The following is a 49,657-nucleotide window of genomic DNA, read 5'->3' on the forward strand; positions in this document are numbered from 1 at the left end:
GCATTGTATGTTCCGCCCGTTCTTTAGGATCTAGCAATAATTTTTTTTCTAAGAGCAGATCTTCTCGTTGATCTTTGCCCCTCGGAACAGTGCCAGCAATAGGTTTAGTCGTTATTACGCCTTGCGTAACATTAACCAACATTTCTGGTGAAGCCCCGACAATTGCATATTCAGGATTTTTAAAATAATACAAATATGGTGAGGGATTACTCATCCGTAACTGACGATATACGGCAAATGGATCGGGCGGATTTTCGATTGTAAAGCGTTTGGATAACACTACTTGAAAAATATCGCCTGCAACTATATATTCTTTAGCTTTATCTACCAGTTGGTAATATTCTTGGTTATCATAATTAGCTTTTACTACTAAAGGTTCTTGTTTGTAAGGTTTAGGCACTGCAACTACAATTTTTTCTAATTTTGCCAGTAATTCTGCAACTTTTGCTTTAATTGTCTCATATTGACCACCGATATCACCTTGGTCTTTGTAAATATTCATTATAAAAACCATCTTATTGGTAAAATGATCAAAAGCCACTAATTCATCATACAAAAACAATTGACAATCTGGCAGTTGCAACTCATCTTCCGGAATATTAAGTAGTCTCTCTTCAATATAACGTACACTATCATAAGCAAAATAACCTACAAACCCCCCAGTTAACTTGGGTTTTTCTGGAAAAACCGGGGCCCGATATTTTTGTAATTGTTGTTTTAAAAATGTCTTAATATTATTTACTGCAACTAGCTCTTGTTGGCCGTTACTCTTAATTTCCGCCTCTCCCTGAGCTATTTTAATCTCTAGTTTAGGATTAATACCGATAAAAGAATAACGTCCCCATTGATTTTTTTGATCTACACTTTCTAAAATAAAACAATGTTCCTGCTCCGCTTGCAATTTATGAAAAATTTGAATAGGTGTATACATATCCCCTAAAACTTCAAAAAATACAGGTACCAAATCGTATTCTTGGAGCAATTGTTCTACAGCTTGAATTTTTGGATAAAACATCTTTCTACGCCTCCATAATTTAAATTTAGACAAAATAAAAAAGCCTACCCTCCCTAATGGGACGATAGACTAAATAGCCTTCGTGTTGCCACCCAAATTCAAAGACATCTTTTGACATGTCTTCCTCTAATACAGGTACGCAACTTTCTTTATGCACAGGTACGCAGCACAAGTAAAGCATCAATACCCTGTTCTTTAACGCAGATCATACGGCTTGCAACTACTCTAGTAAAACTATTTCATCTTGCTCCTCACAAACCCATTCATTTGTAACGCATGTGTCAGTCTCACACCAATAACCGACTCTCTGTAACACCGTCTTACAAACTACTTACTTTTGCTCAAAGGATTTATTTTTATTGTAACTTATAATAGCTGTTATTTAATGTTTTGTCAATAGGGCAAAAAAATAAAACCAACTCTATCAATAGCACCTTAACGCCATTATCGCTAGACTTGGTTTTGTATATTTACTTTTATTATTTGTCTTTTTTATTTTTTTTTAATTTGCGCCCATCAATAACATCTAGATAATCTGTTATTGCTGCCCGAACAATTGAGTTCGCTGAATAATTAGCACCTGGATTGTCTTCATTTAATCTTTCTGTAGCCTCATAAAGACGAGTCTTTAAGTCTTTAGGTAGCCTAAGCAACACACTAGTGGAATCTTCCGCATACTTTCCTGACATAATACACTCCCCATTTCAACAAATATAGTCTATAGTTAGTAACTATCTAACAAATATCTCTCAGTTGCGTATTTATATTACATAAATATATTATCACTTTTCTGGTTAAAACTCAAGCATTGCAAAATTGCTCTAAACTGAGAGATTTCACTTATTATTATCTTTATTAGCGATTATATTTCTAATGATAATTAAAACTAAAGTTATAATTATCAATCCATCTAAATAAGTCTTTCCACCAGTCTGTTCTCTAAACAATGTAAAATACAGAAAACACAAAATCAAGCCAACTCGTCCACGTAATTGCATTTATTTATCCTCACAATTTTCATTTGCTTACAATTATAGCAGGATAAACTTATAGAGTCTACTTTTAAAGGCCTAAAATATTAGGAGGGTTTCTTTTTCACAAGAAACCCTCCTAATATTTTTATAAAACTAACAAATTTTTACCTGCTTATTAAATTACAACTATACCCATTACTACTGCACAGGCTAAGGAAATTATTCCTACTAACCATAACAAAGGGGTACAGAACCTTAATAATTCTTTAATGTCAATTCCAGCCAAACCAATTGCTAGATAAGTGGTCGCAGCATGTGGTGTAACTAATACACCGAAATTTTTACCAATCAACATTGCTTTAGCCATATTTGTAGGTTCAATACCATATTGACTGCCAACTCCAATTGCTAATGGTACTAGACCGAAGAAGAAAGAGTCTGTGCCTAAGAGCATCCCGATTGGCACCGAGAAAATTCCTAACACAATGTGCAGGTAAGGTCCTACAAAAGCTGGAATTACATTAATAATCGCTGTTGCCATCGCGGTAAGCATTTTAGTACCACTAAGTACGCCTAAGAATATCCCTGAAGCTAAAAGTATTGCTGGTACTGATAAAGCTTCTGCCGCATGAGCTTTAATTCGCGCTGCTTGATCTGAAGCTTTAGGATAGTTAACTAATAAGGCCAAGGCTAAACCAATCATAAAAGCTCCGTATAAAGGCACTTTTGTTAAACAAAGCAAAGCAATTACACCGACTGTCAACAGAATATTAAACCATACTAGTTTAGGACGTTTCAACGCTAAAACTTTTGGATCAAGTTCTTCTGCTACCACACCTTCAGACCCATCTTCTAAGGTAGCACCAGCTTTAAGCCCAGCACCACGACGTTTTTCCATAATACCCATTGCCGCCGCAAAACCAACTACTATAATCAAACCTACGATTTGTAGCGGAATCAATGACTGCCACAGAAGGTTTACATCCATTTTAGTAATTGCCACCGTTCTCGCCACTGGACCACCCCAAGGAAGTAAGTTCATAATACTCATTGCCGCACCGATAATAACCAACAACACTACCGGACGAATATTAAGTTTTTTGTAAATTGGTAACATTGCCGGCACTGTAATTAACAAAGTAGTTGCTAATGCGCCATCTAAGTGAGAAATTGTTGCAATCAATGCTGTAGCCACAGTAACCATAATTACGTTAGCACCAGCTTTTTCTGTTAAGTAGTTAACTAATGGGTCAAACATTCCGGCATCGGACATAACCCCAAAGTAAACAATTGAGAAGATAAATAAGACCGCAATACTCCAAGTAGTCGTAACCCCACTTTTAATGAACCCCGAAATTTGATCAAAAGAAAAACCAGCTAAAAAAGCAGCAATAATTGGCACCAAAATAAATACTACCGACGGTGTTGCTTTAGATTGCATTAAGCAATAAATAATCACCACAACCATTAAAATACCGATAAATGCTAACATAAATTTGTAACTCCTTTCAACTTTTTAATTATTTGGGTTTTCTTACTACATCTAATAAACTACCATCGCGGTATTCAATTACCGCTACAATCTGGTCAGTTAATTCTATCTCTTCTGGTTTGCCGACTAAACTATAGGCAAGCGCTTGTAACTCCTGCATAGTTTTCAGTGGCAACTTAGAATTTTTGAAGCGTTCTAACAAATCTGTTCTTAATGGATTAATCGCAATGCCATAGTCTGTTATTACAATATCAATATCTGCACCTGGCGTAATTACATTTTGGACTTGATCTTTAATCATCGGCAATCGTCCTCTAATTAATGGAACTACGATTATCGATAGCTTCGCTCCTGCTGCTGTATCTGAATGCCCACCTGATGCACCCATTAATACGCCATTAGAATTAGTCATTACATTAACATTAAAATCCAAGTCTACTTCCGTAGCACTTAAAATGACAATATCTAAATTGTTAACTATCGGACTGGCATTCCAAGGATTAGCATAAAACGAAGCTGAAATTTCTTGATGACGGGGGTTATCACGCAAGGATAAAATTGCTGGAATATCGAAAGTTTGGGTATCATAAAAAGTTTCAAACAATCCTTCGGCCAACATATCCGTAAATACTCCAGTTGAACCACCAATACCAAAACTACCTTTTATTTCCTGTTTAAGCATTTTTTCACGAATAAAACGCGCTGCTGCCAAAGATGCTCCCCCACTACCCATTTGCAAAGAATAGCCATTAACAAAATAGCCTGATTGTTCAATAACCTCAGCCGCATATTCTGCTAAAAGCAACTGCACTGGATCGCGAGTTATTCTTAAAGCACCGGAAGAAATTTTATTAGAATCCCCAATTTCTGGCACCGGCACAATATAATCAACTAAAGTTTGTTCGATGCTATAAGGATACACAAATCCCTCTAATAAATTATCTGTCAATAACACTACTTGCTCTGCATATTGAGCATCTACCATCGCATAGCCTAAAGCGCCGCAAATTGATTTACCTTGAGTACCAGTAGCATTCCCGAATTTATCGCAAGTTGGCACTCCCAAAAAAGCCACATCAATTTTTACTTCGCCACTACAGATAGCACGCGCTCGCCCACCGTGAGAACGAATTATTACTGGTTTTTTTAAAACGCCTGGATTAGCAGTAACAAATTTACCTAATTTACCACGCAAACCACTAGTTTCTATCGCGCTAATTGTACCGTCTTGAATGTAATCTACTAAAAAATCGTGGCAATCACTTAAAGAACTTCCGGCTAAAGTTAAATCTTTAATCCCCAAACCTTTTATTGCCTCTAAGACCATTTTTATAATATAGTCACCATCGCGAAAATGATGATGAAAGGATATTGTCTGCCCAGCAACCAACCCAGTTTTTCTAACTGCAGTTTCAATGCTATCCAATACTTTATCTTGCCCAGGTTTGGCAGTCCGCAATTTTTTCCCTGCTACTCTGCCTGTTGGTACTACAGTATCTGCGCCATTATAAAGCACATATTGCTTTAATCCAGGAATATTCTCTGGAATCTCTCGCTTTGCACCATTAATCATAAGTTTGTAACCTCCTTAGGAATCATAATTCCAGCTGCTCTAGCTTCATCAACGATTCTTCTAGCTCTATCTACTATTGGCCCATCAATCATCCGCCCATCAACAGCAATAACTCCGAGCTTTCTCTCTAACGCATCTTTGTAAGCTAATAAAATCTTAATGGAGCGAGCTATTTGTTCTTCAGTTGGCGTGAAAACTTCTTTCACAATTTTAATTTGACTAGGATGAATAATTGATTTGCCGTCGAAACCTAAGTCTTTAATTAAAGCTACTTCACGTCTAAAGCCTTCTTCATCTTTAATATTTGAAAAAACTGTATCAATAACTTGAATACCAGCCCTACGAGCTGCTAGAACCAATTGAGACCGAGCTACAAACAACTCCATCCCGTGCGTAGTTCTTTGGGTTTTTAGATTAGCAATAAAATCCTCGCCACCAATGGCAATTGCGACCATTCTGGAACTAGCTGTGGCAATTTCATATGCATTATGCAATCCTAGCGGAGTTTCTACAGCACCCATCATTTTAATTGAACCTGGTTCAAAGCCACAATCAAATTCAACTTTACTAATAAAACTATCTATTTCACGAATTTCATCCGCTGTTTCCGCTTTTGGCAATCTAATTAAATCTGGTTTTGCTTGTAAAATAACTCTTAAATCTTCCCAACCATATGGTGTGCTAATATGATTGATTCTTACAGCACGTTCTGCCGTAAATTTTATACTCTTTAATGCTTCCGCTACTAAGTGACGAGCCGTATCTTTTTCCGTAACTGCTATCGAATCTTCTAAGTCAAAAATCAGAGTATCTACTTTATGAATATTAGCATTATTAATCATTTTAGGATTATTGCCTGGAATAAATAGCATTGTTTGTCTTAGTTTATTGGCAACTTGCATCAATTTCACTCCTTTCTAAAGCTGTTCTCAAGCGTGCTCTTAATGTATAATCCCACGCACCTTTATCCTCTATTTTAACTTTAATATCTTCAAAGCCTTGTTCTAGAATAAACTCTTTCGTCAAGCACTCAATGTGTTTACCGTATTGCTTCTTTACTGAGCTAATCAGCTCTATTGTTATTCCCGCACCCGGTTCCACAGGCTCTACGCTTACCAATGCATCACAACTTTCGAGCATCCCCGCTGTAGCAAATACAAGAACTTGCCGTTTTTTACTAGCTACCATTTTTCTACCTCCTAGAATTTTAAGAATTGACATCAATTTTCAAGAATTTATTAAAATAAACTGTTTATTTGCATTGTTAGTTTAACATCTGCTAAAATTAATAGCCAATAGCAAAAAGCATATATCAGTTATAAGAAAAACTTATATAGTCCGATTAAAAGCTTTACATTGGCTGAATTACAGTTATAATTGTTTTTAGAGGTGATAAATACATGGATTTAAGACATTTACGCTATGTACAAAAAATAGCAGAAGAACGCAGTTTTTCCAAAGCTGCCGACAAGCTGTTTTTAGCCCAACCCGCTTTAAGTCAATATATCCTTAACTTGGAGCGAGAACTAGGTACTAAACTATTCGATCGTAGTAAAAATCCAATAAGTTTAACTTATGCTGGCGAAATTTTTTTACATAAAGCTCAACTAATTTTAGAAATAGAGCAAGATCTCAGCACCGAAATTAAAAATCTCGCTCAATCCGATCGAGGTTGTTTGAAAATCGCTATTTCGCCCAACCGTGGTTCATACTTATTACCTAAAATTTTACCTACTTTTTCTCGAGTCTACCCAAATATTGAAATCAAACTTTTTGAAGGTCTAACTTCAGAATTTGAAGATTGGTTATTAAAAAATGAAGTTGATTTGGCAATTTTACCTGGTGAGATAAAGTCTCCCCAAATTGATTATACTATTTTACAACATGATCAAGTTTTGCTGGCTTTACCACCTAATCACAGCCTAATCAATCAAGCCCTGCCTGTACCAAATAATTATCCCGTACTTTCCCTAAAACTTTTTCAAGATGAGCAGTTTATCTTGTCTAAACCTGGACAAGGATTGCGAATTATGGCGGATAAGCTCTTTATCGAAGCTGGTTTCAAACCTAAAATTTACACTGAAACCGCAAGTTTTGAAACTGCACATCGCCTTGCCTTAGCAGGGTTAGGAGCGGTTATTTCCTCTTCTACTCTAGGACCAATGAACATGTCTGATCCTTTAAGGTACTTTTCTTTAGCAGAACAAACCCCTTCTAGAATTATTAATATTGCTTATAAAAAGAAAAAAAATATTTCCTGGCCAATCAAAGAATTTATTCGCATTACCAAAGAATTATTTTTTTTGACAGAAAACAAAAAAAACTAAAGGAATTTTTTCCTTTAGTTTTTTTAATTGCGAATTTTAATTTTTTGTTGCCAATATATATATGGTAGTACAAAAGCTACCAAACAAGTTATTATCGCTAAACTCTTGCTAGTGTTGGGAGATAAAAAACTGTCCGTTAGAAAATTGTATGCTATTGCCCCTGGCAACATTCCAATAAGCGTTGCTAAAGCATAAGTCTTATAGGGAATATTAGAAAGCCCAGCTAAAAAACTTATGGGATCATAGGGGAAAATTGGTACTATGCGCAAACACAACATTTTTTTAAAGTCACTTTTAGGACTATATCGGTCAACAAAACCCCACCATTTTTTTGCAACACGATTTACAAACTCAAAATTTGTGTGCTTTGCTAAATAATAGCATAAACTTGCACTACCCAGTCCACCCATTAATATATATATAATCCCCCAAATTGGTCCAAACAAAACCGCAGCTACTAAGTTTAATAGCAACGCAGGAATTAATAATACTGGTCGCAAAGTGTAGAGTAAAATATAAGCTAATGGCGCTAATGAACCAAAGTTAGCTAACCACAAGCGCAATTCCAACATACTATTAAAATACATATTTTGTTTATAAAAATAACCTAAACTTAATAGTAGCAAAATTACCCATATATACTTTAAAAGTGAAGCCTGTATTTTTTTTAAATAACCCACAGTACACCTTCTATTACAAAATAATATAATAATTATGAGCACTCATTAAGCCGAGTTCTGTTCACCTTACGGCGCGACAATCATCTATCTGGACTATTAGTTGCCTAATAGTTCTAGCGACACAACCCGAGAGGATCAGCGAGCAACATCATCCCTCTCCTATTTGGTCTTGCTCCGAATGGGGTTTACCTAGCCAGTTGGTCACCCAACTGCTGGTGCGCTCTTACCGCACCGTTCCACCCTTACCGATTTAATATCGGCGGTACACATTTCTGTGGCACTTTCCCTAAGATTACTCTCGCTGGGCGTTACCCAGCATTCTGCTCTGTGGAGCTCGGACTTTCCTCGACTGGCCTTATACCAACCGCGATTGTCTTTTGTACTCACAATTATTACATTTGAACATTGTAACATATTACAATTACTTTAGCAACCTTTTACATATAGATAGCGATTAATCATCTTGTTGAAAACCCATTCGTTTTTATCTTCCAGATTCTCAAACTGATTTAACACCGCATTTAATTCATCCGCATAATGAACAATAAAGCTCTCTTTTGTTGCACAAGCAATTGGCGAGCCTTTTTCCTGTTCCCCATGATGCGATAAAACAATGTGCAACAATTCTTCTAATTCCTGCTCCACAAGTTCAGCACTGTTTATTTTTTCTGCATAAGAATTTATTAACATCGCTGTCATAGAAATGTGACCCAACAATCTGCCTTTAGTAGTATATGGGAAGCCATAATCAGCAGATATTTCCATTATTTTTCCTAAATCATGTAAAAGCGCACCGCAAATAACTAAATCTAAATTAACATTCTTATTTACTTTCGCCATAGCCACTGCTAAATCAGTAACATCAATACAATGCTCAAGCAACCCACCAATATAAGCATGATGTAATTTACTCCCAGCAGGGTTTTTAATATACTGTTGATAAACATCGGCAAAAATCATTGCCAATAATTTTTTTAAAAAATTACTGTTTAAATTATCTAGATAAGTTTTTAATTTTTCTTGGTAAGCTACCATGTCAACTGGAGCCAGCGGTAATAAATGATTGACATTATCCTCAGGCAGCACTTCTTCTAGTTTATTAATTACCAATTGCAATGAACTATCTTGAGCAAATTTATTGATATCAATTTGACCGATAACCTGCATAGCTACAAAGCCTTCTAATTTGCGCATACGTTCTACCATGCCAGCATCAAAACAAATAAAATTTATGCTAGCGCTATTATCCTGAACCACCCCGCGGGCAAAAACACCCCCAGTTGATGTACTGCCAACTTTTTGAACTTTTATTAGTACTATATGCCGAATTTTATCTCCAGCCTGAAAATCTTTTAACATTAAATTTCCCCCTTATGTTACAGATGTTCTATTATCCGTGTTTCTTTGGCCACAGCTACTGTTATTGCCGTCTCTAACAAGACTTGTTGCAATCTACTCGCCAACGCCTTTAAAACAGGTTGTTCACTTTCTTGATGCCCCAAAGCTATAACTGCTAAATCCATATTTTGTGCCTCTTGAGCTTCATGATATTTTAAGTCCCCAGTTACTAAAACATCAGCCCCAGCTTTAATAGCCGTTTTTATATAATCAGCACCACTACCTCCACAAATAGCCACACAACTAACTTGTTTTTCTAGGTTACTCGCTCTTACACCAGTCAACTGCAATTTATTTTTAAGCATATTTGCCAATTGTTCTACACTTAAAACTTTATTTAAAGTACCCGTACGTAAAATGCCTAATTGCCGCTCTTTCGTAAGCATTTCATAACTGTCATAAGCAATTTCTTCGTAAGGATGAATTGCCTTTATCGCCATTAGCAACTCAGCTATTTTTTGCTTCGGCACTAAAAATTCCACCTTATCCTCAATAACTTCTTGCATAATATTTAGAACTCCTAAATATGGGTTAGCTGTCTGTAAAGGTTTAAAGCGGCCTAACCCACTACTAGTAAAGGAACAAGCTGCATATTTTCCCGAAAAACTTATGGCCTGTTCTTCCAATAGTGCCAACAATTTTTCTGTATGTGTTCGCGGAATATAAACAGCGAGCTTTACCAAAGAGCCGCGCTCTTCTTCTGTTATCGTATGTACGTTTTCTAGGCCAATCACTTCTGCCAAAACATCATTAACTCCATTACTAGCTCTATCTAAATTCGTATGCATCGCAATATAAGATATTTCTTGTTTAATCAAGCTGTTGATTAATTTTCCAGCAAAATCTTGTTGAACAATTTTTTTTAAGGGTTTGAAAATCAATGGATGATGTGTAATTATCAAGTTACTCTTAGTTGCTATAGCCTGAGCGACTACTGCTTCCGTTAAATCTAAGGCCAATAAAATCCCTTGCACAGTCTGCTTTTCATCACCTACTAGTAACCCTACATTATCATAATCATAGGCGGTATCAAACGGAGCTATTTTATCTAAAACTTGATATATATCCTTAACTTTCATCATACGCCTCCCGCAGAATTTGTAAGATCCTTGCTGTTTTTTTCCTCTTTTGAACGATTTGTTCCGTACACTTAGCTTTATCCAGTGCCGCTAATATTTTTTCTTGTTTTTTTATCAACTGTTCAAGATAGCGTGGGAAAAGTTCTTGTTTTTCCAATTTACCCAAATAACATTCTGCTAAACTAAGTTCAACTGCCTTTGAAGCAGGTTTACCAACTAAAATTTCATAAATAATTCCATTTTCTTCTATTAAATATTCTTGTTCAATTTGCCAAGAATGGCTTGCTAACCACTTTCTAAGTAATTCTATCCCAACCATCGGTTGCAACACCAGGATATTACATTCTTCTATTACGTCTTGTCCCGCTTCTAGAATATCAATAATAACACCGGCCCCCATACCAGCTATAATAACACAATCCACTTCATCCTTTTGCACACCCTGTAAACCATTAGCTTGTACTAGCTTTATCTTATCTTGCAAAGCTCTATTTTGAATATTCTTTCGAGCCGCAGCTATTGGCCCAGCAACAATGTCACTGGCCACAACTGTGCAGGCAATCCCTCTATCAATTAACTCTATTGCCAAATAGGCATGATCACATCCCACATCCACCACACGAGAGTTTTTCGGCACACAAGCTGCAATACATGCTAATCTTTTATTCAGCATTTTTACCACCTCGTTGTCAAATTTATTGGATAAAAAAAAGCGAAGTCACTCTGACTCCGCTTGATAGTTAAGTTGGTGGGCCCACCTGGATTTGAACCAGGGACCAACCGGTTATGAGCCGGTTGCTCTACCGCTGAGCTATAGGCCCGCGCCGACAATAACGTCAACAATAAATATTTTAATTCATTTATTTGTATTTGTCAAGCAAATTAGTCCAAGAAATCTTTTAGTTTCTTACTTCTGCTAGGATTACGAAGCTTTTTAATAGCTTTTGCTTCTATTTGTCGAATTCTTTCTCTAGTAACACCGAAGAATTGACCAACTTCTTCCAATGTTCTTGCTCGATTATCCTCTAAACCATAACGTAACTGCAAAACTTTCTTTTCTCTAGGCGTCAGCGCTTCTAAAACACTTTCTATTTGCTCTCTAAGCAAAATAGATGTAGCTGCATCCGCTGGAGCTGGTGCATCATGATCTTCTATAAAGTCCCCCAAATGCGAATCTTCCTCTTCACCAATTGGTGTTTCTAAAGATACAGGCTCTTGAGCAATTTTCATTATCTCACGCACCCGCTCAACCGAGATATCCATTTCCTTACCAATTTCTTCTGGTAAAGGTTCTCTGCCTAATTCTTGCAATAACATTCTTGAAACTCTTATTAGTTTATTAATCGTTTCGACCATATGTACGGGAATTCTAATAGTACGAGCTTGATCTGCTATTGCTCTAGTTATTGCTTGTCTAATCCACCAAGTCGCATAAGTACTAAACTTATATCCCCTGCTATAGTCAAACTTCTCTACTGCTTTAATTAGACCCAAGTTACCTTCTTGAATTAAATCTAAAAACAACATGCCTCGCCCAACATATTTTTTAGCAATACTTACTACTAAGCGCAAGTTTGCCTCTGATAAATATTTTTTAGCTTTTTCACCTTGTTTAATTAATAAATTCAAGATTCTTTTATATTCATTTTTGCATTGTTCAAATTGAATAAATTCATAACTACCATTTACATCTCCAAAATAGCCATCAAGTGCTATTAATAAAGTGCGAATCTCTGGCAAATGGCACTCTGGATTGGCAGCTTCGTCAATTGTCGCCTGCATTAAAGGTTTATCTTCTACAATTAAAACATTGTTAGCTCGCAGCTGTCTAAGTACTTGTTGCAATTCATCTTTGGTTAGCTCCAAGCAAAATCCTTGAATTTCCGAATGCGACACTTGGCCATTTTCAGTATAATTCATCATCAATTTTTTAGCTAAAAGATCCACTTCTCGTGATTCAGCTATACCTACTTCGTATTCAATCAGCGACAATAGTTTTTCTAAAGTTTCTTGCAGGTCTATAGCTGGTTCTAAGTTTGTTTCTTCAGCAGTGTTTTTCAAATCTTTTTTTAACGCCAGACTAGCTTTTGTACCTCTTTCCATTCTGCGAGCCAGTCTAATTTCGTCTTCACCAGTAAGCAACGGTACTCGACCAATTTCTTTCAAATACATGCGTACAGGGTCATCTATATTTACCCCTTCTGGAATAGACATATCGAGGTCTATATCGTCTAAAGCATCTTGTACGACATTTTCAGCTTTATTTCTTGAGTCATCGTTATCTTCAATAAGTTCAATTCCCTTAGTATTAAACAAGTCGTACATTTCTTCCATTTCTTCCACACCAAGGTCTTCAGCCTGCATACTATCCATTACTTCTTTATATGTTAATACCCCACCGTTTTTTTTGGCTTTATTTATCAATTCATTAACATGATTCGATTGTTCTGCTGACGCCTTTTTGTCCGACATATAAACACCTCCCTTGAAATATTATATTTTCCAAGTTCTATTCCTTTCAAAAGAACTTTTGGAGCTTTTTTCTAATTTCTTGTACCTGTTGCAATTCATTAATAAACCTCTCATCCCCTGTTTTTTCATATTCAACTGCCAATTGTGAGTGCCGATTATATTCTTGCTCTAATTTGCTATATTTAATCTGCTTAATGCAGTCGTCAACTAATTTAATGGCATCAGCAAATTGAATATCTTCTGCTAATATCGCCAATAACTGTGTTTGGGCTTCACTTGATAATTTATTTAATAAACTATCAATAGCCAGTTTATTGTCCATACTTAAAATCTGAGCCGTCATAAAAATTTCACCTAAAACTTTTTGTTCAAAGTCGGCTGGCAATAATTGTGCCGTCACATAATCTAAAATACTGACATCTTCTAAGATTATTTTTATAATATGCCGCTGCGCTAAATCAATTGCAGTTAAAGTCTTAGGTAGCGGTTGTTTATTTTTAAATTTGGGTTCACTAAAGCTTTCTTTCTTACCAACTAATTTATTATATTCTGATTTCACAATAGCTATATCAATTAATAAACCACTAGCAATAGTTTGCAAATAGCTATCTATCTCTAGTGAGTTTTCACATTTTTTGACAAACTCTAAAACCTTAGCTAAAATTTCTACTTTCTCTTGTAAGCTATTATTGTTCTGATTTAATTTAATAGTTTGCTCTATTTGATAAACAACTGCATCCACACTATTTTCAATGCGTTTTTCTAGTTCTTGTTTACCATACTTTTGTAAAAATTCATCTGGATCTTTTGCCGGGGCAAGCAACACTACTTTTGCTTGTAAAAAATTTTCACGCGCAATGTCGATCGCCCGAATCGTCGCTTGAATTCCAGCTACATCATTATCATAGGCAAATAAAACCTTGCGTGCATAGCGCCCTAACAAACGTGCTTGTTCTATACTAAAAGCAGTACCAAGGCTAGCTACTGTATTATTAAATCCATAAGTATGCATGCTTATCGCATCCATGTAACCTTCAACTAGCAAGCCGAACCCTTGCTTTTTTATTTCGCTTTGAGCAACATTCAAAGCATATAGAGTCTTTCTTTTATTAAAGACTTTAGTTTCTTGTGAATTTAAATACTTAGGGCTATCAGTGTCTACAAGAACTCGTCCGCCAAACGCAATAACCTCGCCCTTATTGTTAAAGATAGGAATCATTATTCTTTGACGAAATTTATCATAATAGCGTCCACTCTGTGCTTGACCAATTAGTCCAACTTGTTTGAGTAAATCATCTGAACATTTATTGTGCTTTAAAAAATTGTACAAATCTTGCCAATTATCACTACTAAGACCCAAGGAAAACTTTTCTATAATTTCTAGATTTATGCCTCTTTTTTGCAAATAGGCTCTGGCCTTAGCACTTTGCGGGTTTGTTTCCAATAAACACCTTTTGTAAAAAACTAAGGCTTGTTTATTGGCCTGCAGCATTGCCAGTTCTAACGTATCGGGTTTTTCCTGTTGAACACCTGATATCTCTTGAGGTAAGGGAATATTAAATTGCTCGGCCAAATCTTTAATAACTTCAGCAAAAGTTAACTGTCGAATACGCATTAAAAAACTAATTGCATCGCCACCAGCATGACAACCAAAACAATAAAAAAAACCTTTCTCCTCCGATACAGTAAAAGAAGCTGTTTTTTCATTGTGAAAAGGACAGCAACCCCAAAATTTATTACCTTTCTTTTTTAAAGCTATGTAACCGCCAATAACATTTACGATGCTAATTTGCCTTTTTACTGCTAAAACTACTTCATTAAATTTATTCTCCTGCATAGTAAGCACCTTGTGTTAACATAAATTTTAACTTCAAACCTATATTATATTATATTCTACATATAATCACAATATCCTTTTTTTCATTTAGTTTTTTTTATAAATAACTTGCTTTATTTGCAAACACATAGTATAAAGGATATATTATCAATTAAGAAAGAAGGTAACCTCATGTTAAGAAAACTCCTATTTGTACTAACGTTTTTCGCCCTGCTCCTTAGTTTTCAAGCAAATCCCACTGTTGGGGCAGAATCAAACTCTGATAAGCCCAAACCAGTAATCATAGCCCAAGAGAAAAATTTCAACATTTTAACAGCAACCTATACTCTTAAAGGCGATGTTGAAATAACTCACAAAGATCGCCATATTCGTGCCGACTATGCTCAATACTCTTTAGTAAAACAGGAGGTTGTTGCGCAAGGCAATATTGAATTTTCCGATGCTAGTTTAATGTTAAAGGGTGATTCTTTACTTGCCAAAATAAATGACAAAGAAATTTTTTTAACTGGCAATGTAGCCTTTTCCGAGGCAAACTTGGCAATAAATTCCAGTAAAGGCTATTTTAACTGGAATACCAAAATAGCCATCTTTGAGGAAAATGTGCGAATTCAAGAACATGGTCAAGAAAAGCAAGTGGAAAAGGCAACCTTGAATATTAATTCTGGTGAACTCACTCTTTAGAATTTTTACGTACATGATCAATAATGATATTCGCAGTCTCCTCAATAGCTCGATTAGACACATCAATTACCATGCAATGAATTTTACGCATTATCCCTTTAGCATACTCTAATTCCTCATTAATTCGCACCACATCTGCGTAACTAGAATCATCTGCCAAACCCATAGTTTTTAACCTTTCCGCTCTAATTTCATTTAGTTTATAAGGATTGATAATTAAGCCGACAATTTTGTTGGCTGGGATTTTAAATAATTCTTCTGGCGGCATAATTTCAGGTACTAAAGGCACATTAGCAACCTTAATTCGCTTATGCGCTAAATACATACTCAAAGGTGTTTTTGAGGTTCTAGAAACGCCTACAACTACTACATCGGCTTTCAATAATCCCCAAGGATTTTTGCCATCATCATATTTCACGGCAAACTCGACAGCTTCCACCCGCCGAAAATAGTCTTGGTCTAACGCATGCACTAGCCCGGGCTTATTTTTGGGTTCTTGTCCAGATATTTTTTGCACATTATTCAGCATTGGCCCCAAAATATCTACAGCAATTACTCCATGTTCGGCAACTTTGGCCGCTACAAACTCACGTAAAAGCGGAGAAACCATCGTATAACACAATACACTTTTTTGCGTTTTAGCCTCGATAATTAGTTTTTCTAATTGTTCGGTGCTCTCCATATAAGGTACACGTACAATATCAAAAGTACCTGGCTTAAATTGACTCGCAGTAGCTTTGGCCACCGATTCTGCGGTTTCGCCGATTGAATCAGATACTGCATATATTATTGGTAATTTATCTATGATAAAAACCTCCCTCTTCCTTCTGCTAAATCTAATAATAATCTACTCAAATTTGTCTTAGTTAGCCGACCGACAATTTCATACTTTTTTTCTTTACCGACCTGTTTCACCACTGGCAAACCATCAATTTCGTTATCTATAATTTTTCTTATCGCTACCGCGATCGGTTCATCTGTTGTAGTTACAATTAATTTTGATAATGGGGTCATTACCATTACTATCGGAGTTTTACTCAAGTCCTCTTTGTTATTTAAGGAGGCTTTTAATAAATCTTTGCGTGATACTACACCACATAAAAAAGAATGTTCGTCCAATATAAATACACTGCCAACATCTTCTAAAAACATCATTACAATCGCATCATAAGCATTCTTGTTATTTTGCAAAACTACTGGAACGGATTGAATATCCCGCACACATAAATTAGCTAATTCATCCGTAAGCATGCTCAGGTTGTTCTTACCAGTGTAAAAATAACCTACTTTCGGTCTAGCATCAAGCACGCCACTCATTACTAAGATTGCTAAATCAGAACGTAAGGCAGCCCTAGTCACATTTAAGTTTTGCGCAATACTTTCTCCAGTTATTGGTCCTCGCTCTCTAACCATTTCTGCAATTTTCTTTTGTCTTTCTGTTAATGAAATTGTTCTCACTTCCTTGCTTAATCAGCTTTACATATCTAAATATAATAATACGCTACTTTTTGGAAAAATCCTCTTTATTATTCAATAAAAATAAGAAAAACATCTTAAAGTTATTAATTTAGTCTTTAAGATGTTTTTCTTTTTGTTTATTTACCAGTTCTACCACGCTTCGTAAATTCTTGTCCTTGAGCACACATCGGACAAGTTGTCGCTGGATAAGTTTCAATATTTAAGGTTAATAGGGCTTTGGTTTTAACAGCAAAATCAACTTTCCCACCACTGCGGTCAACAAGTAAACCGACCCCAACTACCTCACCACCATGTTCTTTGATAACATCTAGTACTTCAAAAACTGAACCACCCGTAGTAACAATATCTTCTACAACTAAAACTTTTGTGCCTGCAGGAATTTCAAAGCCACGTTTCAAAGTCATTTTTCCATTTTCTCGTTCCGTAAATATTGCTCTAGTTCCTAGAGCTTTCCCAACTTCATGGGCTAGCAAAATCCCCCCCGTAACTGGTCCCACAACCAGTTGAACTTGATCTTGAGCGAAATTAGCTGCTAAAGCTTGACAAAGTTTTTCTGTATATTTCGGATGTTGTAGCACATTAAATTTTTCAACATACATGGGACTATGAAGTCCTGACGTTAGCAAAAAATGTCCATGCATAACTGCTTGTGTTTCCTCTAATAAGGCCAATACTTCTGTTTCTTGCATTATTTCTTCGCCTCCTGCATTTCCTTAACTATATCTTGTACCGCTTGCTTTAAATCCGTTGCCTTAGTTATTGGTCTACCGATAACTAAATGAGTTGCGCCATTTTCTATGGCAGCTTTCGGTGTAGCAATACGACTTTGGTCATTTAATTCACTACCTGCTGGACGAATCCCTGGCGTTACAATAAGAAACTCTTCACCACAAGCTGCTCTAATTGCCGCAGCTTCTTGTGGCGAGGCAACAACTCCATCCAAGCCGGCTTTTTTAGCCAATTTCGCCAAATGAATTACTTGCGCACTAATGCTTTCAGCATAATTCAATTCTTGCCATTCTTCTGCCGAAATACTAGTTAACACCGTTACGGCAATTAATTTCGGGGCTTTAATTCCTAGTTCAGCCGCACGTGCTTTTACAGTTTGTGCCGCAAATTGCATCATTTGAAAACCACCGGTAGCATGAACATTAAGCATATCTACGCCCAATTCCGTTAATGCTGCTAAACTACTGCCCACCGTATTAGGAATATCATGTAATTTTAAATCTAAAAAAATACTTTTTCCGTTGCCTTTAAGATATCTAACTACTTCCGCACCACAACTATAAAAAAGTTCCATGCCTACTTTATAATAAGTTACGCTTTCACCAAGTCCAATAACTAAATTACTCAACTTAGCCATATTCGGCACATCTAAGGCCACAATTAATCTTTTATCTAAAATCATTTTTTTACTCCTAAGCTGTTTTTATTGCCAAGCCAAACCAACTAATTCTTGCACATGTTTATAGTTATATTTATCTAAATACGCTAAAATTCCATAGTTAATTTCTTGAGCGATACTCGGATTAACAAAATTAGCCGTGCCCACAGCTACTGCACTAGCTCCCGCTAAAAAAAACTCAATTGCATCTTCAGCCGTCATGATTCCACCCATGCCAACAATCGGAATATGCACTGCTTGAGCCACTTGATACACCATGCGTACAGCTACAGGTCTAATTGCGGGCCCAGACAAACCGCCCATCACATTTCCCAAAACTGGTTTTTGTTTATGAATATCAATTTTCATCCCTACTAAAGTATTAATCATACAAATAGCATCGGACCCAGCTTGTTCCACGGCTTGCGCCATCGCCACAATGTCCGTAACATTCGGTGATAGTTTAGTTATAACGGGTTTACTAACTGCTTGTTTTACAGCCCGCACAACTTTGCTAGCACTATCAGGGCAAACCCCAAAAGCAATGCCACCTTCTTTAACATTTGGACAAGATATATTCAATTCAATCGCCGCAACACCTGGTACATCTAGGTATTTTGCCACTTCCCCATACTCTTCGGGCGTATTGCCAGCAATATTTACAATTACCGGGCTATAGTATTTTCCTAGTTTAGGCAAAATATCTTGTAAAAAAGCCTCTACACCGGGGTTTTCTAAACCAATACAATTTAACATTCCCGCCGGAGTTTCTACGGCCCGTTGTCCAAAATTACCGGCACGCGGTTTTAAAGTTGTGCCCTTAACAACAATTCCGCCCACTTGATTTAAATCCAAAAAATCTTCAAATTCTACACCCCAACCAAAGGTCCCGGAAGCCGTCATGATTGGCGTCGGCATATTAATGCCTACGATTTCGGTATTTAAGCGTTGTAATTGAGCCGCTGTTAATCCCATTCTATCACCTCTTCAGCCGGAAAAACTGGTCCGTCTGTACAAACTTTTACTCGCTTGCCACTTTTCGTTGCACATGAACAAGATAAGCAAGCGCCAATGCCACAAGCCATGTATTTTTCTAACGACACTTGGCAGGGAATTCCCTGTTCAATTGCCAATTTAGCCACACCTTGCATCATCTTAACTGGCCCACAGGTATATACTGCATCGTATTTTCCACTTGCTAACAACTCCGGTAATAGCGCTAAAGCATTGCCTTGCACACCTAAAGAACCATCATCTGTAGTTATGTGAATTTGTTTGCAACTTGCCGTAAACAAATCTTGCCAAAACAATTCTTGTGCACTCCGACCGGCTAATAAAACTTCTGTATTCAGGCCACAAAAAACTCTGCTAAGATAAATTAAAGGCGCAATCCCAAGGCCCCCCCCCACTAGTAAGGGTTTTTTTGCCGTTAAATTAAAGCCATTACCTAACGGACCTACAATATCTAGATATTCGCCAACTTGTACCAAGCTGAGTGCTTGGGTGCCCTCACCTAATACTTTATAAATAAAAGTTAGAGTCTTAGCATCACCATCAACATCGGCTACACTAATTGGACGGCGCAACAATGGTTGTTGCGCGCCTTTAACTTTTAATTGTGCAAACTGCCCTGGCAAAGTTATGCTCGCCAATTCCGGCACATAAACCTCAGTTTTATAAACTTGTGGTCCAATTTCTACTTGTTTAACTACTTTTGCTTCGATAATTTTTTTCAACAGTTTACACCTCCCAGTTAAAGTCCTGCATCGCCATAACGCTTATTAAACGACGGCGACGCATATTAGCAATTACGCCCATTACTTCTTTAGCCGTATCCATTGAGGTCAAACATGGCAAAGCGTGCTCCACTGTAGCTCGGCGAATTTTAAACCCATCTCTTTCTAATTGTTTGCCTAAAGTTAGAGTATTTACCACTAAATTTATTTTTCCAGCTTTAATGTCATCTAATAAATTTGGTGTGCCTTCACTAATTTTAACCGCTTCAGTGCAAACTATTCCTAAGCTTTTAAAATAATTTGACGTTCCTTTAGTCGCAATTATCTTATAGCCTAGCTCTTCAAACCCTTGAGCCAAAACACCAGCCTCTTCTTTGTCGCGATCTGCGACAGTAAACAATATTGCCCCCTCATGCGGAATATTAATCCCTGAAGCAATAGTGGCTTTATACAGTGCCCGCGAATAATAGCGGTCAATCCCCATAACTTCGCCAGTGGATTTCATTTCTGGCCCTAAAGATATATCAACTAAATTCATTTTTGCAAACGAGAACACTGGTGCTTTTACCGCATAATAATCTGGGAACATGCAAAGGCCACTTTTATAGCCTAAATCTTTAAGGGTTTTGCCTGTAGCTATTTTAGTTGCCAATTTAACAATTGGAATATTAGTAACTTTACTTAAAAAAGGTACGGTACGGCTAGAGCGCGGATTCACCTCAATAACATACAATTGTTCATCTTTTACTATGTATTGGATGTTAATAACCCCTTGGACTTTTAAGCCCAAGGCCAATTTATTGGTATAATCAATCACTTTAGCAATAATACGTTCCGATAAATTCTTAGGTGGATATACAGCGATACTATCGCCAGAATGTACTCCTGCCCGCTCAATATGTTCCATAATCCCTGGAATTAAAACTTCTGTACCATCACAAATCGCATCAACTTCTACTTCGGTACCTTGCATATAGTGATCTACTAAAACCGGATGTTCTGCCGAAGCTTTTACGGCATAAGACATATAATGATGTAATTCTTCATCATTATAAACAATTTCCATCGCTCTTCCACCTAAAACATAAGACGGACGCACCACAACTGGATAACCTACATGAGCTGCGGCACTAAGTGCTTCCGTAATATTAGTTACCGTTCGACCTTTAGGACGCGCAATATTCAACTCTGTCAACAACTCTTCAAAGCGTTCTCGATCCTCGGCCATATCAATACTGTTGACACTAGTACCTAAAATTTTAACCCCGCAAGCTGCCAAAGGACCGGCTAAATTTATAGCTGTTTGCCCACCAAATTGGACAATTACCCCTTCGGGCTGTTCTTTATCAATAACATTTAAAACATCTTCTAGGGTTAAAGGTTCAAAATACAATTTATCCGAAGTATCAAAATCTGTACTTACAGTTTCCGGATTGTTGTTTATAATAATTGTTTCATATCCCAATTCTTTTAAAGCCCAAACTGAGTGTACCGAGCAATAGTCAAACTCTATGCCTTGCCCAATTCTAATCGGCCCTGAGCCTAACACTAATACTTTTTTTCGTTCACTCACCGCTACTTCATCTTCTTGAGCATAGGTCGAATAATAATATGGTGTAAAGGCCTCAAATTCCGCTGCACAAGTATCTACCATTTTATAAGTAGGAATAATCGCCGCATTTTTCCTAAAATTTCTTACTTCTAACGCTGTCGAGTTTAGCAAGTTGGCAATTGTTACATCCGCAAAACCCATTTTTTTAGCTTTTCTAATTAATTTCGCATCAAACCCACTTGCTTTTAAACTTTTTTCCATTTCTACAATATTAAGGAATTTTTGCAAAAAGAAATTATCAATTTTAGTTATTTCATGAATTTCAGCAATGCTTAAACCACGACGCATACTTTCCGCGATTACAAAAATCCGTTCATCCGTAATTTCTGCAACTTTAGCAAACAGCTCTTGGTCAGCTAATTTTTCTAATTCTGGCAATTGCAAATGGGTCAAACCTATTTCTAAAGAACGCACAGCCTTTAACAGCCCCGCTTCAATATTTCTTTCTATGGCCATTACTTCCCCAGTAGCCTTCATTTGCGTACCTAGAACACGGTCAGCATCGACAAATTTATCAAACGGCCAACGCGGGAATTTAATTACCGCATAATCTAAAGCCGGTTCAAAGCAAGCCATAGTTTTTTGTGTTACTTCATTTATTATTTCATCTAATCGATAACCAATAGCTATTTTAGCGGCAACTTTAGCAATTGGATAGCCAGTAGCTTTAGAAGCCAAGGCGCTCGAGCGACTAACCCGTGGATTAACTTCAATTACACAATACCGCTCTGACTGCGTATCTAAAGCTAACTGCACATTGCAACCACCTTCAACGCCTAGTTCGCGGACTATTTTAATGGATGCAGTTCTCAGCATTTGCACTTCTCGATCTGTTAACGTTTGCGTTGGTGCTACAACAATACTATCACCAGTATGTACCCCTACTGGATCAATATTTTCCATATTACATACCGTGATGCAATTATCAGCAGCATCGCGCAATACTTCATATTCGATTTCTTTCCAGCCCGCTACACTACGTTCAATCAAGGCCTGCCCAATCAAACTATGTTTTAGACCCCGATTAGTAATTTCTAGTAATTCAGCTTCGCAAGTTGCAATTCCGCCTCCAGTACCCCCTAAGGTGTAAGCAGGCCGCACAATCAACGGATAACCAACCCGTCTAGCAAACTCTCTAGCCGCAGCTACAGTTTCTACAATGGCACTTTCCGGAATTGGTTGATTGATTTTTTGCATGGTTTCTTTAAATAATTCGCGGTCTTCCGCTTTTTTAATACTCTCAATACTCGTACCTAGTAATTCTACCTTATATTCACTCAAAACGCCCCGTTTAGCTAAGTCAACTGCTAAATTTAAACCAGTTTGCCCACCTAAAGTCGCCAACAAGCCATCTGGACGTTCTTTTTTTATTACTTCTTCTAAAAATTCTACTGTCAATGGTTCAATATAGACGCGATCTGCAATATCAGTATCAGTCATAATTGTCGCTGGATTACTATTTACTAAAACTACTTCAATTCCTTCATTTTTCAAGGTTCTACAAGCTTGGGTTCCAGCATAGTCAAATTCAGCCGCTTGACCAATGACAATTGGCCCTGAACCAATAACCATTACTTTTTTTATATACGTTTTTTTCGGCATCTTATTTTTCCCCCATATTCTTTAAAAACCGTTCAAACAAATATTCGTGTCCATCTGGTCCTGGAGCTGCTTCCGGATGATATTGCACCGAAAAAATTGGTAACTGGGTATGTTTAAATCCTTCTATTGTGCGGTCATTAACCGAAAGGTGTGTGATTTGCAAAGGCAAACCCACCAAGGACTCTTCTGTTACAGCATAACCATGATTTTGCGAGCTTATAAAAACCTTATCTAACTCTAAATCTATAACAGGATGATTAATTCCCCGATGACCAAATTTTAATTTATAAGTATCTGCCCCCAAAGCTAATGCTAACATCTGGTGGCCTAAGCAAATCCCAAAAATCGGTTTTTGCCCAATAAGTTTTTTCACCATTGCAATTACAAAAGGTAAGTCTTTAGGATCCCCCGGTCCATTAGAAAGAAAAATTCCATCTGGTGAACTAGCCAAAATTTCTTCAAATGTTGCCGTAGCTGGAAAAACTGTCAATTTACAATTAAAGTCGAGTAAAACTTGCAAGATATTTTGTTTAATCCCCAAATCCAAAACAGCTACGTGTTTACCAGTATTTTCTAACCCCAAACTATATTTTTCCGGAGTTGTAACTTCTACAACTTGCCCATGTTCCTCAGGTGTTGCCAACAAACGCTCAATTTCTGCTTGCGATACTTCTTCACCCACAATAACACCTTTTAGCACACCATGATTACGAATTTTACGCGTAATAGCCCGTGTATCTACATTGTATAAACAAGTTAAGCCTTGCTTATTTAAAAAACTAGCAATAGTTTCTTGCATGCGCCAATTATTAGGTTGTTCACATAATTGTTCGACTACATAACCTCTAGCAAAAGACTTGCGACTTTGATTAAAAAAATCACTCACTCCATAATTACCGATCATCGGGTAAGTCATGACAATAATTTGTCCACAATACGAAGGATCTGTTAACACCTCTTGATAGCCACTCATGCCGGTAGTAAAAACTACTTCCCCTACAGCATTTTCAGCCCCCAACAAGTCGCCATGGTATACACTTCCATCCGCGAACACCAATTTCCCCGCTCTGCTATTTAGCATACCACACCTTCTTTCATTACAATTTTACCATCTACTATCGTCATTACTGCGGCGCCTACACACTCTTTATTCTCATAAGGAGTATGCTTACCCCGTGTATAAAATTTTGTACTTTGTACTTGCCATTTTTTATTTATATCTAAAATTGTTATATCTGCGGGCATACCCACTTTTAAACTGCCCCGCTCCAAACCAAAAACTTGCGCTGGTTGAGTGCTCATTTTATTTACTAACTCCGTTAGATTTAACACGCCTGTATGATATAACTCGGTCAATACTACCCCTACTGAAGTTTCTAAGCCCGCAAAACCATTAGGCGCATAACGAAACTCCACATCTTTTTCTTCAAAAGCATGTGGTGCATGGTCAGTTACAATTGCATCGAATGTCCCGTCTAACAAGCCCGCACGCAAAGCTTCAACATGCACTTGATCTCTTAGTGGTGGTGATACTTTAAACGCTGTATTAAAGCTGGCACAAGCCTCATCAGTAAGTGTTAAATGATGTACTGCAACCTCGGCCGTTACTTTTACACCGCGTTTTTTAGCTTGACGAATTATTTCTGTTGACCCAGCTGTAGAAACATGCGCAATATGTACTTTCGCTTTAGCATATTCCGCTAATAAAATATCTCTTGCTACGGCAATATCCTCTGCTACAGCAGGCAACCCCGGAATACCTAGTCTTGCTGATACTACACCTTCATGCATATAACCATCTGAAAGTTTATAATCTTCCGCATGGGAAATTATTGTTTTATCAAAAATACTTGCATACTCTAAAGCTGAAGAAAACAACTTGGCATTTTGCACATAATGTCCATCATCAGAAAAGGCCATCGCGCCCGCAAAAGTCATATCGCCCATTTCCGCTAACTCTTGACCTTCTTGCCCTTTAGTTACCGCCCCGATAACTTCCACCTTAACAATCGCTTCACGACCAATTCGTTCTTTCAACCCCGATATCACTATCGAGTTATCAACAACAGGCTTGGTGTTGGGCATGCAAGCTACTGTTGTAAAACCACCGGCCGCTGCGGCTTGCGTTCCCGAAATTATATCTTCTTTAGCTTCTAGGCCTGGCTCTCTCAAATGAATATGCAGATCAATCAAACCTGGGGTAACTACCAAACCAGCTGCATCAACCACAGTTGCCGTTGCCGCCTCAATTACAGGAGCTATTTCCACAACTTTACCATCTTCAACTAGGATATCCATAACTTTATCTAAATTTTGACTTGGATCAACTACGCGTCCAGCCTTAATTAGTAATTTCATTTATTTTCCCCCCATAAGCACTAAATATAGTAAAGCCATTCTTACCGCTACCCCATTTTGAACTTCTTCTTGAATTGCTGAATTATCTGAGTAGGCAACATCAGGTGCAATTTCCAGTCCACGATTCATTGGCCCTGGATGTAAAATTAAGGCATCGGGTTTGGCTAAAGCAAAGCGTTTCGCATTTAAGCCAAAAATCCGAGCATATTCTCTAGGCGTCGGAAATAAACCTTTCTTTTGGCGTTCCAACTGAATTCTAAGCACATCTACAACATCCGCGTCTTTAAGGGCTGTTTCTACACGATCATGAATTACTACACCCATTTGTTCAATATCACGCGGAATTAAAGTCCTCGGTCCAGCTAAATGAACTTCTGCCCCTAATTTAGTCAAAGCTATAATATTGGTACGCGCTACTCTGCTATGTAAAATATCCCCTAAAATTGCAACCTTAAGGCCAGAGAAAGTGCCTTTATGGGCTTTGATGGTAAACATATCTAATAGCCCTTGTGATGGGTGAGCATGCGCCCCATCACCGGCATTAATAATTACTGGTTTAGCGATTCCAGCGGCAAAATGCGCTGCTCCTTCTACTGGATGACGCATCACAATCGCATCGACATTCATTGCTTCAACTGTCAAAATTGTATCGCGCAAACTTTCACCTTTGGTAACACTAGAAGTAGAAGTTGTAATATTAACTACATCGGCGCCTAAGTATTTACCCGCTAATTCAAACGAAGTTCTAGTTCTAGTACTTGCTTCGAAAAATAAGTTTATTACAGCTTTACCTCGTAGCGTTGGTACTTTTTTTATATCTCGATTGATTATATTTTTCATCTCTCTCGCTGTATCTAAGATTAGATTATATTCATCTACGTTAAAATCTGCTAAGGTCAAAATATCTTTGCCATATAAGGAAACTGGTTTCATTGTTATTGTATCCCCTTTCGTTATCCTTTATTTTTTCTAAAACAAAAAAGCCTACTTGGTCATGAGAATGACAAAGTAGGCTTATAATTAACAAAAACTCTATAAGCACTGCCTTACCAGCCTCTCTGGACCAGTTTAAAGGGCAATATGTTACATTAACTATTTTATCATTGGATATTGTTAATGTCAACTTAAAGCTTAACGTTTTTTATAAAATTTAACAATTATGTTTACATTTTTGATATTCAGACATAACTATACAAGCAGTACTACTAAAAGAAATAAATGCCGCTACTAACAATACTATTTCTGCTGTAAAAAATTCTTTTAACAAACTCGATAAAAACAAACCGACAATCGCTCCAACAGCTCCAGAGGTAGTTATTATTGTCATTAATTTAACACTTGGATAAGCAGCTTGTTCGTTGCCATAAGACAAAATCGTAGAGTACATACCAGAAAAACCCAGGCCTAAGAAAAAAATCAATAAATAAGCATTGTTCATATTTAAAATCGTAAATAACATCACTACGCTTAAACAAATAATCATCCCAAGCAAATAAATTAGTTTGTGCGTTAGTATGCGTTTTGCCAAAAAACCGCAAGCAAAGCGGCCTACAGCCACCCCCACCCAAAGAAACACTAGGGAAAATGCCGCCTGTTCCGTGGTTGAGGCAAATTTTTCCAAAAGAAATACAGGTAACCAGACCGAAAAGAATATTTCTGCCTTTACATTTAAAAATAGTGCTAGAGAACTTAACTTACTATATAAATTTAATTTAAATTCAGTCTCCGTCTTAGAAATTAGCGGTGCTACTGCTTGTTTATCCACTTTATAATATAACAAACTAACCAAAGTTAAACCGATACACAATAAATATACCCAGCCCCAATAAACTTTGTTTATCAAAAAAAAGCCTACAACTAATGGCCCGATAATTGCCCCAGCACTATAAAAAAAGTTTAAAAAACTCATTTGTGAAGTGCGCTCTAATCCATTATACATAATCAAAATTATATTATTAGAAACTGAAAAATGCGCGCCTAAAGCGAGTGCCGCCAAAGTTATTGCTAAGGTAAAAATCCAAAGGTTTTTAGTGAAAAAAGCAATTAACAGCGTAACTGCTACAAGTAAAACGGTCTGATAAATAAACTTAGAAACCTTTATTTTCTCATAGCATTTACCAGTATAATAATTTCCTAAAGTTCTCGCTAATGTTGTCATCGCAAAGCAGTAGCCAATAGTTGATAAACTATAACCAAAGTATCCATTTAAAACCGGGGTCAATGCCCCTGGCAAAACAAAGAAAAACCCCTGCGTAAAGTACATGGAATAGGCTACTATCGTAGCTATTAATTTATTATTCATAGCTTATCCTCACTTGAAATTTTATCGCAACTTAACTGCAACAATAAATAATTTTTTATTCTTGCTTTTATGCCGTTACTAAAGATTCTTGTATTTAACATATTTTAACACATTTTCACAGGAAAAATAAATTATCTACCAATTCCAGTTTTCCACTTATAAGCTATCCTATTTTTGTGCTAGGAAAATTTTATTATACACCTCTGATTTTCCTAGCAACAGAAACTTGCAAATAAATGCAATAATAATTTTTAGTTGCTGATATTTAAACTGGATTAAGAATGTAAAAGTTCTTAATCCAGTTTAAATATCCTTTTTTATTATTCACACTACAACATTTGGCAACGAACCAAAAATTGATGAAGTAGAAAATATTATTAAAACAACCTTAACTGAGGAGCAAACCAGGGAATTAATTTATGATTTTTATGAGTCTGTAAAAAACAAAAAAGGCTCGGAATCGTTCCGAACCTTGCTTACTACCTTTGTTAATAAAATCACCATTTCAAATTCAAACATCTGCATCCAGTTTAAAATAAACTTTTGCGGTTTGAATGGTGCGGGAGAAGGGACTTGAACCCCCACGGTTACCCGCCAGATCCTAAGTCTGGTGCGTCTGCCAATTCCGCCACTCCCGCGCTATATATAATTATAAAATTATATCAAAGTTGGTGATCCACCCGCGACTCGAACGCGGGACACCCTGATTAAAAGTCAGGTGCTCTACCGACTGAGCTAGTGGATCATATTTACTTGGTTGGGGCGGCTGGACTCGAACCAACGCGTGCGGGAGTCAAAGTCCCGTGCCTTACCGACTTGGCTACGCCCCAATTTTAGGCTTACTTCACTGTGGGGTGACTGAAGGGACTTGAACCCTCGAATAACGGAGCCACAATCCGCCGTGTTAACCACTTCACCACAGCCACCATATTAAGCTCTGGTTGCTATCAACTCTAACAACGATATTAATTTTATCATTGTTAAAGTGCTTTGTCAATACTTTTTTTATAGTTTTTTATTTGTTTTTTAGAATAATAATTTATTGGCAATTACCACTCGTTGAATTTGATTAGTACCTTCATAAATTTGCATGATTTTAGCATCACGCATATACTTTTCCGCAGGATACTCTTTTGAATAACCATAACCACCCATAACCTGTAGTGCATCAGTGGTAACACTCATAGCTATATCTGCCGCATAACATTTAGACATCGCGGCTTCTTTACTAAAATCTTCGCCTTGATCGCGTAAATAGCAAGCTTTATACACTAACAGCCGAGCTGTTTCAACCTTCATGGCCATATCTGCTAGCATACCTTGAATCATCTGAAAAGAAGCAATTGGTTGCCCAAATTGACGTCTTTCTTTAGAATACTTTATCGCCATATCTAAACTTGCTTGCGCTAAACCTACAGAAACAGCACCCACAAAAGGACGCGAGGAGTCTAAGGTATTCATTGCAATTCTAAAACCTTCACCTTCACGACCTACACGTTGATCTTCACTTACTTCGACATTTTGCAAAATAAGCTCAGTAGTGTTGGAAGCTCGAATTCCCATTTTATCTTCTTTTTTGCCAATAGAAAAGCCTGGGGTATCTTTTTCAACGATAAAGGCTGTTAACCCTCTTATTCCCCCCGTTTTTCTAGTATTAGCAAAAATCAAATATACTTCAGCCACTCCACCATTTGTAATAAAAGCTTTCGTACCATTTAAGATATATTTATTGCCATCTTTTACTGCACTAGTCGCTACCCCACCTGCATCAGAACCAGCATTTGGCTCGGTAAGAGCAAAAGCTGCTAATTTTCCTTGTTTAATAATGTCAAAATAATAAGCTTTTTGCTTATCAGTTCCTTTTATAATTACTGGATAAGAAGCTAGTGCATTGGCAGCAACTACTGTAGCTACGCCAGCACAACCTTTAGCAAGCTCTTCATATAACAACGCTAAAGTCACGCTATCTAAGCCTACACCACCATTTTCTTTTGGGACAACCAAATCCAGCAAACCAATTTTAGCTAATTTACCTAAAAGTTCAGGGTGCATTTTATTCTCTTTATCCATTGTCAAAGCAATCGGTTTTATTTCTCTTTCGACAAACTTACTGACCAAGTCCTTTAATTCCAATTGTTCCTGCGTAAATCCAAAATTCATATTTGGCAACCTCCTAAAATTTTTAAAATTAGTCCAATGAAATTTCCCCTATTACAAAAAAGGTTGCTTGCAGCTTACCTATAAGCTTACCTTCTAAATTTTCTACTATACCCTCGGCTACGATAGTACGCCGACCTTGATGAATGATTTTAGCTGTAGCTATTGCTGTTTCCCCCGCCTCAATTACACTAATAAAATTAGTTGTCATTGCTAAAGTTACAACTTTCTTACCCGTGCTTACACAGGCTATTCCCATGGCTGTATCTGCTAAAGAAATCAAGCCGCCCCCATGCAAGGCTCGATGTAAATTAGTGTGTTTTTCATAATCTACATACATACTCATTTTTGCATAACCACTAGTTACTTCTTCAATCTTCATATCGAGATAATTAACAAACTTATTATCAGCGTAAATCTTTCTAAGTTGCTCTGTTTTATCTTCCGCTAAATCCATCTTCCTCCCCCTAATCTAATATTACCCTCCCATTTTCAAACGCTTTTATTCTTGCCAATGATTCTAAATTATAACCTTTGACATTTATTTTTTCAGCTCCACCCTGGAATTGTTTCTCAATAACTATGCCGATACCAACAACTGTGCTCCCTGCTTGTTCAACTAAACTGGCTAACCCAACCGCAGCTTCTCCATGTGCTAAAAAATCATCTAATATCAAAACTTTCTCACCTGCTGGTAAAAACTTGCGTAACACACTTACATTGCTTGTAATTTTTTTAGTAAACGAATGCACTTTAGCCACATATGCTTCTTCATTCATTATCTCCGAAGCACTTTTTTTGGCAAACACCACTGGGACATGTAGGATAAATCCTGTAGCTAAGGCCACAGCAATTCCTGAAGCTTCAATTGTTAAAATTCTGTCTATTTTTTGCTCAGCAAAGCGTCTAGCGAATTCTTTACCAATTTCTAGCATTAGATCAGGGTCGATTTGGTGATTTAAAAAAGAATCCACCTTTAAAATTCTATCATTTAAAACAATACCCTCACTTAAAATCTTTTCTTTTAATAATTGCATTTTCTTCGTCCTCTCAATCTAAAGCTTTATTTTATATATTTTATACTAATTATGCCCATTTGAAAACATAAAATTTGTTAGAACTTGAAAAATCACCTTTATAGGAAGCCAATAATATGCTAAAATTATAAATAATTTCAAGGAGGAGCAACTCATGTATACATATAAACCTAATGGCGTATGCGCACAAAGCATAACTTTCGATATAACCAATAATACTGTTTCGCAAATAACCTTCAAAGGCGGTTGCGACGGCAATTTAAAGGGGTTAGCAGCTCTGGCCGAAGGAATGCCTTGTTCTGAGGCAATTGCTCGTTTGGCAGGTATAACTTGTGGCAACAGACCAACTTCCTGTCCTGACCAGCTAGCACAAGCGCTTTCCGCAATTATTAATCCCTAACTGCAGTTGACAATAATTCTTTTATATTTTTCTTTATTAAAATATTTCCAAATCAAATATCTTTAGCTTCAAAAACAACTTTACAAGTGAAAGGAGGGGCACAATGATTAATCTCTATAAAAGTTCTGAAGACACCATTTGTGAATTAGCATTCGATGAAATCGATAAAGGTTGCTGGGTCGAGCTTATCAACCCCTCATCTGATGAATTAGCACTTATCACTGAAAAAACCGGTGTTTATTTAGATTTTCTAACAGCAGCATTAGATGACGAGGAACGTTCCCGTATCGAGGTAGAGCAAGATCAATTACTAATTTTGATTGACATTCCTTTACTCCGAAGCAATAAAGATTATGACACTTTACCACTCGGCATCATAATCACAACCGATTATATCATTACCGTTTGCTTGGAAGTAAATGCTGTCCTAGCTGATTTTTCCACGCATAATGCGCGCTCTTTTTGCACATTCAAAAAAACACGCTTTTTGTTCCAAATTCTCTATAAATCTGCGCTATTATACTTAAAATATATCCGAAACATTAATCGGCGTACTGACGAGTTAGAACAACATTTACGCAAATCAATGGATAACGATGAATTATTTAAACTTCTCGACTTAGAAAAAAGTTTAACTTATTTTTCCGCTTCTTTACGTAGTAATTTTAATGTTACGGAAAAATTACTACGCTTACGTTCCACAAATCAAGTGCAACATCTGATAAAAATGTACGAAGAAGATGAAGACCTTTTAGAAGATGTAATCATTGAGTATCGCCAGGCGATTGAAATGGTTGAAATGTACAGCCATATTCTAAATGGAATGTTAGAAATTTTCGCTTCCATTATTTCCAACAATCTGAATCTGGTTATGCGTTTACTGGCTTCTATAACGATAATTTTAGCCGTGCCAACAATGCTTTCCAGTTTTTGGGGAATGAATGTTCCCGTACCCCTAAGTGAGAATCCTCTAGGATTCCTTTGGGTTGTGGGACTAGCAATAACTTTAACGAGCGCCTGCGCTTTTTGGCTTTGGAAAAAAAGAATGTTCTAAGTTTTTTATAAAAAACGTTTAGTGCCCCTAGAAGCTAGCCCGAATGGCTAATTTCTAGGGGCACTATTATTTTAAAATTCACCAAGTTTTATTTAAGTTAATTATTTAACACTTGCTTGGATCTTGCGGTTACGAAACATCATCCACAGTGAACTCGCCAAAAAAATGGATGTAAATGTACCGCTAACAAAGCCCACTGTCATGGCCATAGCAAAATTCTTTAAAGTATCGCCACCAAAAACATATAACGAAATTGTGGCAAATAATACTGTGGCAACAGTGTAAATCGACCTTGTCATAGTTTGATTGATACTATTATTAACCAAAACTAAGAGCCCATCTGTTTTACGATAACTTTTTAAGTTTTCACGAATTCTATCAAAAATAACTATTGTTCCATTAATCGAATAACCTACTACTGTAAGCAATGCCGCTACAAAAGATGAATCTACTTCCGCTTGCGTTATTGCAAAAAATCCTAAAACAATCATTACATCTTGGATCAAACATAAAATCGCGGCCAACGCAAAATTTATTTCAAAACGTAAGGTTATATACGCAATCATCAATAACCAGGAAACAAGCATCGCAATACCTGCCTGCCTAGTCAATTCGCCCCCAATAGTGGCGCCAACTTTTTCCATTCTTAATAATTCAAAAGGAGCTACATTTTGTTCTAGACTTTTCATTATCGCAATCCGTTGTTGGTCATCTTCTAAAGCATAAGTTCTTATCACTACATTTTGCGCTTGTGTACTACCTTCAGCTCCGGCTAATTGAATAACACTATTTTCCAAAGAAAATTCTTTCAAGACCCCGCGCACCTGTTCTACCGATACCGCCTTATTGAATTTTAAATCAATAATCGTGCCTCCAGTAAAATCAATCCCCAAATTAAATCCACGTACCGCAATTGAAGTTACACAAAAAAGTAGCACAATAGTGGCGATGGTAAACCAAATTTTGCTTTTTCCCGCTATATTAAAATTCATGATTCTACCCACTCCTATGCCCCAAAAAATTTGCTATTTTTAACTAAATTGCTGGCAATGAAAAATTTCAACATATATTTAGTTACTGTAATAGCTGTAAACATACTTAAGACAATCCCAATCGCCAGCGTCACCGCAAATCCTTTTATTGGTCCTGCACCTAAGTAAAATAAAACCGCAGCCACAAATAGTGTTGTAATATTGGAGTCAAAAATAGTCGTAAACGCTCTAGAAAACCCTGAGTCCATTGCGGAACGCAAAGTCTTGCCAGCCCGTACTTCCTCTTTAAACCGTTCGAAAATCAAGACATTAGCATCAACCGCCATACCCATTGATAAAATTATGCCAGCAATACCAGGCAAGGTCAACGTCGCATTTAACATCTTCATTGTAATCAACAATAACATCACATATAACAATAAAGAAATATTAGCAATAAATCCAGATACTCGATAAAATAGACACATGAAAATCAATATTCCAATTACGCCTACCGCAAAAGCTTTAACACTTTTATCTTTAGAATCTTGTCCTAAAGTTGGTCCTACTGTACGATTTTCCACAATATTAACTTTAACTGGCAAAGAACCACTTCTGAGCAAAATTGCTAAATGTTCCGCCTCTTCCATACTTCTATTTCCTGTTATAACTGCTTTTCCTCCAGTTATTGGTTCATTAACTACTGGTTTAGTAAGCACTTCATTATCCAATAAAATCGCTATCGGCTGACCCACAAATTTGCTCGTTAAATCGGCAAATTTTTTCGTTCCTGCCTCAGAAAACTCTATCGCCACTAAAGGCCTACTAGAGCCATCCATATGTGCTTTGGAATCTTTTAAATCTTTTCCTGTTAAAACTGTATTATTTTGCGGATCCCGAAACTCCAACAATGCCGTTTTACCAATCATGGCTATTGCTTTTTCTGGATCCTTAATTCCTGGTAATTCGACAATTATCCTGCGAGCACCTTGTCTTTGAATTATTGGTTCTGTTAAACCCAATTCATTTACCCGCCGTTCAATAATTTTAACCACCCGATTTACTGCATCGTCATTAACTTTAGCATCAGGCGTATCCACGGCTTCTAAAACAATATGTGTTCCACCTTGCAAATCTAACCCTTGTTTTATCGAATTAGATAAAGGTACAATATACACTGCAAAAGCGATTAAAATAACCAATGCAATTCCCGTAAACTTTCCAAAACTATCCCATCTCAAGCAAATTGCCCCCTTAGTAATTGTATACAGAAAGTATTTTTACAATTTTATTATTCTTGTTTCTGTCACTATATAATGCATTTTTACATCTCGAATACCACTTGGCAAATTTTCCAATAAATTATATTCTGCGGCCACGCCAATATAGATTGCTTTTCGTGCTTTCGGTAAAAACCGATCATAATAGCCTTTGCCTAAACCTAAGCGTGCTCCATTTTTTGAAAACCCTAATCCCGGAACCAGTACAACATCAATATCTTCCGTCGGGCAAGTTGCAACTTGCATAGGCATTCTAATGCCAAACTCACCTAGTACTACTGACTCTAGGTTGGGCAAATAAACTGCTTCTAGCAAACTTTTTTCTTTATCCAAAATTATCGGTACGCAAACATTTTTGTTCTGCTGCAAAAATATCTCTAACAGTCCATCTATGGAAATTTCTTTTCCAAAAGCTAGATAGCCCATTATCGTTTGTGCCGTTTGTACTTCTGGCAAAGATGCTAATTGCTTGGTAATTTTGACATTGCAAATTTCCAGCTCTTGACTGACAAGATTGTTTCTTGCAGTCAAGAGCTGTTTTCTAATTAATTGCTTATGCACCTTTAGTTCAGCATCTGAAATTTCAGGTCTATTCTTCACTGCGCCCCTCAACTTGGTTAACAGCCGTTTTAACAAATTCTATTTCTACTTTATCAGCTACCTTCAGCACTATCTTTTTATCATCAATAGCTGTAACAACTCCATACATACCACCTACTGTAATAACCTTATCGCCCTTTTTCAAAGCGCCGAGCATGCTCGCTCTTTTTTGTTGTTCTTTTTTCTGTGGTTTATATAACATAAAATAAAAAATCAAACCCATTAGTAAAAATGGCCATACAGCAGTAAGTGTTTGGATTACATCATTTGGCATTGTGGACTAGCCCCCTTAAATAATTTATTATTTTTATTAACTATTATTAATTATACGCTATCATAAAAAAAATGTAAAATAGCTTTTATCAGCGATAATACTGCAAAAACTCTTGTCTGAACTGTAGGAATCGATCTTCTAAAATTGCTTGGCGCATTCTTTTAGCAAAATTAATTAAAAAATACAAGTTATGAATAGATAAAAGTCGTAAGGCAAATATTTCTTCCGCCTTAAACAAGTGACGAATATAAGCTCGCGAAAAATTACGACAAGTATAACAACCACATTCACTATCAATTGGTTGAAAATCACGGCTAAACTCACTGTTTTTCACAACTAATTTTCCATATTTCGTCATCGCCGTGCCATTTCTAGCTACCCGCGTCGGAAATACACAATCAAACATATCTACCCCTAAACTTACACCTTCTACCAAGCAATCAGGTGTCCCTACCCCCATTAAATAACGTGCTTTGTCCTTAGGCAAAAACTTAGTTGTAGCCTCCAATATTTCATACATCATTGGTTTAGGTTCACCCACACTTAAGCCACCAATTGCATATCCTGGAAAATCAAGCGCTACCAAATCTTCCGCACTTTTTTGTCTTAAATCTTTATACATTCCACCTTGTACTATGCCAAACTGTGATTGATCACGTCTTGTCTGTGCTGCTTGACAACGTTTTGCCCAACGTGTAGTTCGCAAAGTAGAATCTTTAGCATAATTGTAATCCGCTGGGTAAGGGACACACTCATCAAAAACCATGGCAATATCAGAACCCAAAGCTTCTTGGATTTCAATAGCAATTTCAGGAGAAATAAATTTCTTGGAGCCATCAATGTGTGATCTAAACTCCACACCTTCTTCCTTAATCTTCCTTAAAGCCCCTAAGCTAAAAACCTGAAATCCACCACTATCAGTTAAAATACCTCTATCCCAGTTCATGAATTTATGTAAACCACCAGCTTCTTTGACCAAATCATGTCCCGGACGAAGAAACAAATGATACGTATTCGATAAAATTACTCCCGCTCCCATCTCGCGCAATTCTTCTGGTGATAAAGTTTTTACCGTAGCCTGAGTACCCACGGGCATAAACATTGGTGTCAAAAAAACCCCATGCGGCGTATGTAATTTCCCTGCCCTGGCTCCCGTATATGAACACTCTTTTTCCAACTCATAATATACTGCTGCCAAAATCAATTTCCTCCGTTATTTTTATTATACAAAAACATTGCATCACCAAAACTAAAAAAGCGATAATCTCTTTGTACCGCTAATCTATAAGCCTCTATTGCAAACTCTTTTCCCATATATGCGGCAACCAACATTAGTAAAGTACTTTGTGGTAAGTGAAAATTAGTGACAATTGCATCCACAACTTTAAACTTATACCCTGGATAAATAAAAATATCCGTTTGACCACTACCTGCTACTAGTATGCCACTACTCGCCGCCGACTCTAGTGTTCTAATTGCCGTTGTCCCTACTGCAATTACCCGTTTCCCTTGCTGTTTTGCGCAGTTAATAATATCTACCACTTCTTGAGCCAGGGTATAACTTTCAGTATGCATCTTATGTTCTTCAATTCTATCAACACTAACTGGTCGAAAAGTTCCTATCCCCACATGCAAAGTTACAAAACAAGTTTGCACACCCTTATTTTTTAAGTCCTGTAGCAATTCTGGAGTAAAGTGTAATCCTGCGGTCGGTGCCGCCACAGAACCTTCATGTTTGGCATAAACGGTCTGATAACGTTCTTTATCCTGTAATTTTTCATGAATATAAGGTGGTAAAGGCATCGCCCCGTATTTATTTATATTTTCTTTAAAACTTCCCGCATAATAAAACTTCGCTAAACGCCCACCAAAATCAGTTTTCTCCATTATTTCACAATAAAAATCGCCCGCAAAAAAAATCTTAGTACCAGGCAAGGCTTTCCGCCCTGGCTTAACTAACACTTCCCAAACATCTTGTCCAGTATCTTTAAGTAAAAAAACTTCTATTTTTGCGCCTGTTTCGCGCCTTCCAAGCAAACGTGCCGGGATTACTTTCGTATCATTAAAAACCAAAACATCGCCAGCTTCAAGAAAATCAATAATTTCTCTAAAACACTTATCGGTAATCACATGGTTTTGAACATCTACTGCCATCAGTTTAGACATATCCCGTTTATCTAAAGGATGTTGCGCAATTTGCGCTTCAGGCAAATCATAATAAAAATCTGTTACTAACATCTTTCCTCCAACTTAATAAACCTTTCTAATAACACAACCGCTAAAATAGTGTTTGATTATTTTCTGATAAAAATCTGTTTCTAAAGACAAAATCTTCGGTTCATTATTTTTCCCCTTAACTTCAGATTCTTTATCTTTCTGATTTTTATCTTCACTCTTGCGCTTTTTTTCCGCCTCTTGTTTAGCTTTTTCTTTATTCTGCAAATCTTTCAAGGCGTCTTCCGCCATCCCTTTGGCTCCCCATTGACTCATTCCAACTCCATGTCCCCAACCATAGCCAGTAATAATAATTTTTTCATTATTAGATCTAGACAAACGCCTTATATTCTCACCATCTTTTGGTAAACCAATGCTATTTTTATTGTCAATATTTATATCAATATCTACCTGCCCAACTTGATTACCAAACCGATCAACAAGCGGCGCTTCAATGGTATCTGGCATTGGAATGCCTATAGCGATGTCAAATAAAGTGCTTTTAAGCTTTAATATTTCTCTAAATTTACTGCCTTTTATTACTTCCCAGCCTTGCTCACCTAAAACTCTCAATTGATTTAAACGCCCCGCTGCCGTTCGATCTGCTGTTTTTTTATCAGCAGTTTTAGCTAGCGGTGATAATTCAAAAGCTTTTATTTTCCCCATTTTATAACCAGCTTCTAAAAACATTCGGTCTAATTCTTCAGGCGCAAAACTAACAAGCCATTTATAATGCGGTGCTTGCTGATCAAAGTCCTCCACAGACTGTAAATAAGGGATTTCACTACCCCAAACCATTAAACTACTTTCTGTTCGTCCACCACTACTACTATGAAAAAACGTTTCTGCCACTTTATCTTTAAAAAATACAACTTCGCCTCTAGTATCTTGTACTATTTTTGTAGTTAGAGGATTTTCATATTCCTTGCCTCCATAAACTTGACTGCTAGTATCTGCCAACACATCATAGCCCAAAATATCTCGTTTACCTAAAGAACTATAGGCAAAAGAACGTGCTGCAACAGCCTGAGCTTTCAAAGCCTGCTCTGGCCAACTAGCCGGCATTTCTTGCGGCAAAACACTGTATAAATATTCTTCCAATGGTAAAATATTTATCACATCAATTCGCCCATTGTCCACACTAACAATCACTTCTCCGCGATAGGTACGGCGATTTATTTGAACAAAGGCATCTTTACCAGCTCTTATCCGTATTTTGTTCGGTAATTTAAAATCATTTAGATATAGCAACTTATTGCGCACATTTAAAAAAGAATTTTCTTGTTTACTGCTAGAATATAACAACTTATCATTACTAGTATCGAAAATCTGATACATATCTTGAGCACGCAACTGCACCGCTATTTGTTTAAGTGCTAGAGCGACATGGATATTCGGCCCTAAATCAGGTTCTTTTGCCCAACAATTGCTACTGAAAACTAATAAACTAATTATTATTAATAGTTTTTTCAACATAGATAGGCCTCCCCCATTAACTTATTTTTTTTTTTTCATAACGGTCACGTTCGCTAAATATACAGCCACAATAAGCCTGCCGATACAATTGCGCCTCAAGGCTCAATTGCTTGCCAATTTCAAAGCCAGGACGAAAATCTTGATAATAAAACTCTATTCCAACTTGATTAGCTACTTGCTGACAAATATCTTTTAACAACTCATGTTTCTGAAAAGGACTAACCAATAGGGTTGTAGAAAAGCAATCATAGCCTGATATTTTAGCATATTCTGCTACTTTCAGCATCCGTACTTGATAACAATGTACACAACGCACTGGCTGAATTTGTAAGCAGTTTAATAAGAACTCTTCCAAATTATATGTTTTATCTACTATTAGTTTAAGCTTTTGCTTTTGGCTATACTCTCTTAAAGTTTGTAGGCGACGAATAAATTCCTTGTAAGGATGAATATTGGGATTAAAAAAATAGCTCGTAACTGCAAATTCTTGCTTTAAAATCGTCAGGGGATAGGTTAAGCAAGGTGCACAGCAAGTATGCAATAGCATTGTTTTCAATAACTTATTCCTCCTTAACAATTCCTAAATACTTATAAGTTTGCGCCGTAGCTATTCGCCCCCGTGGCGTCCGCTGTAATAACCCTAGTTGCATTAAAAATGGTTCATAAACATCTTCGATAGTCGTAATTTCCTCGCTTACCGAAGCAGCCAAAGTTTCCACGCCCACCGGTCCGCCAGCAAAATTAACCGCAATTACTTCTAATAGTCTGCGGTCATTTTTATCCAAACCCAATTTATCAATTTCTAAGCAATTCAATGCTTTTTCTACTATTTCTTGATTGATAAGTCTTGCTTCAAATACCTGCGCAAAATCTCTTACTCTTTTCAAAAGCCGATTGGCAACCCTAGGGGTGCCCCTGGCCCGCACCGCAATTTCTTGTGCCGCATCTATGTCAATTGCAACATCTAAAATTTCACTTGCTCTTTGAACTATAAAGGTTAGTTCTTCTGGATTATAGTATTCTAAACGTAATAAAATTCCAAAACGATCTCGCAACGGCGAAGCTAACGCTCCTGCTCTAGTAGTTGCTCCCACTAAAGTAAACTTAGGCAAATCTATTCTAATGCTACGCGCACTAGGGCCTTTCCCAATAATAATATCTAAAGCATAATCTTCCATCGCCGAGTATAAAATTTCTTCTACACTGCGTGATAAACGATGAATTTCATCAATGAAAAGCACATCATTTTCATTAAGATTAGTCAAAATTGCCGCTAAATCGCCTTGTCGCTCAATAGCTGGGCCAGATGTTACCCGCAAATTAACGCCTAATTCATTAGCAATAATATTAGCTAATGTTGTCTTGCCTAAACCTGGTGGTCCAAATAGTAATACATGATCTAAAGCTTCTCCCCTACCTAAGGCAGCTTTAATAAACACTTCTAGATTATTTTTAACTTGTTCTTGCCCAATATATTCTGCAATCTTCTTAGGTCGTAAATTATATTGCCAAGTATCTAGTTCCTGCTCCATACCAGCTACTAGTCTATTATCTTCCATAAGCAACTCACCCCCTTGCTAATTCTTTTAGAGCTACTTTAAGAGTTTCTTCTACAGTCATTGTATTTTTAAATACTCGTTGTGCGACGTTAGTTGCTCGCGACAAATCGTATCCTAAGCTTTGTAAGGCCAAAATAACATCCTGTAGCACTGTATTATTAGTCAAATCTAGACCTGTTTCCTCTAAACTATGTAGCTGTTCAAGAGTAATCGTTTCTTTAAACTTGTCCTGTAATTCTAATACTAAGCGTTCTGCGGTCTTTTTCCCTATTCCTGGAATCTTTACTAAAACCGCCACATTTTTAGTCTGTATAGCTAGTTTAAAGGCTTCAATACTCAAACTGGCCAAAATCACTAAAGCTACTTTGGCACCAATTCCACTAACATTTATTAATTTTATAAATAAATCATACTCTTCTTTTTGCAAAAAACCATACAGTAATAAAGCATCCTCACGCACATAAGTATAAGTATACATAAATACATCTTGTTTATTTTCTAAACTACGCAAATTTTTGCTACTTAAAAAAATTCTATAACCAATTCCTTGAACATCTACTAGACAGCAATCCTCTGCCAAAGAATGAATTTTCCCTCTTATAAATCCAATCATTATTTTTTTTGCCAATAATTACTAACTGCTGAATGCGCCGCACAAATAGCCACGGCTAAAGCATCAGCCACATCATCTGGTTTTGGCTTCTCCTTTATATTTAATAGTCTTTGCACCATTAAAGTTACCTGTTCTTTTGTTGCCCGTCCATAACCCACAACTGCTAATTTAACCTGTATAGGTGTATATTCTCTAACTAGCAAGCCATTTTTTTCACCCGTTAATAAAATTACACCCCGTGCTTGACTAACGGTCATTACCGTTCGTGCATTTTTATTAAAAAACAATTCTTCTACAGCCATAATTTCCGGCTTATATATTTCTATAATTTTACTTAATTCTTCATGCAAAATCAATAAGCGCTGAGCCGGATCTAAGTCTTTGTCAGTAAGCACAGCTCCGTAATTAACAACTGAAAGCTTATTGCCAAAGATGTCAACCACTCCATAACCGCAAATTGCCGTGCCTGGATCTATACCTAGTATTCTCACAAAAACCGTCCTTTTTTACAACAAATAAGCAGGCTAACGCCTGCTTATTTGTTGGTTATTTTAATCTGCGTCTTGTTCTTCAGGGAATTCCGCATTTGAAAAAACTTCTTGTACATCATCTAAGTCCTCTAAGGCCTCTATAAGTTTTTCCATTTTTGTTGCGTCTTCTGGAGTTAATTCAACCTGCGTATCGGGAATCATCGATATTTCCGAACTATTAATTGCTATATTTTTTTCTTGTAACACCTGTTCTACAGCTTCAAAATCAGCTGGATCGGTGTAAATTTCAAAAACATCATCAACATCTACAATATCTTCAGCCCCGACCTCTAAAACTATTTCCATTAGCTCATCTTCGGAAATTCCTAAAGCTTTACTAACCACAAACAGTCCTTTCCGCTGAAACATCCAACCTACACAACCAGTCTCACCTAAATTACCACCATATTTTGAAAAAACATGCCGCACGTCCGCTGCTGTTCGATTCCGATTATCTGTCAAAGCCTCTACCATAACAGCTACGCCTGCAATTCCATAACCTTCATATGTTATCTCTTCGTAGGCTTTGCCATCCGCAGCACCTAAACCTTTTTGAATAGCTCGTTGCACATTTTCCTTAGGAATATTGTTAGATTTAGCTTTTTGCAAAGCTAATTTTAATTTAGTATTGCCAATGGGATCTGCTCCACCCATCTTCACAGCAATAGTAATTTCTCTAGCTAATTTAGTGGTTACTTTCCCACGAATAGAATCCATTTTACCTTTGCGATGCTTGATATTAGCCCATTTTGAATGACCAGACATAGTTACAAACGCCTCCTAGATATTCTAAAACATATGTATAGATTTTATCATATCTATTTAGCTTTAGCAAATTATTTGCGATGCATATCTACCTCTTGCACCTCTTTTTTAGCCACTTCATTTTTGCTAGCCATATCATAATTAACGGTTTTAGCAAAATTATCTACTAATTTACTAGTAACACGGGCATCCATTATTGTACCCGGTCCACCTACACAACCCCCAATACAAGACATACCCTCCATGATATTAGCATCAAGTTTTCCGGCATTTAACTGTAACAGCATGGTTCTACAATTAGCCAAACCATCAGTTTTGATACCTTTAACCTCTGCCTCTGGAGCTAAATCTTTGATTGTTTCTGCTACCGCCTCTAACACCCCGCCAGCACGACCGAAAATAGCACCATGGCGTGAAGCTAAAAACTCCACATCTTCTTCAACTATTTCAGTAACATTTATACCAGCGCCAACCATCATGGCCGCTAACTCTTCATAAGTTATTACATAGTCAATCAAATCAGGATAGCGCCTCGCTTCCGATTTCTTAGCCGCACAAGGTCCAATAAATACAGCTACAGAATCCGGATACTCTTTCTTCACAATTTCTGCTGTAGCTACCATTGGTGAGGTTGTACTGGACATATGCGGTAAAATGTTAGGCATGTGCTTGCGAATCAAATCCGCAAAAGCAGGACAACAAGATGTCGTCATATATTTACGCTGTTCAGGCACAGTTTCTAAAAACTCTTCAGCTTCAAATAGTGTAACCATATCTGCTCCTAGAGCAACTTCATAAACACCACTAAAGCCCAATTGTTTTAGTGCTTGAAATATTTTTTTAGGCGAAATTCCTGCACCAAATTGACCGACAAAAGCTGGCGCAACCATCGCGAAAACTTTTTTCGTAGTTTTTAAATCTTGAATTAACGGTACAATAAAAGAACGATCTGCTACCGCTCCAAATGGACAAGCAACTTTACAAGCGCCACATTCTACGCATTTTTCTATATCTATCACAGCACGTCGATCTGAACCGGCACTTATTGCTTTCACGGCACAAGCACGTTCACAAGGACGACTTATTTCAATAATTGCACCAAAAGGACAAGCCCGCTTACAAGCACCACACTCAACACATTTTTCTTGGTCAATATAAGCTCTATTTTGATGAATTGTTATCGCTTTTTTGGGACAAACATTTATACAATTATGTGCAATACAGTTGCGGCAAGCATCCGTTACAATAAACTTATCAATCGGACATTGATCACAGGCTTCTGGCAAAACTGTCAGTACCGCTGCCTCTTTCAGAACTTCTCCTTTTAAGGCCTTCTGCGTAGCCTCATGAATATCCTCTTCAACACTTCTACCTACGGCAAGCGTTATTCTATTTTTCAAAACAGCACGCTCTTTATGAATACAGCAACGATATCTTGGTCCAGCTTCACTTACAACGGTCTGTAATATACTTTCGACATCTGTATCTAATGTGCCATTAACGGTCTGTCTAGCTACTTCTGTTAGTACTTTTCGGTGTAATTTTACTGACTCACTTATTTGCATTGATTTTATGCCCCCTCAGTTTAAGTTAATTTTTTTTCAAAAACAAATCCTCTAATAATTCATTTAAAACATTCTGATTAACATTAGAATGCAATTGTCCATTAATTTTAACATTGGGACCTTGTCCACATTTTTGAAAACAAGTTACTCCCGACAATTCAATTTGATCGCGCAAATCTTTGGGCAAATTTTCAATATATTCCTTTAGTTCATAAGTACCCATAAGATGACAGGCAGTACCTGTACATAATTCAACTTTAATTTTTTCCACAGTTTTACCCCCTATAAATTCAAAATTATTATCTTGGAAAAACTAAAACCATTCCACCTTCACACTTTTTCCTGCTTCTCGCAATGCATTTATCAGTTTTTCCACCACTTGCATTTTTAGATTAATTTGAATAGGGAAATTAGGATTTTGGTGTGCAGGGTTTACCGCTTTTCCTGCTAGAACTAGTATATCATCTGCTTCCAAAAGTAGGTGCATTAATTTATCTGCGCCATCAGAAAAATTTTTCTTACCCTGCTTTATTCCAGAACGCAATCTCTCTACGGCTGAATTTATCGTCAATACTCCTTCTGTAACTAAATCAATTCCTTCAATATAACCAATAGGGGGAACTTCGGAATTTAAATTGCTCAACTCTACTTTTATCGGTTTGCCTAAATATCGACTGACTATATTAGCTGTAGTACCACCGGCAACTATTTTTTTACCATCAAAAGTCATTAGTTTTTTTACCAGAATTTGATCTAATTTTTGATCTGTTGGTGGACCTGTAAATAATACTAGTTTTTTGGTTTGTCGCATTTTCACGACCACCGCGGTAGTATCATCACCAGCCTTGCCAAGATAATAACCTTCACAACAATTAACAATTTCTCTACTAAAAAATCCACTTGTCTTTTCAAATCGATAATTCTCCTGAACATATTCTTTAAGTCCACTTAAACCCCAACCTAATTTTAATAAACCGCCTATTCCAGCATGTAGCACTCCATCACTAACCATAATTATACTATCATCATAAACTAATTCTAATCTACCAATGTTTAATTTTTTACCACTTATTTCTTTTTCTTGGACCGGAAAACGAATAACTTTGCCATTTCTATATAACAGTGTTGGTGGGCTATCAAATTCTACCACATATGTCTCTCCAGATTTAGCAATGTTGACAATGTGAAAAGTTGAATAAGCAATATTTCTTTGCTTACAAACTGGTAAAGTTTGAGCGATTGTATCAATTACATCTTCTAAAGGACTGCCATGTTTTAGCATTACTGTTATTATTTTTGTCGTCAATGTAGCTAGAATATTAGCCTTTACCCCACTGCCCAAACCATCAGATAAGACAACAATCGTGCCTTCAGCAGTCTTTTCCACTAAAACTTTATCGCCACATAACTCTTCGGAATATTTAATAATCTGAGCAACACCGACTTCTGGAAAAAGCTTGTCCATCACTTATCCCCCTTGGTATTTATAACAGTTATTAATTCCAACAGTGCTGATTTTGTTTCCGCTGTAGTCTCGCCTAACAATCCTGCAATTTCCTGTGCTACCTGCATTTGCTTATTAATAATACTCGTTGCCTTATCAATAGTACTCAGTTTCATCTCTAAGAGTTCCTTTTTTTGTTGCTCAATTTCGGTCACATCTTTAAAAATTATAATTGTTAAGTTATGTTCAGCAATTGGCATAATTCGCAAATCAAAGATAAAAGGAAATTCTTTATATTTTTTAGCCATAACTTCCTTACGAACATTACCATAAAATGCCTCAACAATATCTGTACAATCAATTAAAGTTGCTAAACTTTTACCTTTTATCTGCTCTTTAGCAATATCAAAAAACATTTCCGCGCGCTGATTAAAATCCTGCACTAACAATTTACTATCCACAACAATAACCCCATCCATAGAGGTATCTACAATCAAATTTGATAATGACTCTGCCTTAGAACGCATATAAGGAATACACATATCCGCCTCAGCCAGTCCTTGAAAGGTTGCAATAGCCTTTTCTCGGCAAGTATTATAACCACAAGCCCCACAATTTTTTTCATCCGCCGGTGAATATTTGCCAATTTTTCTTAAAATATCTCTGATTTCTCTTTCTGTAGGCTCCTTTAACTTCAAAGGTTTAGGTGTAAAAGTTCTTTTGATTTTCGGTAAAAATTCTTGATAATCCTTAAAATTCGAATAAGACAGCGTTGCAAATTTAATTACTTGCATTCTTTTTACTGGCTGACATTTATTTTTCAACATGCATGGTCCACTAATACAGCCACCTCTACAGGCCATCGCCTCTATAAAGCGCGGTTTAATATCACCACTAACTAGATTATCAAAAACCTCCATGCAATCTTCAATTCCACTTACTGAAAAAATATCAATATCTGTTTCTTCACTAAACATAAACGACTTTATCACTCCACCGCGAATTGGGAAAAAACGAGCATTAGCAGTTGCTGGTGCTTCTACTAATTCAGGCAAACTGTCTAATGGCAGTTTTGTATTTAATAGTTCGCTGGGCAATGCCTTCAAGAGATTTTTCAAATGCTCAAAAGTAATCACTAAATCCACTATTTCCGGATAACTTTCAGCTTCCTGAAATTTACCAATACAGGGACCAGCAAAAACAATATAGGCATCTTGTCCAAATTTTTCTCTCAACAAAGCTGTGTGTGCTAACATAGGCGAGCGAGTTGGAGAAATATATTTCACTAGTGTCGGATAATATTTTTCTATTAAATTTACTGTAACTGGGCAACAAGAAGAAATCAGTGGTCCTTTAGCTTGTTCTAATTCTGCTTTATAAGCATAGGAAACAATTTCCGCTCCCACAGCAGTCTCTTGCACATAATCAAAACCAATTTTGTGTAAATTGCTCACTAATTCTTCAAATGAATATTCGGGAAAAGCAGCTATAAATGATGGTGCTAAACTTAAAATACGCTGTTTGTCTTTCGGTAAATCCAATAATTTATAACTATTATCAATAACTTTTTTAGCACCGCGCGGACATTCTTGGACACAGCGTCCGCAAAAAATGCAGTTATTAGCAACTAAAGTCGCATGCCCATTAACAATCCCTATTGCTTTGACTGGGCAAATTCGTACACACTTATGACAATCCCGACAATTAACTTCTGCGGTGTAAATTGTTTTCATAAACAAGCACTTCCTAATTATTTTTTATATTCGCCTTAAAATATACGCACGAAAAATTTCTTCTGCATTATCCACATTAATATTAGTTAAAATTTGCTCATTAATTTTTACAACGACACCCTGAGTACAGCGATTTTGACAAAAATTACCCTCTACCTCAACACTAGCCTCGCAATCATTTTCCTGCACTAGTTTTTGAAAAATATCTAAAACTCGATACGCTCCTTTTAAATGACAGGCGCTCCCGATACATACTGATATTTTATCCACAGCAAACACTCCCAATCGTTATTAGTGCGCCAAAAATACTGTATACATTAAACTTAAAGTAATTATATCATATTTTCAGCAGATTTTTAAACATTTTTTCGCTATTTTATCTTTCTTAGAAAATTAAGTATATCCTCTGGTAAAAAATCTCTAATTTTTATTTGTTTTTTAGAAATAGGATTTTCAACTTCTAAACTATAAGCGTGCAAAGCTTGTCGAGGAAATTCCGAGTTGTCCCCGCCATATAAATCATCACCTAAAAGCGGTATTCCCAGAAAATTTGCGTGCACACGAATTTGATGTGTCCTGCCCGTCAATAACTGAGCCTCCAACAAATAGTATTTATGATATTTAGCTAAAATTTTAAAAATTGTTTGTGCCGGCTTACCAAGTTCTCGATTAACTTCACGTTCAATAATACTGCCAACTTTTCTTGCTATTGGTTCACAAACTGTATATTGCTCTGCAAAAGGGGGTTTTTTAGTTAACAACAGATATTTTTTCTGCATTTTTTGCTGTTGTATCGCCAATAAATGCTGCACCCGAGCATTTTTTCCTAAAAGCACAATTCCCGAAGTGTCTTTGTCTAAGCGAGAAATAGGATGAAAATTGCTTATGCACCCTGAGGTTCGATAGTAGTTCATTACATAATTAGCCAAAGTGCCACTTTGAACTGCTACTGTTGGGTGCACTAAGATTCCACTTGGTTTACTAACTGCTAGTAATTCGTCATCTTCATACAAAATCTTTAATAAATAAGGCTCCGGCGCAATATTTTTATTTTCAAAAGCTGGAATTTCAACTTTTACAATATCACCAGCTTTTAAAAATATTAGTTTTTCTTGCCTTTCGTCGTTGATGGTTATGCTACCGATATTCTTTATTTTGCGCCATTCGGTAAGAGAAATCCCCTGTCCTCTTAGAAACTCCCTTACTGTTAAATGGTTTTTTATCTCTTGAGGAACTAGAAATTCATACATTTTGCACATCCTCTGATTTTTATAGGTCTTAACCTTTTATCTATTTACCTACACTACACCAAGTATATCAAATTTAGCAAAGACACGATATAAATGTTCTAGCAAAAAAAATAAAACGAGTAATATTACTTTTTATCTTAGAAATATCAATCGTTTACGCAATTGCTATACAAAATTTTTCTATACATAGAGCTTTTTTACAAACAAAAAAGCTCTACACAAAGTGCAGAGCTTAAGTAACTGGCAACTATCTATCCTACCAGGCCGTCTCCAGCCAAGTACTTTCGACGTATAAGAGCTTAACTACTGTGTTCGGTATGGGAACAGGTGTATCCTCTTAGCTATCGCCACCAGATTATCGAGGTGAATTTCCATTTGGTAAACTCCCTCAAAACTTCACAGATTAATTTTTTTACCACGAGATATATTTTTTCTTGTTTAAGTCAAGCCCTCGACATATTAGTATTGGTCAGCTCAATAGATTACTCTACTTACACATCCAACCTATCAACCTCGTAATCTCCAAGGTGTCTTACTAGATTAACTCTATGAGAGATCTCATCTTAAGGCTGGTTTCACGCTTAGATGCTTTCAGCGTTTATCCTTTCCGAACGTAGCTACCCAACTATGCTCCTGGCGGAACAATTGGTACACCAGCGGTTCGTCCACTCCGGTCCTCTCGTACTAGGAGCAGTTCCCTTCAAATCTCTTGCGCCCGCGATGGATAGGGA

At 36.8% G+C, this 49,657-nt stretch carries 49 protein-coding genes, 5 tRNA genes, 2 rRNA genes, 1 other RNA gene and 1 other annotated feature (2 of these 58 only partly in view); of the genes, 4 read left to right on the plus strand and 53 right to left on the minus strand.

The window, feature by feature from the left end:
• The 7 genes from trpE to citD all read right to left on the minus strand — a co-directional run.
• Nucleotides 1–1,015, minus strand: the 5' portion of a protein-coding gene (gene trpE, locus SUCMO_RS0109245; RefSeq protein WP_019880427.1) for an anthranilate synthase component I. It extends 461 nt beyond the left edge of the window; 1,015 of the gene's 1,476 nt are visible here — the first part of the coding sequence; the start codon lies at nucleotides 1,013–1,015; its stop codon lies beyond the left edge, outside the window.
• A 54-nt stretch (nucleotides 1,016–1,069) separates the two neighbouring features.
• Nucleotides 1,070–1,369, minus strand: a binding site (T-box leader).
• Nucleotides 1,370–1,494: 125 nt separating this feature from the next.
• Complete coding sequence (locus tag SUCMO_RS0109250) at nucleotides 1,495–1,704, minus strand: hypothetical protein (protein ID WP_019880428.1); 210 nt, start codon at nucleotides 1,702–1,704, stop codon at nucleotides 1,495–1,497.
• Between the two features lie 147 nt (nucleotides 1,705–1,851).
• Nucleotides 1,852–2,013, minus strand: coding sequence for a hypothetical protein (locus SUCMO_RS11415; RefSeq protein WP_019880429.1), 162 nt, complete (start codon nucleotides 2,011–2,013; stop codon nucleotides 1,852–1,854).
• A 151-nt stretch (nucleotides 2,014–2,164) separates the two neighbouring features.
• Nucleotides 2,165–3,481, minus strand: a complete 1,317-nt coding sequence (locus SUCMO_RS0109260; protein WP_019880430.1) for a CitMHS family transporter — start codon at nucleotides 3,479–3,481, stop codon at nucleotides 2,165–2,167.
• Nucleotides 3,482–3,509: 28 nt separating this feature from the next.
• Entirely contained in the window at nucleotides 3,510–5,054 is a 1,545-nt protein-coding gene (gene citF / locus SUCMO_RS0109265; protein ID WP_019880431.1) for a citrate lyase subunit alpha, read from the minus strand.
• Complete coding sequence (locus tag SUCMO_RS0109270; RefSeq protein ID WP_019880432.1) at nucleotides 5,051–5,956, minus strand: aldolase/citrate lyase family protein; 906 nt, start codon at nucleotides 5,954–5,956, stop codon at nucleotides 5,051–5,053. Before SUCMO_RS0109270 ends, citF begins: the two co-directional genes overlap by 4 nt.
• Nucleotides 5,940–6,242, minus strand: coding sequence for a citrate lyase acyl carrier protein (gene citD, locus SUCMO_RS0109275; protein WP_019880433.1), 303 nt, complete (start codon nucleotides 6,240–6,242; stop codon nucleotides 5,940–5,942). The genes SUCMO_RS0109270 and citD overlap by 17 nt, the downstream gene beginning before the upstream one ends.
• A gap of 212 nt (nucleotides 6,243–6,454) precedes the next feature.
• Here citD and SUCMO_RS0109280 point away from each other — a divergent pair, with 212 nt between their 5' ends.
• The gene (locus SUCMO_RS0109280) at nucleotides 6,455–7,381 is read left to right on the plus strand and encodes a LysR family transcriptional regulator (protein ID WP_019880434.1); all 927 of its coding nucleotides are present in this window, start codon (nucleotides 6,455–6,457) and stop codon (nucleotides 7,379–7,381) included.
• A 23-nt stretch (nucleotides 7,382–7,404) separates the two neighbouring features.
• Here the strand turns inward: SUCMO_RS0109280 and SUCMO_RS0109285 are convergent, their stop codons facing one another.
• The 8 genes from SUCMO_RS0109285 to dnaG all read right to left on the minus strand — a co-directional run bounded on the left by SUCMO_RS0109285 (nucleotide 7,405) and on the right by dnaG (nucleotide 14,847).
• Nucleotides 7,405–8,061: a TVP38/TMEM64 family protein gene (locus tag SUCMO_RS0109285; protein ID WP_019880435.1), complete on the minus strand. Its 657-nt coding sequence runs from the start codon at nucleotides 8,059–8,061 to the stop codon at nucleotides 7,405–7,407.
• A 31-nt stretch (nucleotides 8,062–8,092) separates the two neighbouring features.
• An RNA gene (gene rnpB / locus SUCMO_RS11085) (RNase P RNA component class A) lies at nucleotides 8,093–8,447 on the minus strand.
• A gap of 40 nt (nucleotides 8,448–8,487) precedes the next feature.
• On the minus strand, nucleotides 8,488–9,420 hold the full coding sequence (locus SUCMO_RS0109290; protein ID WP_019880437.1) for a 3'-5' exoribonuclease YhaM family protein: 933 nt from the start codon (nucleotides 9,418–9,420) through the stop codon (nucleotides 8,488–8,490).
• Between the two features lie 17 nt (nucleotides 9,421–9,437).
• Nucleotides 9,438–10,541, minus strand: coding sequence for a Nif3-like dinuclear metal center hexameric protein (locus SUCMO_RS10710; protein ID WP_083938745.1), 1,104 nt, complete (start codon nucleotides 10,539–10,541; stop codon nucleotides 9,438–9,440).
• Complete coding sequence (locus SUCMO_RS0109300) at nucleotides 10,528–11,211, minus strand: tRNA (adenine(22)-N(1))-methyltransferase (RefSeq protein ID WP_019880440.1); 684 nt, start codon at nucleotides 11,209–11,211, stop codon at nucleotides 10,528–10,530. Before SUCMO_RS0109300 ends, SUCMO_RS10710 begins: the two co-directional genes overlap by 14 nt.
• Before the next feature lie 73 nt (nucleotides 11,212–11,284).
• Nucleotides 11,285–11,359, minus strand: a tRNA-Ile gene (locus tag SUCMO_RS0109305).
• Between the two features lie 61 nt (nucleotides 11,360–11,420).
• Nucleotides 11,421–13,010 carry an RNA polymerase sigma factor RpoD gene (rpoD, locus tag SUCMO_RS10715; protein WP_019880441.1) on the minus strand — a complete coding sequence of 530 codons (1,590 nt, stop codon included), beginning with the start codon at nucleotides 13,008–13,010 and terminating at the stop codon, nucleotides 11,421–11,423.
• A gap of 46 nt (nucleotides 13,011–13,056) precedes the next feature.
• The gene (dnaG, locus tag SUCMO_RS11045; protein WP_019880442.1) at nucleotides 13,057–14,847 is read right to left on the minus strand and encodes a DNA primase; all 1,791 of its coding nucleotides are present in this window, start codon (nucleotides 14,845–14,847) and stop codon (nucleotides 13,057–13,059) included.
• A 171-nt stretch (nucleotides 14,848–15,018) separates the two neighbouring features.
• On the opposite strand from dnaG, the gene SUCMO_RS0109320 reads away from it, so the two are divergent.
• Entirely contained in the window at nucleotides 15,019–15,528 is a 510-nt protein-coding gene (locus tag SUCMO_RS0109320; RefSeq protein WP_019880443.1) for an LptA/OstA family protein, read from the plus strand.
• On the opposite strand, the gene SUCMO_RS0109325 is transcribed toward SUCMO_RS0109320, so the two are convergent.
• From SUCMO_RS0109325 to SUCMO_RS0109415, 18 genes are all read right to left on the minus strand, one after another.
• Nucleotides 15,518–16,333, minus strand: coding sequence for a pyruvate, phosphate dikinase/phosphoenolpyruvate synthase regulator (locus tag SUCMO_RS0109325; RefSeq protein WP_028953989.1), 816 nt, complete (start codon nucleotides 16,331–16,333; stop codon nucleotides 15,518–15,520). The two genes, SUCMO_RS0109320 and SUCMO_RS0109325, sit on opposite strands and share 11 nt — an antisense overlap.
• Entirely contained in the window at nucleotides 16,330–16,986 is a 657-nt protein-coding gene (ccpN, locus tag SUCMO_RS0109330) for a transcriptional regulator CcpN (protein WP_019880445.1), read from the minus strand. The genes SUCMO_RS0109325 and ccpN overlap by 4 nt, the downstream gene beginning before the upstream one ends.
• Before the next feature lie 137 nt (nucleotides 16,987–17,123).
• Nucleotides 17,124–17,696 (minus strand): orotate phosphoribosyltransferase, encoded by a 573-nt coding sequence (gene pyrE / locus SUCMO_RS0109335; RefSeq protein ID WP_019880446.1) that lies wholly within the window; start codon nucleotides 17,694–17,696, stop codon nucleotides 17,124–17,126.
• Nucleotides 17,696–18,418, minus strand: coding sequence for an orotidine-5'-phosphate decarboxylase (pyrF, locus tag SUCMO_RS0109340; RefSeq protein WP_019880447.1), 723 nt, complete (start codon nucleotides 18,416–18,418; stop codon nucleotides 17,696–17,698). The genes pyrE and pyrF overlap by 1 nt, the downstream gene beginning before the upstream one ends.
• 21 nt (nucleotides 18,419–18,439) lie before the next feature.
• Nucleotides 18,440–19,369, minus strand: coding sequence for a dihydroorotate dehydrogenase (locus SUCMO_RS0109345; protein WP_019880448.1), 930 nt, complete (start codon nucleotides 19,367–19,369; stop codon nucleotides 18,440–18,442).
• Nucleotides 19,360–20,130 (minus strand): dihydroorotate dehydrogenase electron transfer subunit, encoded by a 771-nt coding sequence (locus tag SUCMO_RS0109350; RefSeq protein ID WP_019880449.1) that lies wholly within the window; start codon nucleotides 20,128–20,130, stop codon nucleotides 19,360–19,362. Before SUCMO_RS0109350 ends, SUCMO_RS0109345 begins: the two co-directional genes overlap by 10 nt.
• 4 nt (nucleotides 20,131–20,134) lie before the next feature.
• The gene (gene carB, locus SUCMO_RS0109355) at nucleotides 20,135–23,344 is read right to left on the minus strand and encodes a carbamoyl-phosphate synthase large subunit (protein WP_019880450.1); all 3,210 of its coding nucleotides are present in this window, start codon (nucleotides 23,342–23,344) and stop codon (nucleotides 20,135–20,137) included.
• Between the two features lies 1 nt (nucleotide 23,345).
• On the minus strand, nucleotides 23,346–24,425 hold the full coding sequence (gene carA, locus SUCMO_RS0109360) for a glutamine-hydrolyzing carbamoyl-phosphate synthase small subunit (RefSeq protein WP_019880452.1): 1,080 nt from the start codon (nucleotides 24,423–24,425) through the stop codon (nucleotides 23,346–23,348).
• Nucleotides 24,419–25,702: a dihydroorotase gene (locus SUCMO_RS0109365; RefSeq protein ID WP_019880453.1), complete on the minus strand. Its 1,284-nt coding sequence runs from the start codon at nucleotides 25,700–25,702 to the stop codon at nucleotides 24,419–24,421. The genes carA and SUCMO_RS0109365 overlap by 7 nt, the downstream gene beginning before the upstream one ends.
• Nucleotides 25,703–26,635 (minus strand): aspartate carbamoyltransferase catalytic subunit, encoded by a 933-nt coding sequence (locus tag SUCMO_RS0109370; RefSeq protein ID WP_019880454.1) that lies wholly within the window; start codon nucleotides 26,633–26,635, stop codon nucleotides 25,703–25,705.
• Between the two features lie 217 nt (nucleotides 26,636–26,852).
• Nucleotides 26,853–28,004, minus strand: coding sequence for an MFS transporter (locus SUCMO_RS0109375; protein WP_019880455.1), 1,152 nt, complete (start codon nucleotides 28,002–28,004; stop codon nucleotides 26,853–26,855).
• Between the two features lie 555 nt (nucleotides 28,005–28,559).
• Nucleotides 28,560–28,642: transfer RNA gene (locus SUCMO_RS0109385), tRNA-Leu, on the minus strand.
• A gap of 31 nt (nucleotides 28,643–28,673) precedes the next feature.
• Nucleotides 28,674–28,749, minus strand: a tRNA-Lys gene (locus SUCMO_RS0109390).
• Nucleotides 28,750–28,758: 9 nt separating this feature from the next.
• Nucleotides 28,759–28,834, minus strand: a tRNA-Gln gene (locus SUCMO_RS0109395).
• A gap of 20 nt (nucleotides 28,835–28,854) precedes the next feature.
• Nucleotides 28,855–28,930, minus strand: a tRNA-His gene (locus SUCMO_RS0109400).
• Nucleotides 28,931–29,030: 100 nt separating this feature from the next.
• Complete coding sequence (locus SUCMO_RS0109405) at nucleotides 29,031–30,164, minus strand: acyl-CoA dehydrogenase family protein (protein ID WP_019880457.1); 1,134 nt, start codon at nucleotides 30,162–30,164, stop codon at nucleotides 29,031–29,033.
• 28 nt (nucleotides 30,165–30,192) lie between these two features.
• Nucleotides 30,193–30,618: a PaaI family thioesterase gene (locus SUCMO_RS0109410; RefSeq protein ID WP_019880459.1), complete on the minus strand. Its 426-nt coding sequence runs from the start codon at nucleotides 30,616–30,618 to the stop codon at nucleotides 30,193–30,195.
• A 10-nt stretch (nucleotides 30,619–30,628) separates the two neighbouring features.
• Nucleotides 30,629–31,198 carry a xanthine phosphoribosyltransferase gene (locus SUCMO_RS0109415; protein ID WP_019880460.1) on the minus strand — a complete coding sequence of 190 codons (570 nt, stop codon included), beginning with the start codon at nucleotides 31,196–31,198 and terminating at the stop codon, nucleotides 30,629–30,631.
• A 154-nt stretch (nucleotides 31,199–31,352) separates the two neighbouring features.
• On the opposite strand from SUCMO_RS0109415, the gene SUCMO_RS0109420 reads away from it, so the two are divergent.
• Both SUCMO_RS0109420 and SUCMO_RS0109425 read left to right on the plus strand, forming a co-directional pair.
• A complete protein-coding gene (locus SUCMO_RS0109420) occupies nucleotides 31,353–31,598 on the plus strand; it encodes a TIGR03905 family TSCPD domain-containing protein (RefSeq protein ID WP_019880461.1) in 246 nt (81 codons plus the stop codon).
• Between the two features lie 103 nt (nucleotides 31,599–31,701).
• Nucleotides 31,702–32,652, plus strand: coding sequence for a magnesium transporter CorA family protein (locus SUCMO_RS0109425; protein ID WP_019880462.1), 951 nt, complete (start codon nucleotides 31,702–31,704; stop codon nucleotides 32,650–32,652).
• A 101-nt stretch (nucleotides 32,653–32,753) separates the two neighbouring features.
• Here SUCMO_RS0109425 and secF read toward each other — a convergent pair whose 3' ends face one another.
• From secF to SUCMO_RS0109525, 20 genes are all read right to left on the minus strand, one after another.
• Entirely contained in the window at nucleotides 32,754–33,644 is an 891-nt protein-coding gene (secF, locus tag SUCMO_RS0109430) for a protein translocase subunit SecF (protein WP_019880463.1), read from the minus strand.
• Between the two features lie 14 nt (nucleotides 33,645–33,658).
• Nucleotides 33,659–34,864, minus strand: a complete 1,206-nt coding sequence (secD, locus tag SUCMO_RS0109435) for a protein translocase subunit SecD (protein WP_019880464.1) — start codon at nucleotides 34,862–34,864, stop codon at nucleotides 33,659–33,661.
• A gap of 39 nt (nucleotides 34,865–34,903) precedes the next feature.
• Nucleotides 34,904–35,503, minus strand: a complete 600-nt coding sequence (locus tag SUCMO_RS0109440; RefSeq protein ID WP_019880465.1) for a 5-formyltetrahydrofolate cyclo-ligase — start codon at nucleotides 35,501–35,503, stop codon at nucleotides 34,904–34,906.
• On the minus strand, nucleotides 35,493–35,777 hold the full coding sequence (gene yajC / locus SUCMO_RS0109445) for a preprotein translocase subunit YajC (protein ID WP_019880466.1): 285 nt from the start codon (nucleotides 35,775–35,777) through the stop codon (nucleotides 35,493–35,495). The genes SUCMO_RS0109440 and yajC overlap by 11 nt, the downstream gene beginning before the upstream one ends.
• An 88-nt stretch (nucleotides 35,778–35,865) precedes the next feature.
• Nucleotides 35,866–36,975, minus strand: a complete 1,110-nt coding sequence (gene tgt / locus SUCMO_RS0109450; protein ID WP_028953993.1) for a tRNA guanosine(34) transglycosylase Tgt — start codon at nucleotides 36,973–36,975, stop codon at nucleotides 35,866–35,868.
• Nucleotides 36,976–36,977: 2 nt separating this feature from the next.
• Nucleotides 36,978–38,015, minus strand: a complete 1,038-nt coding sequence (queA, locus tag SUCMO_RS0109455; RefSeq protein WP_019880468.1) for a tRNA preQ1(34) S-adenosylmethionine ribosyltransferase-isomerase QueA — start codon at nucleotides 38,013–38,015, stop codon at nucleotides 36,978–36,980.
• 12 nt (nucleotides 38,016–38,027) lie between these two features.
• The gene (locus SUCMO_RS10725; protein WP_019880469.1) at nucleotides 38,028–39,467 is read right to left on the minus strand and encodes a SpoIID/LytB domain-containing protein; all 1,440 of its coding nucleotides are present in this window, start codon (nucleotides 39,465–39,467) and stop codon (nucleotides 38,028–38,030) included.
• Between the two features lie 16 nt (nucleotides 39,468–39,483).
• Entirely contained in the window at nucleotides 39,484–40,023 is a 540-nt protein-coding gene (locus SUCMO_RS0109465) for an epoxyqueuosine reductase QueH (protein WP_019880470.1), read from the minus strand.
• Nucleotides 40,024–40,027: 4 nt separating this feature from the next.
• Nucleotides 40,028–41,026: a Holliday junction branch migration DNA helicase RuvB gene (gene ruvB, locus SUCMO_RS0109470; RefSeq protein ID WP_019880471.1), complete on the minus strand. Its 999-nt coding sequence runs from the start codon at nucleotides 41,024–41,026 to the stop codon at nucleotides 40,028–40,030.
• A gap of 7 nt (nucleotides 41,027–41,033) precedes the next feature.
• A complete protein-coding gene (ruvA, locus tag SUCMO_RS0109475; RefSeq protein ID WP_028953994.1) occupies nucleotides 41,034–41,639 on the minus strand; it encodes a Holliday junction branch migration protein RuvA in 606 nt (201 codons plus the stop codon).
• On the minus strand, nucleotides 41,639–42,130 hold the full coding sequence (ruvC, locus tag SUCMO_RS0109480) for a crossover junction endodeoxyribonuclease RuvC (RefSeq protein ID WP_019880473.1): 492 nt from the start codon (nucleotides 42,128–42,130) through the stop codon (nucleotides 41,639–41,641). Before ruvC ends, ruvA begins: the two co-directional genes overlap by 1 nt.
• A 60-nt stretch (nucleotides 42,131–42,190) precedes the next feature.
• On the minus strand, nucleotides 42,191–42,934 hold the full coding sequence (locus SUCMO_RS0109485) for a YebC/PmpR family DNA-binding transcriptional regulator (RefSeq protein ID WP_019880474.1): 744 nt from the start codon (nucleotides 42,932–42,934) through the stop codon (nucleotides 42,191–42,193).
• A 71-nt stretch (nucleotides 42,935–43,005) separates the two neighbouring features.
• On the minus strand, nucleotides 43,006–44,499 hold the full coding sequence (locus SUCMO_RS0109490; RefSeq protein ID WP_019880475.1) for a 4Fe-4S dicluster domain-containing protein: 1,494 nt from the start codon (nucleotides 44,497–44,499) through the stop codon (nucleotides 43,006–43,008).
• Between the two features lie 25 nt (nucleotides 44,500–44,524).
• Entirely contained in the window at nucleotides 44,525–44,770 is a 246-nt protein-coding gene (locus SUCMO_RS0109495; RefSeq protein ID WP_019880477.1) for an NAD(P)H-dependent oxidoreductase subunit E, read from the minus strand.
• Nucleotides 44,771–44,812: 42 nt separating this feature from the next.
• Entirely contained in the window at nucleotides 44,813–45,964 is a 1,152-nt protein-coding gene (locus SUCMO_RS0109500) for a SpoIIE family protein phosphatase (protein WP_019880478.1), read from the minus strand.
• Complete coding sequence (locus SUCMO_RS0109505) at nucleotides 45,964–47,676, minus strand: [Fe-Fe] hydrogenase large subunit C-terminal domain-containing protein (RefSeq protein WP_019880479.1); 1,713 nt, start codon at nucleotides 47,674–47,676, stop codon at nucleotides 45,964–45,966. Before SUCMO_RS0109505 ends, SUCMO_RS0109500 begins: the two co-directional genes overlap by 1 nt.
• 24 nt (nucleotides 47,677–47,700) lie before the next feature.
• Nucleotides 47,701–47,946, minus strand: a complete 246-nt coding sequence (locus tag SUCMO_RS0109510; protein WP_019880480.1) for a (2Fe-2S) ferredoxin domain-containing protein — start codon at nucleotides 47,944–47,946, stop codon at nucleotides 47,701–47,703.
• Between the two features lie 101 nt (nucleotides 47,947–48,047).
• Nucleotides 48,048–48,926, minus strand: a complete 879-nt coding sequence (locus SUCMO_RS0109515; protein WP_019880482.1) for an RluA family pseudouridine synthase — start codon at nucleotides 48,924–48,926, stop codon at nucleotides 48,048–48,050.
• Nucleotides 48,927–49,164: 238 nt separating this feature from the next.
• A 5S ribosomal RNA gene (gene rrf, locus SUCMO_RS0109520) occupies nucleotides 49,165–49,281 on the minus strand.
• Nucleotides 49,282–49,365: 84 nt separating this feature from the next.
• Nucleotides 49,366–49,657, minus strand: a 23S ribosomal RNA gene (locus SUCMO_RS0109525) (it continues 2,622 nt past the right edge of the window).

The sequence above is a fragment of the Succinispira mobilis DSM 6222 genome, assembly GCF_000384135.1.
GTDB classification, from domain to species: domain Bacteria; phylum Bacillota; class Negativicutes; order Acidaminococcales; family Succinispiraceae; genus Succinispira; species Succinispira mobilis.

What these genes read in the sequence shown, in the direction of transcription:
- SUCMO_RS0109250 (WP_019880428.1), bottom strand. Translation starts at nt 1,704, where the DNA reads ATGTCAGGAAAGTATGCGGAAGATTCCACTAGTGTGTTGCTTAGGCTA.
- SUCMO_RS11415 (WP_019880429.1), bottom strand. Translation starts at nt 2,013, where the DNA reads ATGCAATTACGTGGACGAGTTGGCTTGATTTTGTGTTTTCTGTATTTT.
- SUCMO_RS0109260 (WP_019880430.1), bottom strand. Translation starts at nt 3,481, where the DNA reads ATGTTAGCATTTATCGGTATTTTAATGGTTGTGGTGATTATTTATTGC.
- citF (WP_019880431.1), bottom strand. Translation starts at nt 5,054, where the DNA reads ATGATTAATGGTGCAAAGCGAGAGATTCCAGAGAATATTCCTGGATTA.
- SUCMO_RS0109270 (WP_019880432.1), bottom strand. Translation starts at nt 5,956, where the DNA reads ATGCAAGTTGCCAATAAACTAAGACAAACAATGCTATTTATTCCAGGC.
- citD (WP_019880433.1), bottom strand. Translation starts at nt 6,242, where the DNA reads ATGGTAGCTAGTAAAAAACGGCAAGTTCTTGTATTTGCTACAGCGGGG.
- SUCMO_RS0109280 (WP_019880434.1), top strand. Translation starts at nt 6,455, where the DNA reads ATGGATTTAAGACATTTACGCTATGTACAAAAAATAGCAGAAGAACGC.
- SUCMO_RS0109290 (WP_019880437.1), bottom strand. Translation starts at nt 9,420, where the DNA reads ATGTTAAAAGATTTTCAGGCTGGAGATAAAATTCGGCATATAGTACTA.
- SUCMO_RS10710 (WP_083938745.1), bottom strand. Translation starts at nt 10,541, where the DNA reads ATGATGAAAGTTAAGGATATATATCAAGTTTTAGATAAAATAGCTCCG.
- SUCMO_RS0109300 (WP_019880440.1), bottom strand. Translation starts at nt 11,211, where the DNA reads ATGCTGAATAAAAGATTAGCATGTATTGCAGCTTGTGTGCCGAAAAAC.
- rpoD (WP_019880441.1), bottom strand. Translation starts at nt 13,010, where the DNA reads ATGTCGGACAAAAAGGCGTCAGCAGAACAATCGAATCATGTTAATGAA.
- dnaG (WP_019880442.1), bottom strand. Translation starts at nt 14,847, where the DNA reads ATGCAGGAGAATAAATTTAATGAAGTAGTTTTAGCAGTAAAAAGGCAA.
- SUCMO_RS0109320 (WP_019880443.1), top strand. Translation starts at nt 15,019, where the DNA reads ATGTTAAGAAAACTCCTATTTGTACTAACGTTTTTCGCCCTGCTCCTT.
- pyrE (WP_019880446.1), bottom strand. Translation starts at nt 17,696, where the DNA reads ATGCAAGAAACAGAAGTATTGGCCTTATTAGAGGAAACACAAGCAGTT.
- pyrF (WP_019880447.1), bottom strand. Translation starts at nt 18,418, where the DNA reads ATGATTTTAGATAAAAGATTAATTGTGGCCTTAGATGTGCCGAATATG.
- SUCMO_RS0109345 (WP_019880448.1), bottom strand. Translation starts at nt 19,369, where the DNA reads ATGGGATTAACAGCGGCTCAATTACAACGCTTAAATACCGAAATCGTA.
- carB (WP_019880450.1), bottom strand. Translation starts at nt 23,344, where the DNA reads ATGCCGAAAAAAACGTATATAAAAAAAGTAATGGTTATTGGTTCAGGG.
- carA (WP_019880452.1), bottom strand. Translation starts at nt 24,425, where the DNA reads ATGCTAAATAGCAGAGCGGGGAAATTGGTGTTCGCGGATGGAAGTGTA.
- SUCMO_RS0109365 (WP_019880453.1), bottom strand. Translation starts at nt 25,702, where the DNA reads ATGAAATTACTAATTAAGGCTGGACGCGTAGTTGATCCAAGTCAAAAT.
- SUCMO_RS0109370 (WP_019880454.1), bottom strand. Translation starts at nt 26,635, where the DNA reads ATGAAACCAGTTTCCTTATATGGCAAAGATATTTTGACCTTAGCAGAT.
- SUCMO_RS0109375 (WP_019880455.1), bottom strand. Translation starts at nt 28,004, where the DNA reads ATGAATAATAAATTAATAGCTACGATAGTAGCCTATTCCATGTACTTT.
- SUCMO_RS0109405 (WP_019880457.1), bottom strand. Translation starts at nt 30,164, where the DNA reads ATGAATTTTGGATTTACGCAGGAACAATTGGAATTAAAGGACTTGGTC.
- SUCMO_RS0109410 (WP_019880459.1), bottom strand. Translation starts at nt 30,618, where the DNA reads ATGGATTTAGCGGAAGATAAAACAGAGCAACTTAGAAAGATTTACGCT.
- SUCMO_RS0109415 (WP_019880460.1), bottom strand. Translation starts at nt 31,198, where the DNA reads ATGCAATTATTAAAAGAAAAGATTTTAAGTGAGGGTATTGTTTTAAAT.
- SUCMO_RS0109420 (WP_019880461.1), top strand. Translation starts at nt 31,353, where the DNA reads ATGTATACATATAAACCTAATGGCGTATGCGCACAAAGCATAACTTTC.
- SUCMO_RS0109425 (WP_019880462.1), top strand. Translation starts at nt 31,702, where the DNA reads ATGATTAATCTCTATAAAAGTTCTGAAGACACCATTTGTGAATTAGCA.
- secF (WP_019880463.1), bottom strand. Translation starts at nt 33,644, where the DNA reads ATGAATTTTAATATAGCGGGAAAAAGCAAAATTTGGTTTACCATCGCC.
- yajC (WP_019880466.1), bottom strand. Translation starts at nt 35,777, where the DNA reads ATGCCAAATGATGTAATCCAAACACTTACTGCTGTATGGCCATTTTTA.
- queA (WP_019880468.1), bottom strand. Translation starts at nt 38,015, where the DNA reads ATGTTAGTAACAGATTTTTATTATGATTTGCCTGAAGCGCAAATTGCG.
- SUCMO_RS10725 (WP_019880469.1), bottom strand. Translation starts at nt 39,467, where the DNA reads ATGTTGAAAAAACTATTAATAATAATTAGTTTATTAGTTTTCAGTAGC.
- ruvB (WP_019880471.1), bottom strand. Translation starts at nt 41,026, where the DNA reads ATGGAAGATAATAGACTAGTAGCTGGTATGGAGCAGGAACTAGATACT.
- ruvA (WP_028953994.1), bottom strand. Translation starts at nt 41,639, where the DNA reads ATGATTGGATTTATAAGAGGGAAAATTCATTCTTTGGCAGAGGATTGC.
- SUCMO_RS0109485 (WP_019880474.1), bottom strand. Translation starts at nt 42,934, where the DNA reads ATGTCTGGTCATTCAAAATGGGCTAATATCAAGCATCGCAAAGGTAAA.
- SUCMO_RS0109490 (WP_019880475.1), bottom strand. Translation starts at nt 44,499, where the DNA reads ATGCAAATAAGTGAGTCAGTAAAATTACACCGAAAAGTACTAACAGAA.
- SUCMO_RS0109500 (WP_019880478.1), bottom strand. Translation starts at nt 45,964, where the DNA reads ATGGACAAGCTTTTTCCAGAAGTCGGTGTTGCTCAGATTATTAAATAT.
- SUCMO_RS0109505 (WP_019880479.1), bottom strand. Translation starts at nt 47,676, where the DNA reads ATGAAAACAATTTACACCGCAGAAGTTAATTGTCGGGATTGTCATAAG.
- SUCMO_RS0109515 (WP_019880482.1), bottom strand. Translation starts at nt 48,926, where the DNA reads ATGTATGAATTTCTAGTTCCTCAAGAGATAAAAAACCATTTAACAGTA.